Below are 57671 nucleotides of genomic sequence, written 5' to 3'. Positions count from 1 at the left end.
CTTGCGGAAGAAAATCAGCGCATCGTCCCGGAAATGGGAAAGCGGGATCAACAAATAGCCACCAATTTCTGGTGGAAGAGCAATGGTCGCCTTGTCATCGGGTATCCGTTGGTAGGTGATCGGCGTGCTTCCTGTCCGTTCCATGCCGCTTTTTGCCAAGGCCGCGACCGCGCCAGGATCTGGCACCAAGCCGGAAGAATAGGTCTGGTCCTGGAAGTGCAGCGACATTCCATCGGCGTGCAGCAACTGGCAAAGGTCTCCAGACATGGACAACAGCACCGATGCCCAATCGTCCGTCATGGTCACGCACTGGATCAGCTTGTTCGCGATCCGCGCGCCGGCCAGTTCGTCTCGCAGCCGCAGCTCGCGAGCCATTCCACTCAGCTCCAAAGCCAAGTGAGTCGTCAGGGCCGAAAGTTGCATTTGTCTCACCGCGCTCAAGTGAAGCCCGGTGCCGTGATGGCAGGAAATCAGTCCCCAGAGTTTCCCCTCTGAAATGATGGCACTCACAAAACTTCCGCCCACCCCCATATTGCGGAGGTATTCCAGATGAACGGCAGCAGGCTGGCGGTAACGGCACAGCGACAGGTCCAGAGGCTTATCGTTCACATCCGCTGCCGAGAGCAAGGGCACCGGCTCACCCACGACGTGGTTGATCAGACGGATATCATTTTCCAGAAACAGCGCTCTGGCCTGAGGGGGAATATCAGACGCCGGATAACGCAATCCAAAATAAGGCTCCCAATCGTCACGAACTTCTTCCGCAACGACCTCGCCGGTATCATCCGGCAGAAATTGATAAATCATCACCCGGTCAAAATTCCCGAGCTTCCAGACTTCCGTCGCCACTGCCTTGAGCTTGGACGCTAGATCGGTGCAAATTTCCACGCGATGGAACCCGTCGCGCATCGCGTCCTCCCAATCGTCGGGATCCTGTTCCTGATGAGCCTCCTCTACATTGGACTTCAATTCGGTTTCCAGAATCAAAAGACCATCGCGGACATGGACCCAACCAGGAACTGGAGGGCCATAGGGGAAGAGAATTTCCACCATCCGAGGGCCCCTGCCGCGCCATGATCGAGCCCGCCGATGGAACATTGAAATTTGCCCTTCACCGAAAACACCGACCGGACTTGCTTCGAAAAACGTATCAGGGCCAAGCACCGCTGATGCATTGGCAGACAGGTATTTAAAGCGGTCCGCTTCCACATCGATCGCAATCAAAACCGAGTTCGCCTGGACTTGGCCGATCAGCTGGATTTTTTCGTCCGCACAGTTTTGAAGGGCCTGCTCCCATTCGGTAGTATTTAGCATGATGGGAAAAAAGCGATTATACGCACTTGCGATACGGGCATGAAGAGAAGGAAAAGAGAAGAACGCACATGATACAAGCAAGGGAATTCCTCAAAAATGCGACCGCTCCGGAACATCAATTGTTAGATGATAGCCCGCTGGTTCGACAATTGGCCGATGGAACCATCACGATTGATTCCTATCGGCACCTGTTAGAGGAATACCTTGCGTTTTTCCAATCATGGGAAACTCACGCGGAAACCACTTATCCAGAATGGGTAAGGGATCTCGGCAGTTTCCGATTTTGCAGAACATCCTGGCTGGAAGAGGATCTTGATCAACTGGGTTCTACTAAGGTTTTGATTGGATCAAAGTTTTATCAACCTTCGAAACTCAATCATGCGCAGTTTGCAGGTGTGATGTATGTGGTCGAAGGTTCATCGCTCGGCGGGATGCACTTGTCGCGCAAGCTGGGTCACCTCCCAGGCGAAAACCACCGGTTCTTTACCGGCTATGGCAGCGACACCATGCCAAACTGGGCAAGCTTTGTCACTTGGTTGAACAAAACGGTGACCCATCAAGAGGACTTGAAGTTAGCCGCAGGGACAGCTGTCGAAACTTTCCGATGGTTTCGCAATCGCTTCGATCAACTCGCGACGAAACTCAAAGATTCTTCTGAACCGCATGAGTGAGATCGTCCAGGTCGTAGCTTTTGCGGCCGCCGAATTCTCGTCGATACGATCGAGGCGTTAGGCCGGTCGCCGCAGAGAAGTTCCGGTTGAACTGGGACAGTGATTGGCCACCGAGATGATCCGCAATTTCCGAGATTCGCAGATCGGTCGAAAGCAGCGATTCGCAAGCGACGGAAATCCGCTCATCGCGCAGCAGGCAACGAAAGGTGCTACCGAGAATTTCCTCGATCCGTGCTCCGAGGTATCCGGCTGACAGCTTGAGAACAGCGGCAAGTTCACCGAGGCTCATCGCGCGCTTCGGATGTTGAGAAATCAGGCTCCATGCGATCCGCACGGCATCCGGCCATTTGCGAAGTTTGCCGCGGCCAGTCATGTTGCGTTCCATTGCGGCCAGCATACGCAGGACCACCGGCTTCCGCCAAAATGGCGGCGGTGAACCGGATTTCGCGGCAAGAGTTGGGTTTACTTTGACAAAGATGCTCATCCCCGACGCCTCCGCTGGAATGGCTACGCACCAGACGTCCGCCGAACATTGCGGCTCGGTCTCGGTGGGTCCTGTGTGGCATTTCACCGCACCCGGCACCAAGTGCTCGAGAGCAGCAACGTAGGATTTAAGAGCAGGAAGCAGAGCGATCTCTGCCGTTGCCCATGGTTCGTCTTGATTGGGTTTCATAACGTGAAGAGCCCGGGTGATCCGAGCATTACAATAGGTCGTCTTAAAGTGGTAAAAATGCAAATAGTATCCATTGCAGCCTTACCATAGCTCTATATTCCGAAGGTTGTCATGATACAACCAGACTGCATTTGAACGGTTGCCCATCCAAATGCTCAGAGCATGACTTTTCGGAATCCATCGCCCCTATGACCCGTCAACGACTTGGATTATTCACTCGAAATTTCGAGCAAATCGTTGCGTTTCGTCACTCAGGCGAAGAGCGGTCTACCTGCGAGTTTCTCGTAGACCTTCACATACGATTCCAAAGTTTTCGTGGAGCTAAAATCCCGCTCACTCTCATCCATAATCCTACGCACTTGCCGATCCCGATCAGGAGCGGATCGAATGAAAAACCGCATCGCCTCATCGATCGCCCATCGAAGTCCATTGCAGTCATGGTTTTCGAAAACAAAGCCATTGCCTAGGTTCTTCGCTACATCGAGATGCGTGACCGTATCCTTCAAGCCGCCCGTTTGATGGACGATGGGCAAGGTTCCGTATTTCAATCCGACCATCTGCGCCAAACCACACGGCTCGTAAGCTGATGGCATTAATACAAAGTCTGAGCCCGCAAATGCCAGGCGGGACAAAGCATCATTGAAAGGCATTACCCCGACTCGATTGCGCATGCCGTGCACGTCGGCAATCCGATCAAAGTGCTCACGGAAAGGTCCATCTGCAACGAACACCACCTGCAGGCCGAGCGCCATGTAATCGCTGACCACTTTGAACAAAATATCCGAAAGCAACTGACAGCCCTTTTGCACCGGATCCAGGCGGGATGGCCAAAACAGCACGGGAGCCTCCGGGTCTTCTTCGAGTCCACATAACTGCTGCAGGCGTCTCTTGTTTACCGCTTTGCCTTCGGCATGACTCCGGCTGTCATAGCTTCGAGCCAACGCATCATCTTGTCGGGGCGACCAGGAATCGTCTGGTGCATTGATGATTCCCTCTGCTTCTCCGTAAGCAAATTTTGCCCGCAAAACATCCACGATTCCCCACGCGGAAGCATGCCGACCTTCCGTCATTTCACGCAGGAAAGTTTCACTTACCGTGTTGACCGTATCTGCTGCATGAATGGCGGAAGCCATGAAATTCACCGGATTGGAGCCGCGCGTCTCATCATAGCAGGTTGGAAAATGACTGTAGTGGAGATGTTGCCAAAAACCTGCGGCATCGATTCCGCGGTCTTCAATCTCTGCGAGTGTCGCCTTTTCATCGTGAACATTATGGATCGTGAACAGGCTGCGAATTCCCATGGTTTTCGCAGCGGCCGGCACCAGCCCTGTCATCCAATCGTGACAATGCACGATGTCCGGTTTCACCTTTGGCAAGATATGGTGAATCACGTCGCGCTGAAACACCAAGGCGGCCTTGCGGTTGGATTCGGCACTGCCTTCATACACCGAGCGACGATAAAAAAATTCCCGGTCCTGACTTAAATGCAGTTTCCGGGAAAATTGAGTTCGACTCTCGAACATGTGGCGGAAGTGAGGCATCGCTACATGAACATCGGCCCCCATGTCAGATAGCGAGTCGACCAATAGCGTGCAAACGTCTGCAAGTCCGCCGGCTTTCGCTCTGGGCCCCGGCTGCCCCTCTCCCCCGATCCGGCGCCCGCCGTTCAGCTCTGGTGTCACGAGGAGAATGCGGGGGCGACGTTTTTTCAGAGTAATGAGCGGTCGATTGACCTCCCGGGAAATGATTTCAGATTGCGCAAGATGCTCCAAAGTTCGAATAGCGGCCATGATGGATCGGGAATTCGCTCCTCCAAGTCACCGGCCCTCAGAACCTCCATGGTATCTGAATGAGTCACCGCTTGCGAGCTGAGCATCTTCTTAGCGGTGGACATGCCAATCATCTGTTAGATCAGAAAGCGGCTGCTACGCCTTGTAACTGCGTGGGTGAGTCGCATGGAGGCTGATTTGAAGGCACTTGATCGTAGAGATAAAATGCTACGCCGCATTGCACATCGTAACCTGGGTTTGCACTGTGCAAGATAGAGTTACCAAACGCTCAATCTTAAAGTTCCTGTGCAGTTTGCATCCCCGCCATGCAGTAGATGGACATTTCTAAAAGCATGACCAGACACGCGAAGCCCTTGATTACTGACCCAACTCTTTAACAATAACAGCATTATACCATCTTTGCGACTTTTGGTATTCACCATGCGATGAAGGATTTTATGACTACGATTCACGAAACCTCATCTGCTGCTGCGGCAGAACTACAAGAACTTCTCACCCGCTATGTTGATTCACGCGATGGCTACCGTCAGGCAGCTCAATTGGTAAAGGACGGTGGTTTGGCGGCAGCATTGACGGCAATTGCAGATCGCCGGGAAGAAATTTCGGAGCGTGTCGCCACCATTATTTATCGGGAAGGCAAGAAGCCCGAGATGAAAGGCAGCCCCGAAGCCAAAGTACATCGGTGGTGGATCCGTCTGCGCGACGAATTGGCGGATCATGAAACGAATGCAATCTTGGCTGAATGTCTGCGCGGGGAAAAAGACCTGCATCGGACCATGGTAAGCGCCCTGGAGGAAGGACATCTGGAGCCCGAACATCGGCTGATCCTACAAGAAGTGCTATCTGAAATTGATCTCGCGATCCGTTCGTTCAAAACAGCCCTTGGAGAGACCTAAACCCGTGTTATCTTCTCACACAATGAGCTCTCACCACCCACTTCACGATCCGAAAGCCATGAAACTGCTTTCTCGCGTAGGCGACGACATCGCCAAACTCCGGCAGGACGTCCGGACTTTGATCACCCACACCACCCATGAAACCATTCCTCACGGGGCGAATGAGTTGGCGGACCTTACCAAAGCAGGCCTCACCGCGAGCGGCGCTTACGCGGCCTCCCGCTTGCGGGCCCTGAAAGAATATGAAAACTCACGCCGATCCGCTGAATTACTAGGTAGCGCCATTCTTCTCGGGGCTTTAGGCTACGGAATTTACGCTTGGATGAAATGCCGCTGTGAAAAGCAGCGCAGCTGTGCCCGCGAGCTGGAAGAACCCAGCTTACATGACTGATCTGATCAACCCACGGCGGCACCCACTACGGTGTCGCCGATTTTTTCAGGCAATTTCAGAGCATTCACCCAGGCAGGTGCGGCCGTAGCAAACACGAGCCGCTCACCGGTTCGAGGATGAGTCAGTGCCATGCACCACGAGTGCAGCTCCAACGGCGGCAAATCACAATCAAGCGTCTGGGTATCACCCATTTTGCGATCCGGTAAATACGTTGGATCACCTTTGACTGGCATTCCCAGACTCCACAAATGGACACGGATCTGATTGGTGCGGCCCGTATCGAGCTTCGCCAACAACAAGCAAGTGCCGTCCTCTTGACGATCCAATACCGTGAACTCCGTTTTCGCAGGTAAGCCGTCTTCTTCAATCTCTCGCGAACCCATTTGACCGGGTGCGGAGGAAATTGGCTCGTTGCAGACAAACTGGTCATTTTCAGGCGATCCGATCGCGGTCACCAGATAGTATTTCTCCACGCTGCCCTCCAGAAATTGACGCTGCAACAACCGGCAAAAATGCCGAGTTCTCGCAAACACAACCAAACCACTGGTATTCGCATCCAGCCGATGAACCGGACGCGGATATTTCGGGGCATAGACTTGATTGAGAATATATTGGAGCGTGTTGCGATGGAATCTTCCGCTCGGGTGCATCGGCAACGGGGCCGGTTTCTGGATGACCAGCAGAGCCTCATCCTCGTGAAGAATGCGGATATCCGTCGCCACATCCGGCTCTTTGGCTGGAGGAAAAATCTGTAAAATCCGTTCTCCAGCGCGAACTACATGATCCTTGTTGCGAACGGCACCGCCATAGCTCACGAAGCGGCCGGCTTCGCATCGGCGCTCCCACTCGGATGGCGGAACCTGCGGGAAAATTGCCGTCAATGCTTCCAGCAATTCCTTTCGATCATGCTCGGCAGGAATATTCACCGGCCTGCGATTTTCCATCGGGACCGATCCCGGCAGCGGATGGCAAATCTCCTGAATCGCCTGCTCGCGTTCGGCAATGCGCTCTTCCATTTTCTCCGGCTCACTTTTGAAGCAATGCGGGCAGCTGATGCCGACCACATATCGCGGATCTTCCTGATCCGCCCGATCCAGCGGTGCCTGGCAAGCATAGCAAACCGCCGTCTCAGTCTCCCGCAATGCCGGATCGACGCCCACGCGTTGGTCGAACACGAAGCATTCGCCCTCGTAGTGATCGCCGCCGCACTCTTCGAAATATTTTAAAATCCCGCCATCGAGCTGATAGATCTGCTCGAATCCTTCCATCTCCATGAATGGCCCCGCCTTCTCGCAACGGATGCCACCGGTGCAAAACATCACCACCGGCTGCTGCTTCAACTCATCCGGAAGTTTCCTGACCGCATCCGGAAATTCACGGAAGCTGTTGATGTGTGGAATCATCGCACCCTTGAAGGTGCCCAGCTTCACCTCGTAGTCATTGCGCGTGTCGAGCAGGGTAATCGGGCGTCCTTCGTCCAGCCACTGCTTGAGCTCTTTCGAAGCCAGCTTGGGAGAAGTTCGGATTGCCGGCCTCACCCCATCGACTCCGAAGGAAATGATTTCCTTTTTGATCCGCACCAACATCCGGTTGAAAGGCTGGTGATCGCTGAGACTGATTTTCGGCGTCAATTTCTCCAGGCCTGGCACCTGGTGGACGCGCTCCACGAGCTCATGAATCGATTCTGCAGCGCCTGCGACGAACATGTTGATGCCCTCGGTGCTGAGAAGAATGGTCCCTTTCAAATTCCTGACTTTGCAAAACGCGATCAATTCCTCGCGCAGCTGCTTCAGATCAGACAGTTCTGCAAAAAGATAAGCCGAGATGTTCGTGACAGTGGACACGCGGAAAAAACAACACGAAGCGGCGCGCGATGCCAGCGCAGATTTGATGACAAACTAGCGACTGATATCTTCCTGATACATCAGCTTGAAGCCGGACTGATGCAAGACCGTCACGGCGAAATCATAGTCTTCCACATGGATCGCCAACATCGAATGGCCAACGGGGCCGGGCAGTAAGGCATAGGCGAAATCCACGTTGGTTTCCGCAACCATCAGCGTGTCCAGACACTGGAGTAAACCCGGACCACACTCGCGCATGGCAACCACCAGCAAATCGCAATTGGTGTAAGGAATCCCCTTTTCCATGAAGATCCGTTCCGCCAAATCCGGATCTGAAAGGACCAATCTCGCCACCGTCGCATCGCGCGAATCCTGAACGCTCAGCCCGATGACCTCAATCGAAGCAGTTCGGAGCAATTTCAACAGAGCTGCCAGTGCGCCGGCCCGGTTCGGCAACATGACAGAAAATTGGCGCACAGGAGCACCGTGATCGATGACTTCGTTGGTTTCCATGGAATCAAAAATTTCAACCGCGGGGACCACTCAAAGGAATGGTTTCCACCTGACCGCTGGCGACGTCTTCTATCACGATTTGGTTCGGACGCACATCCGAAACCACGTATTCCGTGCCATCCGCAGAGCTGAAATGCTGACCTGGCATCGCGGTGAACCGGGTTCCGCTCACGCCATCTTCCACCAAGGCAATGGGGTCGTGCGAGGTCGATGGCAGCCCGGAAATCCACTGGCGGGACTCGCCGGTATTGCTATCCCGGACCTCTACGACCGGGACCTGCACCGATTCTCCATCCGTGAATTTACTATTTTCCGTGCGGGTCATGACGCGCACCACCACCAATTGCGAATTGGGGATTTTGTCGCCTTCATGCACCTTGATTTCTTTTGGCGGATTGGAAGCGATTTGAAGTGTGGCGGTTGATCCTTTGACCGACTTCACCTCGACCGGCAAAACGGTCTGACGATACATCCGCATGATCAGTGGTTCCTGACGAGCTGGACGCGAGACTGCCTTTTGAGGTTCTCCCTGCTCGGATACCTGCACCCGGATGACTTTGGGACTGGTAAAAACAGCACCTTCGATCGGCACCACTGCCGGGCGAGTGGCCCGCGCCGTGGCCGAATGCAGCGGCGTATCCGAAACCGCTTCTCCAGAAGGAGCTCTCATGCCGGTAGTTCCCGCAGGCAGATCATTTCCCGCCACCGCCGGGTCGGATGATGGGACCTTGGAATCCGCAGCCGTAACCACCCCGTCTGAAAGCCTGTCCATCGTCGCTTCCATCGATGCTGCGAGTTCATCCGTCGATTCCAATTCCAAATCCACGGAGCCGACATTGCTGGAAATCATGGCAGCGATCTCAGAATGACCAGCTTGCTCCGCCAAATCCATCGCCGTGTCCCCATTGGAATCAACGGAATAACGGCTCGATCCAATATCAAGCAACATCGCCACCGCGTCTTGGTTACCATTTTCCGCCGCCAGCATCAAAGGAGTGCGGCCGTCCGACATCGTCGCGTAAACCGAGGCTCCGTAGTTGGTCAGCGCATCAATCGAGCGCGCATTCCCATCCAGTGCGGCCAGCAGTAAAGCGGCATCCAGATCCTCGCGACAATAAGGAGCAAGCTCGCTGATCGATCCACTGCTCCCCTCTCGAGCAGCCAGCATGATGGGGAGAAATCCGTCCTTATCTTTCAATTTCGGGTTCGCCCCTTGTCGCAGCAGCCAAGACACCATTTCCGATTGATCGGCGATGACCGCTGCCATCAGAGGAGTCTGGCCCTGGCGGTCCTGGATATCGATCGAGAGGCCCCGTTTCAGGAGATAATCTGCGGATTTCTCTGCATTCGCCTTAGCCGCTTCGTGCAGCGCAGTGGACCCGTCCGGCCCAATTTTTGCGGGATCATAACCGCCGGAGATGAACTTCTTTAAAACTCCGACATTGTCCTCGCGACTTGCGCGGAACCAATCGGCATCAGTGAGCTGGTATCCGGCCTCCTTCAATTCTGAGGCTGCCGCATCCTTCCCTTTCTTGCAGGAGACCACGCCGCTAAAAGCCCACGGAACCAGCGATAAGGTTACAGCCCGGCGAAATGTCCAACTCATTGGGGCGAGAGTAATTGAGAAACGCTAGTCGTTCAACCCGGAAACAGGCATCGTTTCGATCTCCAAAATGCGACAAACTCCGGAATTTACGACAAAGCGCACATTGCGACCACACAGACTCGCACCATAAATCCGTTCCTCTGTCGCTTTCTGCGATGCTGGCCGCGGATCCAAAGACAATGCTTCCCGAATCACGGACTGAGCCCGGAACGGCAGGCTGCGAAACGCTTCTTCCGCAGCGGAATCGACCTCAACGGGAATTCGGTTTGGCGCCACAGGAGCAAACCCACCCACTGCATCCGGCGGCGACTCCGCGTAGGGCAAGTAAGGTTTCACATCGTAGACCGGAGTGCCATCGATCAAATCCAATCCGCCCAATTTCAAGACGGGAGCATCCGGGCCATCCGCCTCGATCCCTTCCAGCCTTACCAGGGATAGCCCTAGCGCATTAGGCCGAAATGTCGATCGGCTCGCAAAAACACCGACCCGCTTCTCACCACCCAATCTCGGTGGGCGCACGGTGGCGTGCCACCCTTTTTCCGCCGTTTCGTGGAAGCCAAAAATGATCCAGAGGTGCGAAAATCCCTCAATACCGCGAATCGCCTCCCAACTGCGGAAGGGCTTATGAAAAACAAGCTCCCCCCAGGCACTCGGGCAAAGCCCGGGCTGGCGGGGAGCTACAAATTTCCCGCCGAAGCAAGACCGGACCACGGCAATCGGATCACATTGCATCGGCGGGAGTGAATCATTCAATCAGCGAGTCTTGAAATGGAAACTTCCACGCAAGACATCCGCTTCCTTGCGAACCTTGATCGAGACGCTGTCGAAGTCATCGAAGCTATCGATGAACTGGATCATGGTCTCTTTATTGTGCTTATACTCATTGAGCGCACTTTCATTGTCGCCAAAGATCTCATCCGCATTTGCATCGACCAAGGCATAGCATTCGCGGGCGTATGCCTGGAGCGCGACGAAATTCGCTTTGAAGAGGAAGCCGGTTTCCGTAGCGGTTCCCGTTTTGGCTTTGCCTACCAGGTCCAGTGCTTGGTTTTTCGAGGTGGATGCCACAAACCAATCATCGCCGACGGTCACCGATGGGAGAAACTCGTCGTTGAAAAATGGCATCGGGAAGAACCATGTGGTCATGCCATCTTTCTCCGAGCTGATTGGCTTTTGCATTGGAATTTCCATGCCCGACATCGTGCTGATCTTGCCCATCATGCTGGTGGCACTGAGGTTGATCTTATCCCAGGAAGTTGCGAGCTTGGTGCGGTCTACCACTGGGGCAATGTAGGAAGCGCGAGGGAATTTGCCTTCGTCGACCACTTTTTGCGGGATTCCAGGAACGGTCGGGATCGAGCCCTTGAAGTCCATAACCAAAGCGGCCTCCTGGCCCAAACCAGCAGCCATATCCACGCTGAAACCATTCCACATGTTGACGAGATCCTCGCGGAACTGGCTATCGAACATGCCGAACATTTCCTTGTATTGAGCAAGTTTGTCTTCCTCTACATTCTCAGCGGGAATTTCCGAAGCTTTGGCAGCAAGCGCATAAACGGTCTCACCGACGGAATTCAAAAGACCTGTCAGCTTTTCGTTATAGACCTCGGTCGAGCTTCCATTTGCGAACAGAACCACATCCGGGGAATCGCCGAGATGGGCGAGCTTCCTCGGCGCGCTCCAGTCAACCGAACCTGGGTCGGTGCCGCCGTAGGTTTCGATCTTGTAGCCCTCGTCGAAATACGAAACGAGGCCGTAACCATGAACGGTTTGGAATTTCACAAGTTCTTCTCCACGATCGACCACCGTCTGGAGAAGTGCTTCGATGTTGCGGGTGTCACCGATGCCTTCTTGTCCCGCGAAGCCATCGCGAATGCCTTCAAAAATCGCGGCAAACTCCTTGTCAGCGCTGATCACCGATTTGAGACCAGCTTCCTGGCCGTAAATCACAGCGGAGAGATCCTTGTCCACATAGCCATCGGTGAATTTGAGTTCATCGGACGAGACCATCGAATCATTCAAATCACTGGCGAGATTCAGTTCCTCTTCGGAACTTCCCATCATCAGCACCACGTAGTCACCGAGAGTGCCGGTGCAAGCGACGATGTTCTTCTCAGAGAGCGCCTTCACGAATCGGTCGAAAGTCGCTTCATCCATCATTTCCGTCGCGCTATCGCGCTCCGCATTCAGCATTTCAGCGAGCTTGGAGCCCAGCAGACGATAACCGGTAAAGGTTACTCCGGCCTTTTCAAACGAAACCGGCTCCACCATTTCACCCATCATGCCCATGAAGTCGACTGTGCTGCGGATCTGGCTAGCAGCCTCTTCCCGGTCTTCAGCCGAAGTTTTGAAACCCAGATAGATCGGCGGCATTTGGATTTTCTCGAAAAGGTCCACGCCGCCCTCCTGATCCTGAATCAACTCGGTGAACATTTCCGCAGTGTATTGATAAGCAAACGAATCCGTGAACAGACTTGGATCACCTGTTCTAGCAGCCTCGACCAGAGCCCTGGTGATTTCACGGAACTGGAAATAAGCCATGCGGCTGCGGAGGAGATTCAAATAACCCGCTTGCTCCATGGAGCCGTGTCCAAAAGCAAGGACGACTTGCTTGCCTAGCAATCCTTCAGGACCCATCGGCTCTTCAAATCCATCCATGTCCTCGCTATCGGCTTCACTATCCATGTCGATGCCTCCGGAGGCTGCACCGAGCGCGGCACCTTCCTGCATGGCATCGTCAGGCTCAGCGGCCTTGGATTCCTCATTATCCTCTGGAGCCATCTCGATATCCGGCTCCATGCCGAGCTCCTCATCCATTTCGAAATCCGAATTGTCGCCAAATCCCGGGCCGGCTCCGCTCATTTGAGCGTCGATCAGTTTCCACAATTTGAGGGACTTCACTTTATTCACGGTTTCCTCACCCTGAAATACGGAAACCATCAATTCGGTGTCCTTCGGAAGATACTGGGCAAATCCCAACTTTGCGGCCCGGTCCTCTGGGGTCACTTCCTTGGCGGTTGGAACCACTTCCTTAGCCTCAGGAGTCACAACAGGAGGTTCCGCCTCCTGGGGAGTGCCGGGCACATCTGGTGTGACTTCAACTGGATTTCCACTGGCATCCAATGGTGCCGATTCTTTTTTCTTACACGCCCCAAGGCACAATGCCATTGCCGGGACCAACATCCATGTTGCTCTCACTTTCATCACCATCACCTTAAAGCGAGCGTTCGACGATTAGCAAGGAGAATGCCTCATGCGGAGCTCTTGCAAATATCCGGGTTGCGATACCTTCCGGACTGTGGATTGTTTGGGCAGTTCCAATCACTCATGACCGCCAGCACCACACCGTCCGCAAGCAGCGATCTCTTTCCTTTCGAACTCGTTCGCCCGGAGCTGGAAAAGGTCGAAGTCGCGATCCGCGAACAAATCCGCGCCTTTGATCCCGCCGTCGAACCTTACGTTGCCTACATTTGCAACACTTCCGGCAAACGCATTCGCCCGGCGCTGTCGATTCTCGCCGGTGGCGCCACCGGCGGAGTGCTGGAAAACCATCTCAAACTTGGCGTCATCCTGGAACTCATCCACATGGCCAGCCTCGTCCACGACGACATCATGGACGGTGCCACAACACGCCGCATGGTTCCCACAGCCAACGCAAAATGGGGGAATGCCCTCTCCGTTCTTTTGGGCGACGCGTTATTCTCCCATGCCCTTACCCTCGCGACTGACTTCAATTGCATCGATGTCTGCCGCAAGGTCGGACAAGCCGCTCGCGAAGTCTGCCAAGGCGAAATCATCCAGACTCAACGCAGATTCGATCTGGCGCTTAGCAAAAACGACTACTTTCGCATCATTGAGATGAAAACCGGCGCGTTGTTCGCCGCAGCCACTGGTTTGGCAGGCAAACTTTCCGGCGTGGACGAAGCAAAAGAGCAGCATTTGTTCAGCTACGGCATGAAGCTCGGAACCGCCTATCAGATCTACGACGACTGCCTGGATCTGGTCGGTTCCGAAGAAGTGGTCGGAAAAACCCTGCGCACCGATCTCGCCAAAGGAAAGCTGACCTTGCCGATTCTCAACCTGCTGGAAGCCTCCTCGGAAGCGCAACGGACGAAACTCAACAAACGCATCCTTGCGCAGGAACCACTCGATTTGCCGGTCCTCGTCGGCATCGCCGAATACGAAGGCGCGATCGAAAGCGCGGTCGATACCGGACTCAACCTCTTGAGCCAAAGTCGCGAAGACATCCGCCAATTGGGTGATTCCGTGCACGCGGACGCGCTCATTCAGATCACCCGTTTCATGGGCAATCTGCTAGAGAAGTGCCGGAAATAAGTCCTGCCAGCGCAGAATTCCCCATCACGGCTTGTGAAAATTTTCACAAGCTCCAGTTGCCAGCCGTCCGCAATTATGCCATTGGGGCCGCATGTCCTCACCCACCGGTGCCACAACCCGATTTCCTAAAAAAGTTCTCATCATTGGCGGCGGTTTCGCCGGACTGGAATGCGCCCAGACCTTGGCCAACGACAATCGCTTCGCAGTCACGCTGATTGACAGGACCAACCACCACCTCTTTCAACCACTTCTCTATCAGGTAGCTACCGCATCTCTCGCAGCACCTGACATCGCCCGCTCGATCCGCCAAATCCTGGCCGATGCCAAAAACGTGACCGTCCTGATGGACGAGATCGACAACATCGAACCGGACAAAAAGCGCGCATTTGGCAAATCCGGCGCTTCCTACGAATACGATTACCTCCTGCTCTCCGTCGGCGCACGCACCGGATATTTCGGAAATGACCACTGGGCAGAACACACGATGGGTCTGAAATCGCTTTCAGATGCACAGGTCATCCGCCGGACCGTCCTTTCCAATCTGGAACGCGCCGAGCTGACCACGAATGAAGCGGAACGCGCGAAGCTGATGACCGTCGCCATCATTGGTGGCGGCCCTACCGGAGTCGAACTCGCTGGCGCGTTCTCCGATCTGGTTCACAAGTCCCTCAAGTCGAACTTCCGTCGCATCGACACCAGCAAGCTGCGCGTGTTGCTCATCGAAGGCATGCCAAACATCCTTTCGATGTATCCACAGGACCAAATCGACTATGCACGCGGTCACCTCGAAAGCATCGGCGTCGAAGTCATCACCGGCAAAATCGTGACCGACGTCCAACCGGGCCTGCTGAAATTCAAGGATGATACGACGGTTGAAGCCGCTGCCATTATCTGGGCTGCCGGTGTTGCCGCAAATCCACTTTCCAAGTGCCTCGGTGTCGAAACCGACCGCGCCGGCCGCATCACGCCAAATCCTGATCTCTCGATCCCAGGCCGTTCCGACGTTTTCGTCGCTGGCGATTTGACCTTCATGAAGGACGTGGACAGCAAACCCGTTCCTGGTGTTGCTCCAGCAGCCTCGCAAATGGGTCGCCACGTCGGCAAGCTCCTCAAAGAGGAAATGCGCATGATGAAAAAAGGCTTCGATGAGGCCAAGCGCACCAGCCTTCGCCCGAATTTCCGTTACCTCGACAAGGGGATGATGGCGATCATCGGCAAAAACCACGCCGTGGTGAAAGCCGGTAAACTGAAGCTCACCGGTTACCCTGCTTGGGCCGCCTGGTTGTTCATTCACATCCTCTTCCTCGTGGGCTTCCGCAACAAACTGGCGGTGCTTCTCGGATGGGCAAGCTCCTACCTCCGCAACACGCCTGAGGCCCGGATCATTGCCCACCCTCCTACCACGGTTCCTCCGAACCTGAATCAGCCTTAAGGCTGGCGTTTCCTATCGATTGGCGGTCGCCGGGTAAGTTGTAACCCGGCCCGCCATCGCTTGCTGTTGTCGCTTTTTCGCGGCATGGCTCGCAATGATCGGACAAAATATCATGAATCCGATCCAGGTGAGTGGCCAGGTCACAAATCCAATGGCCACAAAGCACAGCATGAAATTGATCGCTGCCAGCAGCCAGTATGCGAGCATCAGGCTGATCCCAGTCAACAGACTGCCTGCATAGATGACGCCGATCCCGAAAGTCTGCAGGAACAATCCAGGAATAAGCTCCAGCAACATCGCAAAGCCAGGCTCCGGCCCTGCCGGATAAAAGTGATGCACCTCACGGACCTCTACGGTTGGAGACAAGGATTCGTTTGACATGGTTGCAGTAATATAAGCTCTCCACCGATTCCAAACCAGCGGCAATTTTCAACCGCTCGCGAAGTCTGCAACGAATCGCGGATTTCATCATGCAAGATACCCGAAGGCTTGTGATATTCCTTACTCACATCTGATACAACTCATTGCTATCAATCAATTATAGCAATCCCCATAATCAGCTGACTTCCTGCATTTTACGAGAACCCATTCGATTCCCTCGCTGTGCCGAAGCCATGCCGTGGCACGTATTCTGTTATATCATGATTACCCCCGGTTAAGTCAGAAATGATACACCGGTTAACAACCCAAAATGATTATGAACAAACTCGAAATTAAAGGCGATTGGAATATTACCAAAGGTAAGCTCAAACAAAAGTGGGCTTCACTCACAGACGATGATCTTCGCTACGCAGATGGCCAAGCCGATGAGCTGGTTGGCCGAATTCAAAAGCGCACGGGTCAAACACGCGAAGCGGTGGAAGATGCCATCCGGGACGCAGACCGAGTTCACGTCCATCACTGATCAATCGATCTGAAAAATCCCGCCTCCGCCATGGAGGCGGGATTTTTATTTTGCTCAAAAACCCTCAAACTCTAACAGCACCTACCGAAATCCTATTATGACACTGGGAGCTATTTTATTGCTGATCGTTGTATTCGCCCTGCTTGGAGCCTTGCCTACCTGGGGTTACAGCCGGAGATGGGGCTACGGTCCGAGTGGAGGCATCGGACTTCTGTTATTGGTCCTCATCATTCTCGCCTTGCTCGGCAAGCTTTGAAGACGCGATCTATCAGGCTTCAGGAAGAACCTGGTTTTCTTCAGTAAACAACGCCTCCCCTTCCGTGCTGGCAACGATGACAGCCGCGCAGGAATCGCTGAAAACGTTCACCGCTGTCCGACTCATATCCAGAATTCGATCCACAGCCAGAAGGGCAACCACTGCGGTATCCGCTCCGGGTATACCCGAGTTTTTCAAGACTAACAGAATCGCAACCAAGCTGGCGGATGGAATCCCAGCCACGCCGATACTGGTGAGTAGTGCCGCCACCACGACGAAAAACTGCGCACCAAATCCCAGGTGAATTCCCATGACTTGGGACACGAAAATCACGGCTACACATTCATACAAAGCCGTTCCATCCATGTTAACCGTAGCCCCGAGCGGCAGAGTGAAACTGGAAACGCGTTTGGATACCCCAGCTCCTTCCTGCACGCAGCGCATCGTGACAGGTAGTGTTCCGGATGAGGACGCAGTGGAAAATGCCAGCAACAGCGCTGGTCGCATCGCTTTGATATGATTCCATGGATTGATCCCCGCTGCGTAGCGAAGAACCAGTGGCAGCACCACGAACAAGTGGATGGCCAAGGCACAGAGCACGGTGATAAAATACTTGCCGAGGTTTAAAAACAGCCCTGCCCCGGTTTCATAAACGACCGGGAAAATCAGTGCGTAGACGCCAATCGGCGCCACTGCCATCACCCAATTCGTTAGAACAATCATCGCGTCATTGGCCGACTTGAAGAAGTTTTGAATGGTCGCGATTTCATCGCCCGGCAAGCGCGTGATTGCCAGAGCAAACAAGATGCTGAAAACGATCACACCGAGCAATTTGCCGTTATCAGCGGCAGCCGATAATACATTTTCCGGCAGCATGGATCGGAACACATCCAGAAAATCTTTAGCTTCGCGCGAGCCTGCTTCTGCAATTTTTGCCCGCTCAGCCTCACTGGCGTTCGCCGCACTGTTTTCAAATGCCTTGCGCACAGTCTCATTGGGTTTGCCATGGTCCAATCCCGGACGAATCGCATTCACCAGAAACAGGCCTATTAAAATCGCGCACAAACTGGACCCCACATAAAACGCCACTGTCTTCGCCCCCAAGCGCCCGAAACCACTAACTCCCTGTAAACTGGCGATTCCCGCCACCACGGACGTCACAATCAAGGGCACGATGATCATTTTGAGCGCCCGCATGAAAAGCTCACCAATGAATTTCGTGGTTTCAAGAGCACCCGAAATGAAATGCGCAGCCGTTGAAGTCTCAGGTGCATTTGCAAAAAGTCCGCGTAACGCCAGCGCGGTAACAGTGGCCAGCAACAGGGCCGCGAGTATTTGCCAATGGGCTGCAAGTCGTTTCATTGCCCAAAGCAAAGTCAAAGTGAGTCGATCCATCCAGAACCAACGCGAAAAAATCTCCAATCACTCGATTGGATCGCGTTTTGAACTCCCTCTGAACGGCAAGATTCGGCATTTTCTCATCGTAAAGCCTCCAAATCGATGAACCCAACGACGCCGCTCCTGCCCTCATTTGCCCTGTTCCTTGCGCTCGCAACATCATCCCCTGCGCAGCAACTTCCTCCACCCTTTCCAAATGATCCGGCATCGGCGCTGGAGCGGACCTGCTTTCAAACATCCCGTCCCTGGAGCCCGCTTGGCAATCTCCGATCCGACGTCACCTTGGTTTACGGCATCGATAAATCCCTGCCTGAACGGATCAATACCTGGAGAGATCGCGGCTACCGGGTCCATCTCATGACCGGAGTCGCCTGGGGCGAATATCAGGATTATCTATACGGACGGTTCGACGGAAAAAACCACGTCGACAACGCACAAACCAACCGAAAGGGCGAAACCATCAGCCACGGCGGCGATGTTTACTACATGTGCCCGGCGGAGAATTATGGAGAATTCCTCAGTGTCGGCGTGCAGAAAGGTCTCGAAGCGGGGGTCGAAGCCGTGCATTTGGAAGAACCGGAATTCTGGGCGCGCGCTGGATATTCCGAGGGATTCAAGCGCGAATGGAAGGCCTTCTATCAGGAAGATTGGCAAGCCCCGGATTCATCCCCGGATGCTCAATGGCGTGCCTCGAAGTTGAAATACTATCTTTATCGTCGTGCCCTGCAGCAGGTCTTCAATCATGTGCAGGAGTTTAACAAAAAGAACAACAAGCATGTCCGCTGCTATGTGCCAACTCACAGTCTGCTGAATTATGCCCATTGGTGCATCGTTAGCCCGCAATCAAGTTTGGCAAAACTCGATGGCTGCGATGGCTACATTGCGCAGGTCTGGACCGGCACCTCCCGCACACCGAATCCTTTCCGTGGGAAGCTAAAGGAACGCACCTTGGAGACTGCGTTTCTCGAATACGGCGCGATGCAAAACCTGGTCCGCGCCACAGGCCGATCTGTTTGGTATTTGAACGATCCAATTGAAGACAACCCGCGCCACGATTGGACCGACTATCGCACGAATTGGGAATCGACTCTGGTCGCCTCACTGCTGCAGCCAGACGTTTCACAATTCGAGGTCGCACCTTGGCCAGAGCGGATTTTCGGCGAAAAATACCCGAAAGGCGGCAGCGAGGCGGATCGTAAATCCATCCCGCCGGAATACGCAACGGAGCTCCAAGTCGTCATGAATGCGCTGAACGACATGAAGCAGCCGGACTACGCATGGGACGCGGGCACTCGCGGCATTGGCATTCTGATCAGCGACTCACTGATGTTCCAACGTGAGCAACCAACCCCAAGTGATCCGAACATGGCGCAGTTTTACGGCCTGGCCATGCCTCCTCTCAAACGCGGCATTCCCATCACCCCGGTCCAGCTTGAAAATGTCACTTTGCCGGGATTCCTGGATGACCAGAAAGTTCTGATGTTGAGCTACCAAGGCCAGAAACCTCAATCGGCGGATATCCATCCTGCCCTTGCGGAATGGGTGAAAAAAGGAGGCATTCTGATCTTTGTCGACGATGATAGCGACCCCTACAACAAAGTTCGCGAATGGTGGAACGATGAGGGCAAAAATGACCGGATACCACGCCAGGACCTTTTCGAAAAACTAGGACTCAAGCGCGAACCAACACCTGACCGAGCCACAAAAGTCGGCAACGGTTCACTGATCTGGCTGAAGAAAAATCCAGTGAGTTACGCCCTCAGCGAAGAAGGCGACCTGGCGCTCATCGATGCTCTCAAGAAAGCAGCCCACAAAGCCGATCTGGATTGGACCGAAACCAATCACCTTCTATTACGGCGTGGCCCGTACTGGGTAGGAGCAGGCCTTGATGAATCCATATCTGAAGATTCTAAGATTCTCTCCGGACGTTTGATCAATCTGTTCGATCCCGAGTTAAAAGTTCAGAAATCATTCACCTTAGCTCCTGGCAATCGCGTCTTCCTTCTTGATCTCGACAAATTGGTTCTTCCCAAAACGCCAACGGTGATTGCCTCCGCCTGCAAAGCTCTACCTCTGAAGAACGAATCGAGGGAGTTTTCTTGGACCGTTGAAGGAGTCGGAAATACGCCGGGCATCGTACTTGTCTCCAGCTCCATTGCTCCAAAATCAATTCAACTCGGTGACCAGGATGTTAAGGATTTCACATGGGATGAGGAAAACCACCTCTTGCACGTCCGCTTCGAGAACGAAGCCACGCCACGGGTGCTCAAGATGAATTTTTGAAAGTATTCTTGCCAAAGGACATTATTCCTCGGCAGAGTACCCCATGGCCCAAAGTCGTGCTCTCGCCACCGGCGTTTGTGTTGTCAGCCTCGCCGCCGGATATATTTCCGGCGGGCGGCAAGACAATGTAACTTCTTCCAATGAAGCAAAGGAATTGGAGGCTGCCGTTCCGCGTGGGCGAGGAGCTCTAACCGCTTCAACAGATGCCGAAGCGGCGCTCCTCGCAAGCCTGCTGAAGGGTCGATCGCCTGCCGACCTTTCGACGGATGAGCTGGCCAAGATCCTCGAATCAATCGCAACGGCTCATCCCAATACCGAGCAACTTGCTTGGGCGAAAAATAAATTCACGCTCCAACTCCTGCTTCCCGGACTATCATTTACGCAGCTGCAGCAGCTCGTCGAATCTGACTTGATTCCCTACTGGCTGGACCACGATGTCATGTTCGCATTTGGAGCCAAGAATCCGGCAGCAGCGATTGAATGGGCACAAGGCCAACCGAGTTTCGTAAGTGTGATCTGCGGAGCAGCGACGACTGATCCAGTCCTAGCTGCGGAGTATTACAAACAGATGCTGAATGAAAAGAGTTCAAACTCTATCGAGCTCTACGTGATATCATCTGAAATCGCGACAAACTTGGCGAAATCTGGATCTGGCGAACTGCTGGCCTTCTATGACTCCCTTCCAACGAACGCGAGAACCGGCGTCCTTGGGGATGCCCTTTTGGTAATTCCCGAAAGCCAACTCAAAGACACTCTAGATGGCATATTCAGCCGGATCGAAAGCGGTTCCATCTCGCTGGACCAACAATTTAACGCAAATCTTAGATTGATCGCGACCCGTAAACCCGATCAAATCAAAGCCTGGGTCGACACTTTGCCACCGGGAACCCATCGGGATTCGTTCGATTTGATCCTCGCAGATGGCTTTTCCGCAAATGGTCAGGTCGACCAAGCCCGTGCGCAATTGAGCCGTGCGATCGAAAGGTATCCGGGAAACGAAAAACAGCTCTTGCAGCATATCCAACCCGACGACTTCAAGCTTTTGAGTTTGTTTTCCGAATCCCTGCCCTCAGAGGCGAAACTAACTGCAGCCGATCTACAAGACCGGGCGATCTCGATCATGACAACCTATTCACAATCCCAACCCAATGGCCTGATGGACTTGGCTAACGCGTTGGAAGATCGAACCGAGCAAGCCGAGCTGGTTTCCGGAGCCTTGAATGATCTTCTCTCCAAATTCTCCGCTGGATCGACCTGGAAAGAGGAAAATTACGATGAATATCTGCAGCGAATCGAGACACGGGTTCGATCGATGGAGTTCAGTGAAGATGACACAAGCAACATTCTACATACTCTGGACGCATTCCGGGAATCCCTTCAAGCCCCCTGAAGTCGTTGGGCCTAACAACCGAGGAAAGCCATGAAACAAAAGCCACTTCTCATCCTTGCAGTAGCGATCGTCTGCTTCGGCATCGGCTATCTTCTCCGGCAGCCATTTTCGCACTCCAGCCACACCTCGGCGTCAGCGCAAAAACCCATCGCGAATCGCTCGATTCGAGTCACAGTCCGAGATAATCCATCCGAAAAAAATGGGCCCGAAGGATTTCTAACCGAAATCCTCGAAGGTCGTTCGCCGCAAAAACTTTCATTGGAAGAGTTGGTGCAAATTCTCGCTCAGCTCACCCAAGATCCGTATCACGATACTCAGATTGATCGAACTCGGAAAATATATCAGCTGCAGCTCATTCTGAGTAAACTGTCGTCCTCTCAACTCATGATGTTGGCTGACACAAGCACGATTAATATTGATAGTCGGAGTATTATCATTACCGCATTTGCTACCAAGGACCCGCACCAGGCATTGGAATGGGCACAAGGGAAGTCGGAGCTATCCACTGTCCTGGCAACCATCGGTTCACACAACCCGCAATTGGCAGCACAATATTGCCGAGAGATCCTTGAACAAGGAAATCCTCAGTCCGTCGACCTTGATGAAACAATTTACAACATCTCAGAAGCTTTGGCAAAATCAGGAGCCAAAGCCCTTCTCGATTTCAGTCTGAGCATGCCTACACACAGTCGATTCTCCATACTTTCCAGCTACCTGACCCAAGTGCCCGATGAAGAACAGGCCATGGTCCTTGATGAAATCACGAAACTGCAAGAAACAAATTCAATTCCCCCCCGGCAGGTTGCCACGATGTTCTCTGAATATGCCAGAACGAATCCAGAGCTCGCCAAAGCCTGGTTAGCTTCGCTTCCGCCAAGCACAAGCAGAGACAATTTGGACATCGCGATGGCGAAATCCCTGAACGCGAATGCCAAGCCGAATGAAGCCCGCGATCAACTGGCTCGCGCGATTCGGAGCAATGCTGGGGAAGAACTGAAATTACTCAACCGCATCGCCCTCAATGACGTCGAAATATTGCCAGCATTCTCCGCTGCTTTACCCGAATCCGTCGAGCTGAAGGCTTCTGATCTTCAGCAAAGAGCCAATATCATTCTGACTAATCCCTCTGACAAAGGGCCGACTGGAATTGTCGATATAGCAATCGCCCTGAAAGGAAAGGACCAGCAAGCAGAATTATTATCTACTGCCTTGAATCAAGTTGTCGATCTCATCCAGAGCAATTCCGGTTCTAACATTCAACTCAACGAAAACGATTTCCTAACGCTCCAATCTCGGATCGAAGCACTCGGCTTGATTGATCGAAATGCGGAACAAGTTCAAGCAGCACTGGATAGAGCCCGTAGCGCACTTCACTCGCCAAGCAATTAAGTTTGATCGTTTACGGATGAAGCGCTGATTCTGTCGTTTGCCAGTGCATCATTTTCGATATATAAAGTGGGGAAATGACCGTTAGCACCCGGCTCTGCATGTTGCTGTCCATCGCTTTGATATGGACGTTTTCTTCACGGATCGCCAATTCACAGACAGAAACATCCCAGCATGCCCCTCCAGGCACTTATGTGCTAAATCTCGCGGCTCTGCGATCCATCGACTCGAAAAGTCTCGAAAACGGGCAACCCATTTTTGTCACTCATCATTCAGTCAGCAACGATCCAGGCGGTGGCATCTTTGTTTGGGAAGCCGAATTGAATTACAAGTGGCCACCAGAACCTGATGATCCATCGGTTTACCCAAATTCGCGCGCTGGCGACAACAATGGGACCATCATCCGACCAGATGATGTATCCGCAGATCAACCCGGCCGATGGGTTCGCCAAGCCTATCTGGATCAGGGTTCGAAAATGGTGAATGTGAACTGGTTCGGTGCTCGTCCCGATCTGCCTGATTTCGACAATGCACCGGCGATCCAAGCAGCCCATGATACGCTTCCCATCATGACTTTCAATGTTGGCCCGGCTCCCTCAGGTCGGCACATACGTCCGGGCACGGTACAACTTGGTGCGGGCACTTATTGGATCGGAACCACCTTGTATCAATCCTCACGTACGACATTAACTGGCAAGGGCATGCAGACATCGACTCTCGCTGCAATGGTGGGCCGATTCGACGACCCAACTCCGGGTGCAGAAACCTGGATGGTTCGATGGGAAAAGCCACCCGAAGTAACCCCCAACAACAACTTCTATTGCCGGTTAGAAAATCTCGGAGTGATTGGCAGCGCTGCCCTTAATAACCATGAAAACCGGTCAGTCAGTGGAGTTCAAATTCAAGGTGCTCAAGGTTCATGGATGCGCGATGTTTCATTTCATTCTTTTGCCAAGCGTGGAACAGATTGCCAGGTTTCCATTCTCGGAACCTGTTGGTTCGCCGATGTTCGTGAAGGCCCTGTCGTCGATTTAGCGGGAGGTCCAGGTTATCAGTTCGGCAATCTCTCCATCGAACATGGCAATCCCACCGGCAAATTTATGGATCCAGAAACTAAATTGCCGATCGCCGCACTCAGAATACGAAACATGGATGTTGCCTCGTTCGAGCAGGTTCAATTTGAAGGAAGCCAAGTTGCATGCTCAATGGTGAATTGCCGAGGACTCACCTTTAACGCCGTCGTGAATAACCGTAGTGGGCTTCAGGACAGCTACACGTTTTACATTCAGGGAGACAGTTACTCGAATCAGTTTCTAAAGAAGTTCTTCTACCTTGGCGGAAAAACAGATGATTTCCAAATCTACGACAATAGTCTTATCGCCATACGTGACCAAAAAAGTGGCGAGATCTATCAGAAAGTGATTACCAAATAATCTGCCTCTGAATCGTATATTTCAGCGCATCGATTTCCTGCCGAAATTTACAACTGGTTAGCAATTCTGCCGACGATGGTGGAAAGCAATGATTCCGTCTGTTTGAGTGACAGTCGTGAGCAAACCTGAAAATCCCTTCGGAAGACTTTTTGTTCTAGCGCGCGGACCTCGCCCGGATCATTGAACGCGAGATTCAGTTCTCGGTTGATTCGCATGCTAAGCGTATCGAAATTCGCGGAGCCAATAGATGCCCAGTCATCACAAATCATGACTTTCATGTGGGTCATTTTCGGGTAGGCGTAAACCTTTACCCCAGCTTCGATCAGGCTCTTTGCAGTCGATAAGTTGGCCAAATCCATGATGCCGGAGTCACCGTTTGATGGCAGAATCACACGGACATCAACACCCCGCTTCGAGGCGGCTGCCAAAGCCGATACGATTTCATTGTTTGCCAGATATGGATTCTCTACCCAAACCCGGGTGCGAGCCGCGCGGATGGCGAGCATGGTCGCTTTAAGAATCTCATAGCGAAACGCAGCCGGGTCGGTTCTCATCACCCGGACCGGGATTTCACCTGGCATCGGTTCTGGTCTGCGAACATGGGAAGGACCATGCAGGAGCAATCCGAAATCCCCCCACGGCCCTGCCTTTCTCCAACTATAATTGAAGTCCTTGGACAAGGTCCTAACCACGGGACCTTCCACCTTGACCATGAGATCATGCCATTCGGAGTAATACTCGCGGCCGATGTTCATCCCGCCGAGGATCGCGGTTTTACGATCAAAAACGAATAGTTTGGTGTGATCGCAGACGAGCCAGGGATTGATGCTTCTTCGAGCACTGACTTTCGAATCGTGTTCGAGATACTTTGCCATATCCGCGGGCGGGGTAAATCCTGCCGGTGGTAACGTATGCGGAGGTGTGTTGTGGGCAAAGGTGCTGCCCAGATCATCAAACAAGATATGGGTTTTCACCTCTCGGGATCTCCCCTTCAGACGGTCCGCGCATGCGACCGAAATGTCATCATTGTCGAAAATGAAAACCTGAGCGTCGATCGACTTTTGAGCGGCATCGATTTGACGATTCAACTCGGGAAAGAAATGCTCCCCATCCACCAACCAAGTCAGTTTGCCGGATTCGGCTTTTGGAATTCCTTTGTGGTCTAACAACTTCTCAAACTCGACCGTTCCGGGGATCTCCGCCGGTTGCACCGCGAGATCGATCTTCAATGGCATATTGGAACTAATCGCCTCGTGCGGTCGGTTCCACAAAACAGAAACTCCCAAGATCGTCGTGGTGATCGGTTGTCGAATGGCGCCATAAGTTGTCGATCGGGCCAATGTTTTGGCGAGATTTCCCGTCCCCACGATCGTGTCATTGGCGGCGGGTTGGGCCTCGTTGGAGCGACGCGCATTGCGGGAAAGATTGGCGCAGGAAACACAGATCAGCGAAACCGCCAGTTGAGTTGTTAGATAGGCAAAGGCTGGAATTCGCATCATCGCGGAGAACCTTCACCCGGATCATCCACATAGCAAGCAGGTGAGACTAAATTTTTCGCTGCAACCACAACCTTTCCAGGTTCAATCTGCCTAACAAAAAACGGCGACCTTTTTCAGGCCGCCGTTTTGGAAATCCCTGGAAGGGGGTTGAAAGATAGGATTACAGACCCTTCTTCACGATGTCGGAGAGAAGGTCGACAACGCGGTTGGAGTAACCCCATTCGTTGTCATACCAGCTGACCAACTTGAAGAAGGTCGAGTTGAGTTCGATCGAAGAACTTGCGTCGAAGATCGAAGAGTGATTGTCGTGGATGAAGTCGGTCGAAGCCACTTCGTCTTCGGTGTAGTCGAGAACGCCCTTGAGGTAGGTTTCGGAAGCCTTCTTGAGGGCTGCCTTGATTTCTTCGAGGGAAGTTTCCTTCACAGTCTTTACGGTCAAATCAACTACGGAAACCGTAGGAGTTGGAACGCGGAAGGACATACCGGTGAGCTTGCCTTTCACTTCTGGGCAAACGAGAGCCACTGCTTTCGCCGCACCCGTGGTGGAAGGAATGATATTGATCGCAGCGCTGCGGCCACCCTTCCAGTCTTTCTTGGAAGGACCGTCGACGGTCTTTTGGGTCGCGGTGTAGGAGTGAACTGTGGTCATGAGACCTTCAGCGATGCCGAAACCTTCTTTCAGCAGCACGTGCACGATCGGAGCAAGGCAGTTGGTGGTGCAGCTTGCGTTCGAGATGATGTGGTGCTTTGCAGGATCGTATTGATCATCGTTCACACCCATGACGAAAGTTGCGTCTTCACCTTTCGCAGGAGCGGAAATGATGACCTTCTTGGCACCAGCGGTAAGGTGGCCCTTGGCTTTTTCAGCTTCGGTGAAAAGACCGGTGGATTCGATGACGACCTCAACACCGAGCTCTTTCCATGGCAAACCATCTGGAGTGCGGGCGCTGACCACTTTGATTTCATGGCCATTCACAACCAGAACGTCATCCTCAGCAACGTCCGGGGAGGACTTCTTGGAGGTAACGGTGCCTGCGAAACGACCTTGGGTGGAGTCGTACTTCACCAAGTAAGCAAGGTTGTCAGCTGGAACGATATCGCCAACAGCGACAACATTGAAAGTGGTTCCAAGGTGACCTTGCTCGACGAGAGCACGGAAGACGAGACGACCGATGCGGCCGAATCCGTTGATTGCAATGGTAGTAGGCATGATGGTTAGGGAAACGATAGAGTGCCCGGGGCACTTGGCCGCCCGACGGCGGAATTGTGCACTCTGTACCTATTCCGTCAACCCCACGGAAGCGGAAACCGCCGGAATCTTAGCAAGCTGATTTTTCAATCATCGCGTAGGCGTTATGATTGTGAATCGATTCAAAGTTTTCAGCCTCAACGCGATACCACGTAATGTCCGAGTGTGCATTGGAGCGGGAAGCAACATTCCTTACCAAATCTTCGACAAAAACCGGATTGTCATAGGCGCGTTCGGTCACCGCTTTTTCGTCGGGCCGTTTCAAGACACTGTATAATTCACAGCTCGCCGAGCGCTCGACCAATGCGATCAGGTCTTCCAGCCAGATCGGTTCGCTGAATCTCACCGCATAGGTCACCAAACCGCGCTGATTGTGCGCGCCGCGGTCGCTGATCGCCTTGGAACATGGGCATAACGTGGCCACAGGAACCATCACGGTGACGATGAAATCGATCACCCCGGAAGCGTCGGCTTCGACCTCGAACTTCACTTCGTAGTCGACCAAACCCGGCCTGCCGGTAACCGGCGCCTCTTTGGAACGGAAAAATGGGAACTGGAATTCGACATGAGCACGACTCGCCTCCAGCCGTTGCAGAATTTCGCGCGGCAATCCCACCATCGATTGCACATTCAGGCATCCGCCGTGCGCGTGGAGCGCCTCAACAAACCGGCTCATGTGAGTGCCTTTGAAATGGGCTGGCAGATCGACGGTCATGGCAACGGTCGCCACCGTGCGTTGGACACTTCCACCTTTGTCGCTGACTTCAATCGGGAAACGAATCCCTTTTACTCCCACGCGATCGATCGCGAGATCGCGATCATCTCTTTCATTCTGGGTGTCCTTGAGTTCTTTCATTTGCTGAGCCGGAGATGAATCCGGGATGGCGGCTTGTCGAAGAGATAAAAATGCAAAAGGAGCCGGCCCGGCGAACTGCGGACAGGCTCCTTTCAGAGCTTTCTAGTGAGCTTGATCCACGTGGGATAACCGGGAAAAACTCCCGGAAACGAGATCAAGGAAGAAGATTGATCGCGCGGGATTGCTTGATCGCGCGGGTGATTTTGCGGTGAAGCTTTGCGGAAACACCCGTAACGCGGCGAGGAAGGATCTTGCCGGTCTCGGTGGTGAACTTGGAAAGAAGCTCAGGATTCGTGCTGACGACTTGGTCGGCAGGAATGTCATGCCGGCGGCGCGGCATCATGCGGTTTGCCTTACGGAAGGCAATACGGCGTCTTACTGTTTTTGGCTCGGACATGTTCGATTAGCGAAGTTCGCGGTGAAGGGTGCGGCGCTTGAGGAAGGGATTGAATTTGACCTTCTCCAGACGACCTGGTGTGCGCAGACTTTTTTTGTTGCGCGTGGTGACGTAACGGGACGTCGGCTTGCCCTCAGCCTTAGCTTCGGTGCATTCAAGGATAATGATCTCGCGTGGCATGGTAGAAAGTGCGGGGTGGGGAGACTGCCTTAATCGTCGTCCTCGTCAAGAGAAACCGTGTCAGAATCTTCATCATCGGAAGTATTTCCTCCGCTGAAGCCGACTTCATTGGACGGACGGAACCGGCGATTGCCGTATTCTTTCTCCCAACGGGCTTGTTCTTCGACCGTCAAACGGGCGAACGGGATGACCTCAAGGCGGGTTTGAGGAATTTTGTGGCCGGAAATCTCGCAAATGCCGTAAGTCCCGTTTTGGGTGCGGCGGAGTGCTTGCTCGATTTCGTAAAGGGCGTCTTGTTCTTTTGCCAACACGGAGAGGGCAAAATCACGGTCGTAGGCATCGCTTCCCGCGTCGCCTTGGTGCATGCCGCTGCCGGATGCTTCGCTGCCTTCCGGAGCATTGCGAATGGTGTCGCGGGTCATGCCGGACATGGCATCCAAAAGCTCATCGCGCAGATCGAGCAAGCGTTGGCGTTGTTTTTGAACGAAAGCCGGGCTGTGAGTGCCGGTAGTTCCGGTAGGAGCAGCCACTGCTGCCGCTTTTGGCGGAACGAAAGGAGGCTTTACCGGAGCCGGAGGCGCAGGGAAATCAACAACGGAAGAACGTTTCGCTGCAGGCGCAGGAGCTTTTTTCGAGGCAGCTGCTTTTTTCTTAGGCGCTTCGACTTCCGGAGTCTCGTCCGTCGTAGCCTCAGCCTGGTCCGTCTTTTTCACGGCTGCTTTAGGGGTGGTTTTCTTCGCTGGCATGACACCGGGGATCTTGTTCGGTTGAAAGGGATAATGTGCCCGTCGTTGGCGGTTGTCTCGCATCCGCGTTGTGCACGAGCGCGGTGGGTTAGCCCTTCCATGAGGTCACAGCAAGGCGAAACTTGCGCCTGACGAAAATATTTCGGCATTGCATTCCCGGCAGAGGGCTTGAAATACCCATCCGCATCCCTACCATGCGGTCCTTGCCATGCAGCTAAGCGCGATCATCGAAGCTCTCCTCCTCGCTTCACAAAACCCACTTGCGACCGACGAGATCGCCCGACTGGTGCGCGCCCGCGTTGCTGAGGCAGAAGACGTCCGCATTCGCGAAACCGAGGATCCGAAAAACGAAGGCCGCGAAATTGAGCCTCTGCCGGAGTGGCTGATGGGGCTCGCCGCCACTTCCTCAGAGCAAGTCACCGCAGCCATCGAATCGCTCAACCAATCCTACCAGGAAACTGAGCGCGCGTTCACCATTCTCGAACGCCCGAAAGGCTGGAAACTCTACACCCGCTCGGAATTTGGCGATTTCGTCCGGCAATTATTCCCCGGTCGCAAGCCTGAACGCCTCAGCGGCCCCGCCATGGAAACCTTGGCCATCGTCGCCTATCGCCAACCGATCACCAAGGCCGCCATCGAGGCGGTCCGCGGCGTTTCCTGCGACGGAATGCTGCAAAAATTGCTCGATCGCGACCTGGTTCGCATCGGCGGCCGGGCTGAACTTCCGGGCCGCCCGCTGCTTTACGAAACGACTGATATCTTTTTTGAACACTTCGGCATTCGCTCCATTGATGACCTGCCGAATGCCTCTGAACTCCGCAAAGTGAAGCTGCCGGAACCCGAGCAGGCACCTGCTGCGGAAAAGTCCGACGCTCCGGACCTGAAGGATGAAACTGCCGCTGCGGCCGTCGAATCCGAAGACACTCCTTCAACTGACAACGCCTGATTTACGTGAACCTCGAAGACATCCGCATCCAGATCGACGCGATCGATCGCCAGCTACTCGATCTCCTATCCAGCCGCGCCGATCTTGTTCACGAAGTCGGCGTCGTGAAAAAACGCGACGGCCTGCAAATCTACGCCCCGGAGCGTGAGGAAGCGCTGCTTCGCCGCCTGATCGACATGAACAAAGGTCGGCTGCCGGAAAAATCGATCCGCGCGATCTACCGCGAAATCATGTCCGCCGCGCTAGCGCTTGAGGATGATCTGAAAATTGCCTACCTCGGCCCGGAAGGAACTTACACGCATCAAGCGGCGATCAAGCGCTTCGGCCACTCTGTCAATTATGCCGCGCAGCCGAATTTCTCGGATGTGTTCGATCAGGTTGCCCGTCGGCTCGCCGACTACGGGGTAGTTCCGATCGAAAATTCGACCGAAGGCGCGGTTTCGCACACGCTCGATCTGTTCGTCGATTCCCCGCTTTTCATTTGCTCGCAAATCCTGCTGCGCATTGAAAACGGCCTGATGGCGTCAATTCCTCGCGAGGAAATCAAAACGCTTTATTCCCACCCACAGGTTTTCGGCCAATGCCGATCCTGGATTCTAAAAAATTTCCCCGATGCCGATCTGGTCGAGGTTTCCTCCACCACCAAAGCCGCGCAACTTGCCCGCGATAACGCGCACTTGGGCGCGGCAGCTCTGGGAGGCGCCCTGGCCGCGGAAATTTACGGCCTGAACTTGCTGGAGGAATCGATCCAGGACCGCGCCACCAACACCACCCGATTCCTGGTTATCGGCGAAAAACCGTGCCCGCCGACCGGAAACGACCGAACCTCGATCCTGTTTGCCATTCACGATCGACCCGGTTCACTGGTCAACGCTCTGAAAGCCTTTGATCAATTCCAGATCAACATGTCGAAAATCGAATCCCGCCCCTCCAAGCGCAAGGACTGGGAATACATTTTCTACGTCGATCTCGCCGGTCATTGCGAAGACGAAAAAGTCGCCGAAGCGTTGGAAGAACTGAGAAAACACTGCTCCGTGGTCAAACTTCTCGGCTCCTATCCGGACAGCGGCGAATAAGACGCAAAAAAACGGGCCGCTCAGGAATCCCAAGCGGCCCGTAGTCAAAAATTCGGCAGGCTGTTTACCAGTCGGTGCCCAATTCGTAGCGGCCAGCGACTTCCAGCAAGTCCTCACGCATCGGCCATTCGTCGGCACGTTCGCCCTTTTGGTATCGCTTGCTGGCACCTTTCAGCGCCATGCACCCGGTGTTGTCTCCGATCGCGCGGACCATCTCGATTTCTTCCGGAGTGAATTTCACATCCGGCAATGCGGCAAAGTCCTTGATCTGCGCGTCGATGCTCTTGGAACCCTCGACCCCTTCTTCGAAGAACGATGGCACCACGCACTCGACCATCGGCAAGCTGAGATTCCAGACGGAGGCGAATTGCAGCGGGGTCAGATTGTATTTGTCGGCAAGTGGCAGCATTTTCGCGGCTTTTTCCAAACCTTCCTCGACCCAACCTTGGGCCCGGTAGGCGCGGTGGTCGCCGGGCTTGAACGAATGGCCCGGCTTGAGATCGCCGTGGAATACACCGCCGTAATCGACCACGCGGGTCATGACCTTGACGCCGTATTTCTCGCAAGCAGGCAATGCCAGCGAGGTCGGCCATGGCTCGAGCGGATTGAGAATCAGCATGATCCAATCGATGTCCTCGCCATATTTCTCGATGCAGTTGATCAAATCGAGGGTAAAGCCGTTGGCTGGTCCCGGAGCGATGCCAAGTCGGTCGGCAAGGCCTGCAGTTTTCAACGCCTTCATGCCATTCCAAACCGCATCGCTGGTGTAGCCGATTTCGTCCGGGTTGTGCAGCATCACCAGGTCGAATCGATCCGCCTTGCAGCGCGCGAGCGATTTTTCGCAGGCCATTTTCAGGTAGTTCGCATAGTCGGCTTCGCCACGAAGCGCGGGATTGGTGAAGCGCGGGTAGCCTTTGTTGCCCTCGCGTTGACCGTCATAGAAATCGTGGCCGATCATGCCGACCAGGCAGTAGCTTTCCCGATCAAATCCGGACAATGCGACGCCGAGCAGCTCGTCCGCCTTGCCATTTCCGTAAACATCCGAGGTGACGAAGGTCCGGATGCCCGATTCATAGGCAAGTCGGATGCACTCGATGTAACGTTCCTCGGAAAGCGTTTCACCGTAGTGCATGAAGCGTCCGCCGCTCCAGGTTCCGTAAGCTGTAGTTGTCAGGTTCATGGCTCAATTGGATTGATGGAAAAGCCGTACCCCTGCCCTCCCCGGCGGTCAACCTAAACAGAATATCCGCGCAAAGGCTGGCAAAATACGCGGCTCAATGCCCGGCCTCCTCCTGCTCCCGGATGTATTCCTGTTTCAACCCCAACGATTCCGGTGCGTGCAGCACCAGCATTTTCAACCGGATATCAGCTGGAATCCTGGATCGGGTGAGCCACGAAACCACCACCATCAGAACCATCGCCAGCGGCAGCCCCCAAATCGCCGGTTGTTCCGCCAGCGTCCGCACCAAGGGGCGGGAGGCATACCAAGCTTTCAAGCCCGCTCCCCACGGCGATTGATCGGCAAACATGGTGCTGACAACGGTGGCAAGGCTGAGCAAACCACCCAGCAACATCCCAATCGCCGCTCCGGGCATCGTGATACCACGCCACCAGGTCGATAGGAAAAGCAGCGGAAAGTAGCTAGTCGCCGCGATCGCAAAGGCCCAGCCGACGAGCTTGTTGATCTCGAATTTCTCCACCGTGAAGCCGAGCAAAATCGCGGTCGCCCCCGAAACCACCGCCAGAATTTTGAACATCCGCAGCCGTTGCTCCGCCGTCGAATCCGGTTTGAGGATTCTGCCGTAGACATCGTGCGCCAGCGCTCCGGTGATCGATACGAGCAGCCCGCTGAACGTGCTCATGAACGCCGCGAAGGCTCCGGCGCAGGTGATTCCACTGAGAATTGAGCCGAGAATGCCGAAGCGCTCGTTCAAGATTCGCGGCAGCTCCAGCACGATTTTATCCGTCCCTTTCGCCCCGATGTTGCCATACAATTCCGGCAAAAGATTTCGTCCCAGCACGCCGAAAAACGGGGGAAAAACGTAAAACACACCAATCAGGATCATCACCCACATCGTCGTCCGCTTGGCCGCGACGCCGTCCGGATTGGTGTAAAATCTCACCAAAATATGCGGCAGTCCGGCCGTCCCACACACCAGCGCGATGATCAACGAGTAGGTGTAAAGCAACGAATACGGCTTCGCGTCTTGCCCGGACAAACCCGCCATCGTCGCGGCTTTGGTCGTCAGCGAACCAAACGGCGAAATCCATTTTTCATCGGCTGGCGCTTTTTCCGGCAAGGGTTCGCGCTCGATCGTTCCTGTCGCCCCAGTCACACCTGGAACCGCTTCAGCGACCATCGGAGCTGGCGATTCGATCGTGGTGTGGTTCGCCTTCAAATTTCCGCCATAACTTCCGTAGACCGCCATCAGCACAAACGCCGGCACGGAAATCGCGAACATCTTTGCCCAATACTGCACCGCTTGCACCAGAGTGATGCCTTTCATGCCGCCGAGCGCGACGTTCAGCGTGATCACCGCGCCCACCACCGCCACTCCGACCCAATACGGCAAGCCGGGAAAAATGTAGGACAGGGTCACCCCCGCCCCTTTCATCTGCGGCATCGTGTAGAAAAACCCGATGAACAAAACGAAACAAACCGCAATCCGACGGAACAAGGGCGAGTCAAACCGGCCTTCGGCAAAATCCGGAATCGTGTAAGCACCAAACCGCCGCAACGGCCCCGCGATGAACAGCAGCAGGAACAAATAGCCGCACGCATAACAAACCGGATACCACAGGGCATCGTAACCGCTGCTCATGACCATGCCCGCGATGCCCATGAAGGAAGCAGCGGAAAGGTATTCGCCGGAAATCGCCGCCGAGTTCCAACCGACCGAGACCGATCGACCGGCAACGAAGAAATCCGACGCGGTTTTGGAACTTCCTGCTGCCCGGAACCCCATCCAGATCGTCCCGAACACCGTCACGGCCGCAAACGCCAGAATCCATGGATCGACATTCATCGGCTACCCACCTTTCCACGTTGCGCACGTTCCGCTTCCTCCGCCTCCATCGCCAGCGACCGGCGAATGAAGGCCCAGCTGATGATCCAGACAAATGGAAAAAACAGCACCCCGAGAATCAGCCAGGTCAGCGTGAACCCGAACACCCGCATCGCCATGAATTCCGGCAGGAAGTAATTGAGAACTGGCAGCGCCAGTAACACTGCGGAAAAGGTCAAGGCGCAGCTGATCGACAGCCGCAGCTGGCGCTTCATCAAATGATGCAAGAATTCGTGGCTGTGGATGAAATCATCCCCAGTCGTGGGATCGTCGTTCATGGGTTGGGTTTTTGGGTTTTGCTGGAAACGGCAACAACCGCCTCTCCACCAGCATGATAAGCCCTAGCAACCCGTGCGCGTTCCGGCAATCCTCTTCGTCATCGTTCGATCCCGGCGAAGCAAAATCCAGGTGATCCAAGCAATCTACCCGCCCTCGTACATAGCTCCCCACATCCGAGAGGGGAAAAATGATCTCGGAATTGTTCGAATAGCGTGGCGTCTAATAAAGCGAAAACCAACCACACCCGTTGTAACGATCTGAAGGACATTTCCGATTTCATCGGGGTGAGACAGATGGGTGTCGCCCCTTCAGGGCTCGATATTTGGTGGGCAATCAACCCAGGGTTCCACCCTGGGCTAGCTCATTTGGCCCCGTTGGGGCCGGAAGAGCAGCGTCGGAAGCCAGGGGCCACCCCGCCGGGGCCGGGAGAGTGACGCCAGAATACAGTGGCCGCCCCGTTGGAACCGGGAGAGTGACGCCGGAATCCAGAGGTCACCCCGTCGGGGCCGGGAGAGTGAGGTGGAGTGGCCGAGTTGCGGGATGGATCGGGCTTTCAGCCCTCGGAAATGGCGGGCACCGTGGTCCTGGGGCGTTGCCCCGGGCTGGGATGGTCTTGAGCCGTTGGCCCGGAAGAGGATCGATCGTTTCGGCGGATGAAAATCAATGGTGGCTGTGGCGTCCCGCCGCAGGCCGTGGCTGGGGCGTCTCGCCACAGCGTGTTCTCAAGGCGTTTAGCGGTTCAGTGCTCTTTTTCATCGGCCCCCTTCGATCTGCGGCGTCCTTCTTTCGCCAAAATCTCGATGTAGATTGCTTCCCAGTTTTCGGCCGCCGCCTGATCTATCGGTTTGGTGATTTCCGCGACATGAATCGCCTCCGCGGATTCCGCCGATTGCCCGGTGCGGCAATCAAAATCCCAGAAGTCGACACCTTCCGGCAGGTTCTTGCGGCGCTCGCGCTTCAGGTATTTCCGCACGTCCGCCTTGATCTGCTCGACCACGCGTGCGGGTTGATGATTCGGGGAAGTCAGCGGGAAAAGTTTCTTCATGCCGCCGCTTGTGGGACATTTCCAGACTCCCGTCACGCACCGTTCCCGCGCGGAGATAAAAACTTGGCAGGCACTTCAGAACGCAACGCCGATGGCAAAATGGAATGCTCCCGCCGGCTCGCCTTCATCACGCGTAAGGTTGTAGCCGTATTCAAACCGAACCGGTCCGATCGGCAGATCCAAGCGAAGCCCCAGCCCGGCGGCGACTTCGACATCGGTGTTCATGATATCTTCGTATTCACGCGACAAGGAACCGGCATCCATAAAGGCCACACCACGGACGGGCCCTACCAATTTTCGTGAAACCTCCGCGCTGGTAACCCAACTCGCTTCGCCGCCCAGCGGATTTCCGCCTTTCCCGAATGGTCCCAATTCGCGCTCCGGGAAACTGCGAACGCTTCTTGCTCCACCGTTGAACAGCCGAAGATCAATCGGCAAATTCGCACTGTCTCCGGAAGGAACGATCAAACCAAAGTCTCCACCAAATGAGAATTCATAGTCTTTCCCCAACGGGTGATACCAGCCACCGGATAGACCTGTTTTGAAATAGCCCGTCGATTCATCGCCCACAGCCGCACCAAGCTCCAGCGGCATTTGCAAATGCCATCCGGTCTTCGGCAGGACCGGATTGTCGCGATAATCCAGAGTCTGGGTGAAATTAACCTTCGGGTGGGTATAAACCGTTTCACCGAGATCGGTGCGGTCCAATCCATCCGAGCTGATATTGACCAAGGAATTCCCGAACGTCAGGTCCAACTTGTAGTGATCAAAAAACGTCCGACTGAAGGTCACCCCCAGGCCAGTCTCGACGGCGGAATATCCATCGTGCGTGTAAGCCAAGGCATAAACTCTCGGGGATACCGAATAATCGCTGCCGAACAACCAGGGATTGGTCAGCTTGGTTTCCCCGAGAATACCGCGTGAGCTGAATTCAAAGCCACTGCTGAAGCTGACCAATTGCCCCCACAGATTCCGGTCCGTGTAGTTGGCGCGAAAAATTCCGCCTTCATACGAGCCGAATCCAACCCCCAGATTCACCTCTTTGGCTTTGGCCTCTTCGATGTGCAATGTGGCATCAATCCGTTTCGGCGAAACCTCTTTCCGCTCCAGCCGCACTGAGGAAAACGCCCCGGTTGCCAGAAGTTGGCGCAGCCGTTTGTTCATGGCGGCTTCGTCATACCAGTCGCCTTCCAGCGGCCTCACCCGGGCAATCACCCGCTCCGGATCGGTCGATTCCAAGCCTTCTACCTCAACATTGAGCAATTTTACCCGGGTTCCGAGGTCGATTTCGAAATTCGGGATGAATTTGGCAGGCTGCAGAGTTCGCCCCATCCGCACGATCGCATCCGGATAACCACGACTGATGAATGCTTCGCTTACCGCCGCCCGGAGCTTGTTCAGATTGGCGGTCGTCGCCGGCTTGCCGATGAATGGTTCGGCCGTCGTCCGCGTCCGCACCACACCGCGGCCGTCAGTGCTGACCACCGTCGGCTCGCCAATCATATAGAGCGGCCCTTGATCAACGTGGACCGCCACCGAAACCTCACCTGTTTTTGATGTTTCACGATTCGTCAGCGTCGCCGTCGATCCCCAATAACCCGCGGCATCCAGATCCTGTTCGATGAGTGACAGCCCTTTGCCCACATCTTCCTCACGAAAAGGCGCGGAGCCGGAACCCAGCGGCCTCGCTTTTTCCGCAGGGTTTCCGAACAAGCCTTCGAGCCGACCGGTATCCACTTCCTCATCCACTCCTTCGACCGAAACATCTCCCAGCGACAGACGCTCGCCTTCCCGAACCGTCAGTAAAATTTCCGAGCTGCTGACAACCTTCGGTGTGACCTCGACGCTGGCGTATCCGTCTTTCTGCATGACCTCCGTCAGCAGGAACGCCGCATCGTTCGCACGCGAGGCGGAAGCAGGCTTTGAGCGAACGTGCTCCAGCCGCCCACCGATCAGGCCGAGCAGCTCCGATTCCGACTTCACCTTGGATCCGACAATGTGAACGGTGGTTTCTCCCCAAACCGAGGAAACCAATCCGATGAGCAACAAAAGTGTGGGGTAAAACTTGATCATTTATCTGAAATTCAACCTCCAAATTCCGATTAACCGGGTATCCCCCTGCTCTCCCATGCCGGCTGAAATGTAGTATCGGTCGGTCAATTTGATGGTCGCGGTTGAGAATGAATCGCTATCATAAGGGTCGGACTCCGCGAGATTGAAATCCACCCGATCGGCCAGTTTCAGCAATGGCCGCAGTTGTTTGGAAAACGGCAGTCGACCGCGCCGCGCTTCCTCGATTAGCAACTGCAAGGCGCGCGACGAAGCGGTGTCAGTGTCCTCCAAGCCGGAAGTCGTGGTCCCGGTTGCGAGCAAGGTCATGATTTCATTTTCCGGCAATGGCGGATTGGAGGTCAGCACCAATTGCGGATCGGACGCCGAGCCGTAGACATAGACTTCCACCTGATAGGGACGCGGATTGCTGGTGCCCTTGATTTCCAAAATCGGGTCAAATCCAGTCGCCGGGGTGAATCGGACAATGCCCTCAGGAATGTTCAGCGTGCTGAATGGAAGCACCGCCACGCCACGGCGAATCCTCACCGTGCCATCGGGCGCGAGGTTTCCGATCGTGCCGCCAATTCGCAGTGCCACATCGACCTGGCCGGTGCCGAGGTTCCCCCGGATCAAAAACGGATCTTTGGTGACGACCGTGACATTGATCCGCCAATTGCTGAATGGCTCCGGCACACTGGAAGTCGGATTTTTCGGTGCATCCAGCTTGGGCAACGACGCTGCAGATGGACCGGTGAATGGCACACCGATTGGTAAAAGCTCGATATCACGGTAAAACAGACTGTCGACCAAACCAACCTCGCCCGTGAGTTCCGCAGAATCCCAAGGCCCTTGCAAACGCAGGTCGGCGTTGGTGCGAACGATCATCATCTCATTCCGCAGAGCGGGCAGGTGATCGCCCGTTACCCGGAAATCGAGTGGGCCCAATCCGTCTTTCAAGCCGAGTGTCCCGCTGGCACTGATGGTCCCGCCAGCGATGGTCGCACGCAGAGTCTTCACGTTGACCGAACTCAAGGTGGCATCGGCATCCAAGGTGAGGCCGGTGATCGGCGGCACCGCGTCGCTGTTCAGCTCGAAATTACCGTTTTCAATTTTGGCGTTCCCGAGAATTTCCGGCTCACCCACCGTGCCTGAAACCGTCACTTTCGCGGTGAAAATGCCAGCCAGTTTCTTGGCAGATGGGACCAAGGCCGCGAAACGGGAGATGTCCCAACGGGGTAATTCCACCTCCGCGTTTACCTTCTCCTGCTTGATCAAATCCGGATTATTCGCCCATTCTGAAGGGCGGAAATCCATATCGGCCTTGATCACAGCTGGCGCGTAATCAGGTGCCGTCGCGCCACCATCCAGCACCATTCGGCCATCACCCGCCTTCAGCGATAAGCGCAAATTCACCGGTGGAATTTGTTTCTGATCCGGGCTGTGGAGATTTACCAAATCCAGCGCCAAGTCGAATTTCGGATCCGAGTAGCTACCGTTGGAATAGATCTTCAGGTAACCCGTCGATCGGGCATCCAGCTTCGCGGCGGCTGGCAGCCAAGGCTTCAGCTCCGCCAAGGAAAGTTCGCGCGATTCAATGGCGATCTCCAGAGGTCGCTGGTCGTTGGCCAGCATCTCCCGCCATTTCGAAAAATCTTCCGGCACTGGAAGGCTGGCGGTTCCGCTGGCCATTTCCGTTTCGCCATCGGTCCAGAGCAGATTTTTGAGCGTCAGCAGGTTATCAGCGAGCTCTGCATTGGCGACGATGGTTTGGTTCTCGGCCTTCAGCGTCAAACCAGTGGCTTCAACCTTGCCTGGCCATTCATAGGTGATGTCCCCTGTCGCATCGATCGGAGATTTTTCCGGCTGCACCCAATTGGCGGCAGCCAGGGCAAGCTCGCCCTGGTGGGTTTTCGCGACCAGATCGCCCGATCCTTTCCAGCTGGCAGAAACATCGAAATCACCAGGCAATTCGACTCCGGCGATCGCCAACCATGGTTCGAGCGGTTGATTCTTGAAATCCGTCAGTGTGAGGTTTCCGGAGTAGCGTTTCTCGGCAATTTGATAAGTGCCATCGAGCTTCAGCCCCGTCATCTCCACCGTTGCGGTCGCGGGGGCATCGCCTTGCCAGCGAGCCGTGACCTTCAGAGGCGTCGCCGCCACCGGATTTTCAGGCGTCAAATCAAGCGTCGCATCCGCAGAAGCGGGCTTGTTGTTGTCATCGAACGCGACCGTGAATTTCCCAGCAAGTGACGACGGAGGGACCACCGCATCTGCTTTGATGGCGTCAAATCGTTGCGCCAACTGGGCAATCAGTTCCGGGATTTTCGGCACGCTCAGCTCGCCGGTGGCATTGCCAAGTTTGAAGTTCAAGCCATCGCGCTGAATCGGTGCGCGAACATCCAAATTGACCGGAGTTCCAAGCGTTTCCGTCCGCAATGACGCACTGGCTTGGGCAGCCTCCAGTGTCGCGCCGAAAGTCACTTCAGGGGCGGACCAATCCTGATATTGAACACCTTCCAGCACGATCTGCAGCATGCCGGTCGCGGCCAATGGATCAGGCATGACATCGTCCACATTCAGCGAAAGAGAGGTCAGCTTGGCCGCCGCTGGGATTTCGACGCCAAAAGATTTCGCCACTTCATCAAGTTGCAGCGAACCCGATCGCAGATTCAGGCTCGCGGCAGAAAATCCAGGAGCGGTATCGAGATCAAACACCGAATCGTTCACCAACAACTGCACACTCGCTTGCGGCTGGCCACTTGCTGGTGTCTCGAACGCAAGATCGCGAATGCCAATGCCCGGGTAAGGATCGAGTTTTTTCAGCGTGATCCGATCCTGTTCCCAAATGAGCGCCGACTGCTGCGGAGGAAGTTCCTGACCCTGCGCTTGGGCCGCGACCATTTTGCCGAGGTTCAGGTTGAATTCTGAACTGCCCGCATCATGGGTGAAATCGCTCGGATCGAGCGCAAATACCGGCTGCCCTTCCTTTTCCGCAGAAACACTCACCCGATTCACCGCGACCTTCAGCGGAATGACTTGAGGGCGGATATCGCGGATCATTTGCACAATTTCCTCCAGCGTTTTGGGCTGCTTTTCCTCCTCTTCTTTTTCAATACCGAGCCGGAGTTGGGCATCAATCCCCTGTGCCTCCAAACCGATCACCTTGCCGTGAATCAGATCCGCAAACCGGTAAAGTGGCGTCGCCCGCTCAATCGTCAGCTTCTTCAGCGAGCCATCACTTTCGAGCTTCAAATCCGCCACCGAAAGCCCGCCAGTCACACTGCCTTCCAGGCGGAACCCGCCGTGGATCTCGGCTTTCTCCAGGAAATGAGCCGCAATTTTAGGCCCTAACCAACGCAGGCCCGGGCCATTGAGCCAGATCAGCAAGCCGATCAAAACCAGGACAAAAATGCCGAAGCTACGGAACAGAAGGCGTGCCCATCGACGCCTGGGTTTGGGGGGATTTTTGTCTTCTTTATCCACTTTGGTTCAAACGAATTAGGATTTTATTGTTCAATCGTCAACCACCTAGACCACCTCTCGCTACATCGCCATGTCGACGCCTCAAGGTTTGCAATCCAGATCGCCTGCCGGTAAAACACAGCTCCGCATGGAACCCATCACCTTTGAGCCCCTATACATGCAACGCGTTTGGGGCGGACGCAAACTCGAAAACTTTTACTCCCGCGAACTCCCGGACGCAGAAAACCCCTACGGGGAGTCTTGGGAAGTCGTGGATCGCGAAGGCGAACAGTCGATCGTCACCGCTGGGCCTTACGCCGGCAAATCGCTGCACGACCTCTGGACGAATCACCGCAGCGAGGTCTTTGGCGAAAATCTGCCGGACTCCGAAAGGTTCCCGATTTTGATCAAAGTGCTCGACGCCCGTGACGATCTGTCCATCCAGGTGCACCCGCCAGTGGACCTGGCTGCCAGCCTGAATGGCGAGCCGAAGACCGAAATGTGGGTCATCGCGGATTGCGATCCCGGCGCGAAACTTTATGTCGGTCTGAAAAACGGGGTGAGCCGCGAGGATTTCGAGAAATCGATTCAGGACGGCACTGTCGAGGACAAGGTCCACGCGATTTCACCGAATCCCGGTGATTCAATTTTCATTCCGTCCGGCCGCCTTCATGCGATCGGTGCCGGTTTCCTCATCCACGAAATCCAGCAAAATTCGGACACCACCTACCGCGTGTTCGATTGGAACCGCCAGGGGCTCGACGGCAAGCCGCGCGAACTTCACGTCGTGCAATCGCTCGCCAGCATCGATTTCGATGATTTCGAGCCGACCATGGACACGCCAGACGGCGACAACCTGGCGACCTGCCCGTATTTCAAGACCGATCGCAAATCGCTGCACACCGGCCAGACCGTCACCAACCCATCTCCAGGAAATTTCTCCATCATCTCCGTAGTCGACGGCTGCCTGAAATCGGCAGGCAGGCGTGAATTTCCGATGGGCAGCTTCCTGTTGCTGCCCCACGGCGCGGATCCGCTGGAAGCAACTGACAGCTCGACCATTCTGCAGATCACGCTGCCGACGGTTTAGCCTTTGAAACAATTTAACCGCGGGAAACCACCGGCCGACACAGGACAAAGGGCGAAACCACCAGCGCCTCGAACTGTGTCGTGCCGCCTTCCCACTGGTTTGCGTGCAGCGCTTCGATTTTCACCAAATCCCCCGAGGCTAGCCAGTTTTGGACGCGCTCGGTCTCGTTCGCAGCGATGGCCGCGCCGACTTCTTCCAGTTTGGCATCCGGATCGACAAAAAATAGGCAACCACGCTCGAAGTGCGGCTTGAGGTAAGTCCAATCGACCTCGCCTTTGTATTTGGCGAGTTTTTCCTGGTCCGTGCTCTCGTCCTTGCCAAGCAGCAGGTATTTCATGCCCGATGAGCCGCTGCCTGCGGGTTCTCCCGATGTCGATGAATCTGGCGAAATCATGCCCGAGCCGTAGTTGCCGATTTTGAAAAGCTCAAGCGCCGGTCTCCGATCGGGCCGAATCTCCCCAGCTTTTCCAGCCTTCCTTCAACTCCAGCATCGCCCAGCTTCCCAACATCCCGAACAGGCGGAACATGTCTTTCCGCTCCAGCGTGAATCCAGGAATGAGACAACGCTTGCCCTTATTGCGACGGCCGAGCTCACCCATTTTCCTGCGCCGACGGGCAATCGCGGCAAATCTCCGATTGTAGAGCGACATCAGGGTGCCGAATAATTTGCCGCTCGGTGGAGAAAATGGCGGCGCATGCAGGGCTTTCAGGCCTTCGCGGAACGGCGGCTCCACCACGCCCCAATAATAAAGACTGAGGTCCATCCGGAACGCCAAATACATCAAATCGAACTCACCGAGATAATCGTATTTGTCTTTGTAGAGTGCTGAGAACCAGCGATGATAGCAGACTGAAAAGTCGCGATTGAATTTCTCCACCGGAGCCGCCATCGCTTCGCCATCGCGTTGCTTCCGGATCAGTTCGGCAGCACTGCAAACGGTGAAGGAAATCCAGTCCATGCCCGGACTGTAAAATGGATCGAGAAATCCTGCAGCATCGCCAACCAGCACGAACCCATCCCCGGCGAAAGTGGTGCTGTAATAGGAGAGGTTTCGCCGCCAGTGAACGTCATCAGGATCATACTCCGCCCCATCGAGGATTTCCCGGGCGATCGGGTTTTCTAACAGGAAGTTTTTCAGTTTGTCGCCAAGTTTCCCCTCCTCCGGCCAGTTCACCAGCCGCTGGTCGAATACGACGCCGATGCTGGTATCGCCGCCTTTCAGCGGAATCCACCAACTCCACCACCCATCGCCGAAAATATGATTCGTCGCGGTCCCGCGAATGCCATGCACCGCATTCGCCCACTGCGGGTATTTCTCCGCCAGTTCGAGACCATCCCAATCCTTGGTGCCTTTCCAACGCGCCCAGGCGGATGCCGTCGGCTGCTCTTCATTGCGCCGCCACCAGCCGTTTTTACGTGCCAAGAATGCCGCGACTCCGGATGCATCGACGACCCACCGTGCCTGAACGGTTCGTGATCCGTCCTGAGTGGAATAAGTGACCGTTTGATCGCCACCGCTGCTCAGCATCACGTCCTTGATCGTCACCGGTCGCCTCACCTCCGCACCGGCTTCGGTTGCACGGCGCAGAACCTCCTCATCCAATTCCGCCCGATCCAATTGATAGGACGGCAGTCGGACCTGATAACGTGCGCCAATTTCGCCCGCTTGATCGAGCGACTCCACCTCGTCGTTCACGAACCAGAATCGCAAGCCCTGCTTGGCGATGTGATGCTCGTTCAGATAGCGAGTAAGCCCAAGCACGCGGCCGAGGAAAAACGCGCTGACTTCGACCGTGGCTTCGCCAACCCGACGTTTCAGCTTTTCCGCGCGGTCGAGGATTAGCACCCGGATGCCCGGATTTTGCCTCAGCAGCAACATCGCCGTGGAGGCTCCCGATAGCGCCCCGCCGAGGATCACGACGTCGTAGCGTTCCGCGGGTGCAGGAGCTTCGGCTTTCATGGAGTCATCATTCATTCGGCGGAACGATCATTCCTGTTAAATTTCACTTCTGCAATGGCCGGTTTCAGTGAAACGCTGCCGCCATGAAACGCGTGATCATCCACACCGACGGCGGCTGCAAAGGAAACCCAGGACCAGGAGGCTATGGAGCGGTGCTGGTATCCGGCCGCCACCGCATGGAACTCTCTGCAGGTTACAAACATACAACCAATAACCGGATGGAACTCCGGGCAGCCATCGCCGCCCTGGCCGCGCTGAAAGAACCCTGCCAGGTCGAGCTTCACTCGGATTCGAAATACCTGGTGGATGCCATTTCCAAAAATTGGCTGGCCGGTTGGAAAAAACGCGGTTGGAAAACAGCCTCGAAGGAACCCGTCAAGAACCAGGATTTGTGGCAATTGTTAGAAAAAGTGATGGCTCCCCATCAGATCGAGCTTCGCTGGGTCAAAGGCCACGCCGGCCACAAGGAAAACGAACGCTGCGACGAGCTCGCGAACCTCGCGATAGCAGGTGGGAAGCTGATCGAAGACCCGGGCTTTATTGCGGGTTGACGAAATCACTTGCTCCTAGCGTCAGTTATAGTTCAAGCTGCGTTTAATGACTCGGATTTTACGAAAGGCTCAACTACTAGCACTTATCTTATCGGCTACATCCGCCCAATTCGTCAGCGCCGCTGTGATCGAAAATGACGCAATGATCGTCACCCCGACGACCGCTCCGCCAGATATCGAGATCGTCAATCTGCCGTTTGACCACCAATTCATTCTCACCCAAACCGCCGTCCCTGGAGATGGACTTTTTTTACTGCAGGTTGAATTTACTTCATCGTCGACTTTCCTTTTCCGCTACGCGGGAATCGCCGAAGTTTACAGTCTATTCATAGTCGAGCAGGGGACGATCTTTGATGCCACTTACGTCAATTCACAGGCCTCGTTCGTCACCAATCTCAACACGCCAGGCGAAAACACCCTCACCCTGCAACCCGGCGAAAGCCAATATATCGCCTATTGGGACGACCGGACCATACCAGGAACTCCCGGCCTATCCCCAAGCGATGACGACCTTTATGGTTGGTCACTCGTCACCAATGTCGCAGGTGAATTGGTTGTGACCGAAAGCGCCACTGCAACGTCATCAGGTATCATCGTTGGAACCCTTCAGCAAATTCCTGAGCCATCTGGTTCACTCCTGCTTATCGCTACGATCTCGATGGCCATGGCCCGCAGAAGAAGGGCCTGACTTGACAGCAAAGTTTCCGCGAAACGACCATACCCAAGTCATCCCGAAAACGAGGCCATCAAGACTTCCAGTTCCTCGTCGACCATTTCTGGGTCATCCAAAGTCTTGCTGATCTCCAATTTGAGCATGGATCGGTAGCGCTTGCGCAGGCGATGCACTGCAACGCGCACAGCTCCCTCTTCCCAACCTAGCTCCGCAGCTTTCTGCCCATAAGACATTTCCCCTTTAGCCAGGCTCAAATAGGATTTCAGGGCGTCGAAGCGATCTACCGTGCCACTCGCTTCAGCTTCACGCCTGAGCTTGGCAAGCACCTGCTCTAACAAAGTGATCGCCCACTCCCGGTCAAACGCAAGATCAGGTGAGGGCTGCTGGTCATCAACCACCTGGAATCGATGATCTGCCGATTGCCAATCGAGCGACAGATGAGTCAAATGCCCACCTCTTTTTTGCCGGTTGGATTTCGCATGTTGGTTCGCGAGAAAATGCTTCAAGGATGCCAACAAAAAAGCACGGAACTTTCCCCGGCTTCGATCCAAGCCTGACAAATCCTCACGAGCGAGCAACCCGACAATGAATTCCTGTGTGCGATCTTCCGCATCCTCCTTGGTATAACCTCGACGCCGGATATAAGCATACAGAGGAAACCAATAAATCGAACATAACGATTGCAACGCCGCATCTGAAGAAGCGGATTCCCGATCGCCCGCCGCCATGACCATGGTCCAGCGGGTGGTGGCAAAAATGTCTCTATTCTCACGGCTCTCCATCATCTCGAAAAAGGGAAATTGCTTCTACAGCAGTCTTCAATGAATCAAGCATCTAAAAGAATGAAGCTTCGACATCTAAGCAATCGACAAAATAACCAACTTAGAAAATCCTCTCATATACATATATAGTGTCCCTCTCTTTCAGAGCAGGCGCAGGATTTTTACCATCAAGCATGGATTCAACATTGAAATAGGTTACGTTGGGAATTTCACCCGCAGGCCCCCGCACTATTGAAACTTTTTTTGAGTTGGCTTTCTCCCCGAATCCCCCAGCTGTAGCTATCGCATCGATCAGCGATCCGTTACCCGCAACTTTATAAACTCCAGGCACTCTAACCGCTCCCAAAACATTGATGCGAATCTCACCGAGCGCAGCCAATTCCTGCTTCGGCGCAGAGGCTTTATAATTAATCGAGTAAGTATCGATCTGATCTCCACCTGCCACCTTAATCTTAAAAGTAAAACCGTCCTCATCCTTGCTCAAAGTCCCATCCATCATAGAAACCGTTGGAGCATCCACCCAATTATGATCTTTCAACTCTGGTATAAATTCATGTATTGGGAGCACCTCATTTCCAGATTCTCTAGAAATCTCAAGTTGACCATTTTCGATCAAAAAGCGCGAACCATCACTATTTTTCCATACGTCTCCATCGCGAACAAGCTCTACCGCTTCGATGTTTGGCCCCTTAACTGTGATACGGTCCACATTTTGTGACGAGAAGCACATCGCCAAGTAAACAAGCACGGATTGAATAGGATAAATAATATTCACAATAACTATTATAATAAATTTTTACATATTGCGCGCAGGAACAACAATGACCGAACCCTCAGTCAATCCTGGATTTATTGCCTGACCAGCCAGAATTTCATTAAAATTATATAATCCTAGTTGAGGCAGCTGGGAAGAATCATTTTTCTCAGAAATGGAAATTTTCTTCGGATTCGCTTTAACAGTCAGCCCTCCCGCTTCAGCGATTGCATCCAGCAACGTCGCATTAGGATTTAGCTTGAGCACCCCTGTCGCCCCAACCTCACCGAGAACAGTAACATTAATCCACAGATCGATAGTATGATTATTTGGAAGAATAGCGTATGAATATGGCCTCCACACCCCCGTAGAAACTTCAAGCATCACTAGATCCTCAACCAATCCCCCTCCGTAATCAAACCGAGTGAGATATGCTTTAGATCGTCGCATCTTACCTTCACTCGTCTTAAACTGAGTATCCGCAAATGCATCCCCCCGGCTTAAAACTTTACCTAGAGGATCATGCATTTTGATCATAAACAATATCCAATCATTCCTTGAAAATTGAGACTTCATCGCATCCGACGACGAGTCCCATGCGAGACCATATTGGCCAGCATCAATCAAACTCAGCCAAGCACGCGCTTGTTTTTCGTGGGACGGCAATCCGGCAGTTAAAACATTCTCAGACATCAACTGGAAACCATCATCTCCAGACTTCCACTTATTGAATTCCGCGATACGCGCGTCCAGCAGTGCGATTTCAAGATGCGCATTCGGTTGTGATTTCGCAAAGTTTCCTCTATCCTTTTGAGTACTAGCGTAGAAATCCTTCGCCCAATATCCAATTCTATCACCAGATATATCCGGCATCCTTTTATATAAATCGTCAAAATGCTCCTGCGCTCGAATCCGAAGAGGATGACCATCTGGAAAACGAACATTGGCTTCTGCGATCGCTATTCGATCAAACAAAAACGAAATCTCATCCTGAGAACTATATATCCGCGCAGGAGGTTTATTCGCAACAGCTTGATTCTGGGAACTCGTAGAATCTTTCCAAGCAACAGAAACCTTGATCCTTTTATTAATGTAATATACCAAGAAAATCACTACAGCAACCGAGAACATGCAACCTGAAACCAACAGCAATCTACGGTATTTTTTGACAACCTTATCTTTTACAGATACACACATCATTGAGTCTTGGATATAAGTTTTCATCTCAGTGACGTTCTCAAATCGATTCGCAGGATCTTTCGCCAAGGCACGCAGCACGATTTCGTTCAGTCGAACATCGATTTGCACACGCTTGATGTTCTTCATCTGCCGCCCCGGAAGCTCACCGGTTAGCATTTGATAGAAAACCACTCCCAGTGCATAGATATCCGCACGATGATCGACCTCAGCTGGCCGCTCGGATTGCTCAGGCGCCATGTAAGCCGGAGTTCCCATGACTTTTCCAACCTCGGTCAACCCGCTCGCGGATGAATCATTCGGCTCATGCTCTGTTTCCGAGTCGGCTTGGATCAATTTTGCCAGTCCAAAATCAGCGACCTTCACTTTGCCAGCCCGATCTAACAAAATATTCTCCGGCTTGATGTCGCGATGAACAATGCCGTGGTCATGTGCAAACTGCAGGGCATCGCAAATCGTCGAAACAATCGACAATGCCTCTCGCGATGAAATCCTCTCCGCTTTCATCAACTGCGCGAGGTTGACCCCGTTGACGAACTCCATGACGATAAAATACAGTCCGTTATCGGTCCGTCCAAACTCGTGCAACGTGATGATATTCGGATGATTCAGCTTTGCCAGAGCCTTCGCTTCACCGGCAAACCGAGCGGAGAATTCTTTCGATTCCCCGATTACAGGAGGAAGTATTTTTAAGGCAACCACCCGATCGATCTGACGCTGTCGCACTTTATACACTGCGCCCATCCCCCCTTGCCCAATCAAATCCAGTACCTCAAACTGAGGAAATGCTTGAGCCACCTCATCCAGCGAAGGCGGGACGAAACCAGCAGCCTGCTCATCCAGCGCCGTATCCTCTGTGGCACCTTGTCGCAACAAATCCATAGGATTCATTCCTTCCAAGCTGCGCGGGGCATTGTTCTCGTGGTTTGGATCTCGCGATTCCATCGACATATTATCCTCAGAAAGATTTTTGAGAAACCGTTACAGGATTTCTTAAACTTTTTATTTTTTCGAAGTGGAATGCCTCTCCGATTCGGGATGAACCGACCGATACAGGTCGAGTGCATCCCGGTATCCAGCTTTGGCTTTCCAAAGCAGCCGATGCATGAGGCCGAGCATCAACCACAGCATTCCCATATAAATCGCCCAATACTGCGAAAAATTCCGCCAAAATCCATCTGCATGGGCACAGCCATACAGCAATAAAATGCCCCCCAATGGCAAGATGATCGCCTGCATCGCCCAATTGCCATCGTTTCGCTTATCATGTGGATCGTTCATGTAATCAAAAAATTATCACTATGGTTTGAGTTCGCCATCATCCTACCCGCGGGTGAATTGAACAGCTTGCCGCAGTAAGTCCGAAAAGAACGATCAACAGATGCATCACCACGGCCGACAACGAAAATGACGGTTAACGCATCGTTCCCAACAGAGATCATTCTCACATCCACAAACTATTGCGATTTCACAACGGCGGAAAGAAAAACCGAACTGGAGCACAGGCTTGCACCACGAAATTAAAAATGCCAGGGTGAGACACACCCAATGGCCACAACCCGAATATCGCCATTTCCTGCCACCCAATGGACCGCAGTGGTTGATGTCTGTCGCCTGGGCGGCCCCACCCAGCAACGGCGGGCGATCGAATCGATCTGCAAGGACTACTGGTTCCCACTTTATGCCTATGCCAGGAGGGCGGGCAATCAACCGTCCGATGCAGAAGACCTGACCCAAGGATTTTTTCACTACTTGATAGGGCGCAATCTGGTTTCTGGGGCAAACCCTGAATTGGGAAAATTGCGAACCTTTCTTCTAACTGCCTTCCAGCGCTTCATTGGCGATATCAGAACTCGCAATAATGCACTCAAAAGAGGTGGAGGATTGGAAATCCTATCATTGGACGTCGATGCCGCAGAGCGAACCTTCGGCGAGCCACCTGAGCGTTTGACCCCACATCAGATTTTCGATCGGAACTGGGCATTGTCGATTATCCAACGAACCATTTCCGAGCTCGCCGAAACTGAAGCCATCTCTGGTCGGGCAGCTCAGTTCAAACTACTGCAGGATTTCATCAATCCCCGCACCCACGCGGAAGGAAGTTATGAAGAGGCAGCCAGTGCTTTGGAGCTCAGCATCGAATCAACCCGTAAAGCGGTAAGCCGCCTGCGGGGAAGATTTCGTGATCTGCTGCGCAAACAAATTGCGGCCACCATGAGCAATCCCGATGATCTGCAAATCGATGAGGAACTGATGGCGTTGAAGCTCGCATTGAGGAGTTGAGTGAACGATTTGCATTTCCCCAGCTTTAGAGATTTCACTTCCAGCAATGTCCGGTGAAATGCCAGCACCAAAGGGCAGCATGAGCGCTGCAGAAGGAATGCTCGACCTGGGTTTTCACACTCACGGTCTGGACGATGACGATCCGCTTGGGTCAACGCCCGAATCATCCGGCTGCATGATCGGTCGCTATCGCCTTCTCGAACCGCTCGGCGAAGGAGGATTTGGCGTGGTTTGGAAAGCGGAACAGCTGCAACCGATTTCTCGGATACTGGCGTTAAAACTCATCAAACCGGGCATCAGCAGCGGTGAAGTTCTTGCCCGCTTCGCGGCAGAAAGCAAAGCGCTCGCGCTGATGGACCACCCGAATATTGCAGCGGTATTCGACGCCGGGACGAATTCTGAGGGAAGACCTTACTTCGCCATGGAGTGGGTCAAAGGAGAGGCGATTACCAACTACTGCGATTCCAGTAATCTAACCATTCGCGAGCGCATTGAGCTTTTCATCCCTGTCTGCCACGCGGTCCAGCATGCGCATCAAAAGGCAATTTTGCATCGCGACCTCAAGCCGTCGAACATCCTGGTCACCAATATTGATGGCCGTGCGGTCCCAAAAGTGATCGATTTTGGAATCGCAAAAGCGCTTGGCGCGCCAGGCAACGAGGGGTTGCACGAAAATCGATTTCACACCAGGTCGGGCGTCATCATCGGGACCTTGCAATACATGAGCCCCGAACAAGCGGGCAGCGTGCGGGATGTCGATACAAGAAGTGACATCTATTCGCTCGGGGCCGTTTTGTATGAGCTTCTAACCGGTAGCCCGCCATGGATTGATGCAGGCATCAACGATCTTTCCTATGAAGAACAACTGCGCCACGTCCGTGAACAGCAAGTTCGCAAGCCGAGCCTAAGTGAAGCCACTCTCAAACACGATGCGACACGTGAAGAGCAGCAAGAATGCCGACAGTGGCGACGCCAATTGCGAGGTGACCTTGACTGGATCGTTTTAAAGGCATTGGAAAAAGATCGCCGCCGTCGATACGAAACGGCAACTGCATTGGCCGCTGACCTGCTGCACTATCTCAATGCAGAACCAGTAAGCGCCGCCGCGCCCAGTTGGAGATATCAATTCGGCAAACTGGTCCGACGGAACCGCGCCGCTTTCATCGCAGCCGCAGTGGTCACGGTCACCCTGCTGAGTGCCAGCATCATCAGCATTTGGCAGGCGGTAGAAGCACGACGTTCCAGAACCATTGCAGAACTCAGCCGACAGGAATCCGAACAGAACTACCAGCGCGCGCGGACTGCGGTTGAAGTTTATTTGAGCAATGTCACGGCGGACTCACGTCTTGAAGGCGAGGAATTTCGAACTCTGCGCAAAGAGTTGTTAGAGACTGCGCTGCCCTTTTATGCGGAGCTTGGGAAAAATGGCACGACTCCGGAGCTTCTGCATGATCGCAGCTGGGCACTGGACCGGCTTGGCACCGTCTATCACGAAATCGGCGACAGGCAAAAAGCGATCGATTCCATGCGGGAGGCAGCGACGATCGAGGAGCAACTCGTCGAGAAGTTCCCTGATCATGCCGATTATCGGCATGCGCTCGGCACGCGATATAATAATTTGAGCGTTTTGACGCGCGAGGTTGGTAATTTTGACGAAAGTCTGAATTATCAAAAACGCTCGCTACAGATTGCCGAGGAACTTGCTAGGGATTACCCGACCGTAAAAAGCTATCAGTCGGATGCATCAGTGCTTCGTGGAAATTACTCCGACGCACTGTCTGCCAGCGGCAAAAATGCCGAAGCCGAGGCTCTGAAACGCCAGCTGGTCCAGGAAGCTGAAAATCGGTTGAATGCTCTTCCAGACTCGGTTGATTTGCAGGAAGAATTGGCGCATCAATATGCAGGTCTAGGCCGCATTCTCGCAAAAGCAGGCGAGCTTGAGATGGGCATCCGCTTTTTAGAAAAAGCACTTACAGCTCAGCGTAACCTGATGGACGTGGAAAACCCACCGCTGAAGATGCTGGCCGATTGCGCTGAAACCAGCCATAACCTAGCTTTTTATCAGTTAGAAAATGGTGATTCCCAAGCCTCCATCAAATCACTGGAGGACTCGCTCAAGCTTTATTTCTATCTTGTCGATAACTCTGCATCCAATGCTGATTACCGCCATGCACTGGCTCTCTGTTATCACCTGCTGGGAGACGCGCATGGCCAGCTCGACGAAAAAAATGTCGCCGTAGAGAATTATCTGAATTCATTAAAAGTTCGTCTCAAGCTGGCCACTGAGTTTCCTGAGAATTACGAACATTCCTACCTAAGCAGCATCCTGGAAGATCGGCTCGGCAGCATCTACAGAGATCAGGACAAACTCGAACAAGCACAGCGGTATTTCGAAAAATCCGTCGCTCTCCTCAATACAGCAACTCATGGACGTCCGGAGAACATGGACTACCGCAATTCCTACAGCCATGCTTTCAAGCAACTGAGTGATGTTTTACAGAAACGCGGAGATGTAGATGGCTTGCTTGATGTTGCAACTCGTTTCAGCGCCGCATTCGCAAATGATTGGCAGAGCCAGGTCGAGGCAGCTAAGCTGGCGACCCACACACTTGGCTTGGTGCAACCAGCCACTGGAGATGCTGCCGGAAAGTCGAACAACCAGACCCGTTCTCGCGCCATAGCGCTAGCGATTGATCTACTAGATTCATCGTTTCAATTGGGGAATCCAGATCATCGCAAGACGTTATCCGATGGAAGCCTCGCGCCCTTGCGCGGGATACCTGGATTCGATGCTCTGGGTGACATTTCCGCCGATCCGCAAGGCAAAAGCCCTGAGGAATTCAGCATCGCTTACAATGGCAATGATCCTGGTCTTCGGGTCTGGCGTCGTGAAAATAGAATCTGGAATGAAACATCGCCCAGCGGTCGGATCAAACAATTCCAGATTGAAGGCCGATACCTTCTCAATGGCATTTCGGGAACAAAAATTCGATACATCGGAAAGTCGCCGCAAATTTTCTTCATCCCCGATCTCGAAACTTCTGGAGCGGTCCATTTGATGATGCAGAAAAACACCGGTGATTGGGGCATCGTTGCTCAAATTGAGCAGGCAAAGTGACAAAGATTCATTTTCTTCGTCACGTTGGACAGGGAATTCCCAAACGGGAGGTGGACCGATTCCGGTCCTCAACAACTAACCTATCCCGTTCTGATGAACCCACACCACCAACTCTTCACTCCTGAAAACAGCGCAGTCGTTTTCATCGATCACCAACCTCAAATGACCTTCGGCGTGGCGAACATCGACCGCGCATCCCTGATCAACAACGTGACCTTACTCGCCAAAGTCGCAAAGGAGTTCAATATCCCGACCGTTCTAACAGCTGTTGAGACCGAATCATTCAGTGGATACATCTGGCCACAACTTCTCGATGTCTTTCCGGGCCAAGAGGTGGTTGAACGCACATCGATGAACTCTTGGGATGACGAAGGCTTCCGTAACGCGATCAAGGCAACGGGACGCAAGAACATCATCATGACAGGTCTCTGGACCGAAGTTTGCGTCACTTGGCCAACCATCGAAATGCTCGGCGAAGGCTATAACATTTATGTGGTCGAGGATTGCTGCGGTGCCACCTCCCCAGCAGCACAAGAAGCCGCTCTTTCAAGAATGGTTCAGGCTGGAGCGGTCCGTCTCACCACGATTCCAGCCTTACTCGAATGGCAGCGGGACTGGGCAAAACGCGAGCATTATGATAACCTGATGGGTCTCCTCAAGGGACAAGCTGGTGCCTACGGTGTCGGGGTCGAATACGCTTATACCATGGTGCATAAAGCTCCTCAATCGGCGATCAAACCACAGATCGTGCTGAAAAAGCAACCGCATTGAAAAAGGCAAGTTTCACCTGGATCACCATCGGGCTGCTGACCTGTGCTCAGGCACATGCGCAATCTGATGGTGTGACATTTCAACCCGCTCCAGACGGCTGGAGCGGGTTCATCTCCGGCCATGCCCGCACCATGGCTGAATCCTATCGCAATCTCGATTTTGGTCTCTCTAAGGTAAAAGATGACACTTGGGTCCATCAACGACTGCAAGCGATGTTATCCCTTGAGAAAGCGGATAGATTTCAAATCGCCACCGAACTGACCTGGGGACGCATGTGGGGAAAGAAAGGCGACCTCGCTCCCCCAGATCAAGATGATCCTGATCTGTTGCAAGGATTCATCAAAAGTGACTTTCAGCTCACCAGTGCAACCCATCTAACAGTCCAGCTAGGCCGACAGGATCTCTACTATGGTTCAGGCAGGCTTCTGGCATCCAGGGAGGGAGCGAATCAGCGTTTATCACATGATGCCATCCGGCTTTCGTTCCTGCACGATGATGCTGTAAAAATCGACGCATTCCTCGCCTCCCCAGTTCAAATTTCTCCAGGAGCATTCGACAATTCATCTGATCCTTCGGATATCCGATTCTGGGGTATCTATGGAACATTTCCTATCGGCGAAGATCAAATACTAGATGCCTACTACATCGGACTTCGCGACGAAGATTCCATCTTTACCAGCCCGGGGAACCATGAAACCCGCCACACCATCGGCAGTCGCTTCAGCAGGGATGGCGACGGATTGATCTGCAACAGCGAGTTCATCTATCAGTTCGGTAAGGCAAACGGGCACCACCTCTCCGCAGGCGCGGCAAGCCTGGGAATTGGTTGGCATTTCGAAGACGCGATCTGGAGTCCCAGCATGATTTTGCGAGCCGATGCCATTTCTGGCGGCAACGAAACAGGCAGCAGACTCACCTTCAACCCCTTGTTTCAGGCAAACAACTACTTCAACGAGGGCGGATTCATTTCACCATCGAATTTATACAACCTGAACCCTGTGTTGATACTGAAACCCAACCGTGAGGTATCCATCAACATGGGCATGAATTTCCAATGGCGCTTCGATGCCGATGACGCGGTCTACGGCGCACCCTTGCAAGAAATTGGAGGCAAATCCCCGAGCGGTGATACCTACCTCGGGACTGCATACAACTTCTCGATCGAATGGGCTGCAGCTCAAAAGACATCGCTGTTCTTTGGATACACCCATCACCAAGCCGGCAAATCCCTGACGAGTATAGGTGGTGACAACGTCGATTATTGGCAACTCAGCTTTCGCCGGGAATTCTAACAACTTTGGTCACGATTCCGGATTTTCACCCAATCAAGATTCATGACCCACCTTCACCAACGAACACCATGATAGACGAGCCTGCTGATCCCATGGTTACGGTTGTGATCCGCCGCCGGACAAAGCCTGGATGCGAGACACCTTTTGAGGTAGCCATGCAGGAATTTGTCCTCTACGCACTCGCCTTCCCGGGGAACCGTGGCATCCATGTGATCCGGTCCGAGCACGCCAATCCACGGGAATACACCGTGGTGCATCGCTTTGCCGATGCAAAAGCAAGACGCACCTTCATTGCCTCGCCGCCTTACCGCGATTGGATGGTCAGACTACGGGAACTCACCGATGGAGATCCGCATATCGAAAAGACCGGTGGGCTTTCCGGATGGTTCACGCTCCCAGACATGCCAAAAGCCAAGGCGCCATCGAAACTGAAAATGGCACTTACTACATTCATCGGAGTTTACCCGCTTACTTCGATTCTCCCACCACTTGCCAAGCGCTTCCTACCTACCTGGCCTCCCTTGCTCGCAAATGTTCTCGTGACCGGACTCATCGTTGCACTCCTGTCCTGGGTCGTCATGCCCTGCCTCACCCGACTTTTTCGTAAATGGCTTTTCCAAACCAATTGACCTCACCATGAAGCTCCACCCAGATCTCATTCTTACAAACGGCAAGATTACCACCCTCGACTCCAGCACGCCCAATGCGAGTTCGATTTCCATCAAGGACGGTCGCATCCTGGCCGTGGATGACGATGGAAAATACCCAGCTGGCCCTGACACCCAGATCATTGATCTTGATGGGCACCGGGTCATTCCCGGCCTGAATGATTCCCACCTTCATCTCATCCGAGGTGGACTCAATTACAACATGGAGTTGCGCTGGGACGGAATTCCTTCACTCGCGGATGCGCTGCGCATGCTGAAAATCCAAGCAGCCGCCACTCCCCCGGGCCAATGGGTCCGAGTCGTCGGGAGCTGGAGTGAATTCCAATTTCATGAACGCCGAATGCCGACTCTCGAGGAGTTGAACGAAGCGGCCCCGGACACTCCGGTTTTCATTCTCCACTTATATTGTCGCGCGCTCCTGAACCGAGCCGCACTTCGCGCGTGCGGTTACACCAAGGATACACCCAATCCTCCAGGTGGAGAAATTCAGCGTGATAAACAAGGAAACCCCACCGGACTCCTGATCGCCCGCCCCAATGCGATGATCCTGTATGCGACACTCGCCAAGGGCCCCACCTTGTCTCCTGAGCATCAGCTCAACTCGACACGCCACTTCATGCGCGAGCTCAATCGATTGGGAGTTACCAGCTGCATTGATGCTGGAGGTGGCTTCCAAAACTATCCGGACGATTACGGAATCATCCGTCAACTCCACGAACGGGGTGAGATGACTGTCCGGATCGCCTACAATCTTTTCACCCAAAAACCCAAAGAGGAAAAAGAAGATTTTGCACGCTGGATGACCATGACCAAACCGGGCGAAGGTGATGAGTTTTTCCGCATGAACGGAGCCGGCGAGATGCTGGTGTTCTCTGCCGCGGATTTCGAAGATTTCCTTGAGCCAAGGCCGGATTTATCCCCTACCCTCGAAACCGAACTGGAGCAAGTGGTCCTATCGCTCGCTTCTAACAAATGGCCATTCCGCCTGCATGCGACATACGATGAAAGCATCACCCGGTTTCTCGATGTTTTCGAGCGGGTGCATCGTGAAGCACCCATCCATGAGTTGCATTGGTTCCTCGATCATTGTGAAACCATCAGCGATCGGAACCTTGAGCGTGTCAAAGCACTGGGCGGCGGTATCGCCATTCAGCACCGGATGGC

50 protein-coding genes (2 of these 50 cut by a window edge) are annotated in these 57671 nt (G+C 53.9%); 22 read left to right on the top strand and 28 right to left on the bottom strand.

Features of this window, described 5'->3' with window-relative positions; genetic code table 11:
• Positions 1-1314 carry the 5' portion of a GAF domain-containing protein gene (locus JIN85_RS02970; protein ID WP_200267489.1) on the bottom strand. It extends 549 nt beyond the left edge of the window, so 1314 of the gene's 1863 nt are visible here — the first part of the coding sequence; the start codon lies at positions 1312-1314; the stop codon falls past the left edge of the window.
• Positions 1315-1382: 68 nt separating this feature from the next.
• On the opposite strand from JIN85_RS02970, the gene JIN85_RS02965 reads away from it, so the two are divergent.
• Complete coding sequence (locus tag JIN85_RS02965; protein WP_200267487.1) at positions 1383-1985, top strand: biliverdin-producing heme oxygenase; 603 nt, start codon at positions 1383-1385, stop codon at positions 1983-1985.
• Here JIN85_RS02965 and JIN85_RS02960 read toward each other — a convergent pair.
• Entirely contained in the window at positions 1957-2658 is a 702-nt protein-coding gene (locus JIN85_RS02960) for a helix-turn-helix domain-containing protein (RefSeq protein ID WP_200267485.1), read from the bottom strand. The genes JIN85_RS02965 and JIN85_RS02960 overlap by 29 nt on opposite strands.
• Before the next feature lie 251 nt (positions 2659-2909).
• Entirely contained in the window at positions 2910-4448 is a 1539-nt protein-coding gene (locus JIN85_RS02955) for a glycogen synthase (RefSeq protein WP_200267483.1), read from the bottom strand.
• 437 nt (positions 4449-4885) lie between these two features.
• Between JIN85_RS02955 and JIN85_RS02950 the strand changes: the two genes are divergently transcribed.
• Positions 4886-5344 (top strand): PA2169 family four-helix-bundle protein, encoded by a 459-nt coding sequence (locus JIN85_RS02950; protein WP_200267481.1) that lies wholly within the window; start codon positions 4886-4888, stop codon positions 5342-5344.
• A gap of 58 nt (positions 5345-5402) precedes the next feature.
• Positions 5403-5735 carry a hypothetical protein gene (locus JIN85_RS02945; protein ID WP_200267479.1) on the top strand — a complete coding sequence of 111 codons (333 nt, stop codon included), beginning with the start codon at positions 5403-5405 and terminating at the stop codon, positions 5733-5735.
• Positions 5736-5740: 5 nt separating this feature from the next.
• Here the strand turns inward: JIN85_RS02945 and trhO are convergent, their stop codons facing one another.
• The 5 genes from trhO to JIN85_RS02920 are packed head-to-tail and all read right to left on the bottom strand — an operon-like array spanning position 5741 to position 12866.
• Positions 5741-7579: an oxygen-dependent tRNA uridine(34) hydroxylase TrhO gene (trhO, locus tag JIN85_RS02940; RefSeq protein WP_200267477.1), complete on the bottom strand. Its 1839-nt coding sequence runs from the start codon at positions 7577-7579 to the stop codon at positions 5741-5743.
• 54 nt (positions 7580-7633) lie between these two features.
• A complete protein-coding gene (locus JIN85_RS02935; RefSeq protein WP_200267475.1) occupies positions 7634-8092 on the bottom strand; it encodes a hypothetical protein in 459 nt (152 codons plus the stop codon).
• Positions 8093-8105: 13 nt separating this feature from the next.
• A complete protein-coding gene (locus tag JIN85_RS02930) occupies positions 8106-9698 on the bottom strand; it encodes an ankyrin repeat domain-containing protein (protein WP_200267474.1) in 1593 nt (530 codons plus the stop codon).
• Between the two features lie 24 nt (positions 9699-9722).
• Positions 9723-10451: a tRNA (N6-threonylcarbamoyladenosine(37)-N6)-methyltransferase TrmO gene (tsaA, locus tag JIN85_RS02925; RefSeq protein ID WP_200267473.1), complete on the bottom strand. Its 729-nt coding sequence runs from the start codon at positions 10449-10451 to the stop codon at positions 9723-9725.
• The gene (locus tag JIN85_RS02920) at positions 10452-12866 is read right to left on the bottom strand and encodes a hypothetical protein (protein WP_200267472.1); all 2415 of its coding nucleotides are present in this window, start codon (positions 12864-12866) and stop codon (positions 10452-10454) included.
• Between the two features lie 159 nt (positions 12867-13025).
• On the opposite strand from JIN85_RS02920, the gene JIN85_RS02915 reads away from it, so the two are divergent.
• The gene (locus tag JIN85_RS02915; protein WP_200267471.1) at positions 13026-14033 is read left to right on the top strand and encodes a polyprenyl synthetase family protein; all 1008 of its coding nucleotides are present in this window, start codon (positions 13026-13028) and stop codon (positions 14031-14033) included.
• A 91-nt stretch (positions 14034-14124) separates the two neighbouring features.
• Entirely contained in the window at positions 14125-15465 is a 1341-nt protein-coding gene (locus JIN85_RS02910; protein ID WP_200267470.1) for an NAD(P)/FAD-dependent oxidoreductase, read from the top strand.
• Positions 15466-15477: 12 nt separating this feature from the next.
• Here the strand turns inward: JIN85_RS02910 and JIN85_RS02905 are convergent, their stop codons facing one another.
• A complete protein-coding gene (locus tag JIN85_RS02905) occupies positions 15478-15831 on the bottom strand; it encodes a hypothetical protein (protein ID WP_200267469.1) in 354 nt (117 codons plus the stop codon).
• 331 nt (positions 15832-16162) lie between these two features.
• Between JIN85_RS02905 and JIN85_RS02900 the strand changes: the two genes are divergently transcribed.
• Together JIN85_RS02900 and JIN85_RS02895 are read left to right on the top strand one after the other, a co-directional pair.
• On the top strand, positions 16163-16369 hold the full coding sequence (locus JIN85_RS02900; RefSeq protein WP_200267467.1) for a CsbD family protein: 207 nt from the start codon (positions 16163-16165) through the stop codon (positions 16367-16369).
• A 97-nt stretch (positions 16370-16466) separates the two neighbouring features.
• Positions 16467-16625 carry a DUF3309 family protein gene (locus JIN85_RS02895; RefSeq protein WP_200267465.1) on the top strand — a complete coding sequence of 53 codons (159 nt, stop codon included), beginning with the start codon at positions 16467-16469 and terminating at the stop codon, positions 16623-16625.
• 12 nt (positions 16626-16637) lie between these two features.
• Here JIN85_RS02895 and JIN85_RS02890 read toward each other — a convergent pair whose 3' ends face one another.
• Positions 16638-17987: a dicarboxylate/amino acid:cation symporter gene (locus JIN85_RS02890; protein WP_200267463.1), complete on the bottom strand. Its 1350-nt coding sequence runs from the start codon at positions 17985-17987 to the stop codon at positions 16638-16640.
• Positions 17988-18125: 138 nt separating this feature from the next.
• Between JIN85_RS02890 and JIN85_RS02885 the strand changes: the two genes are divergently transcribed.
• The 4 genes from JIN85_RS02885 (at position 18126) to JIN85_RS02870 (ending at position 24515) form a co-directional block, all read left to right on the top strand.
• Positions 18126-20306: a hypothetical protein gene (locus JIN85_RS02885; protein WP_200267461.1), complete on the top strand. Its 2181-nt coding sequence runs from the start codon at positions 18126-18128 to the stop codon at positions 20304-20306.
• Between the two features lie 43 nt (positions 20307-20349).
• A complete protein-coding gene (locus JIN85_RS02880; RefSeq protein ID WP_200267458.1) occupies positions 20350-21696 on the top strand; it encodes a hypothetical protein in 1347 nt (448 codons plus the stop codon).
• 384 nt (positions 21697-22080) lie between these two features.
• Complete coding sequence (locus JIN85_RS02875) at positions 22081-23085, top strand: hypothetical protein (protein WP_200267456.1); 1005 nt, start codon at positions 22081-22083, stop codon at positions 23083-23085.
• Between the two features lie 74 nt (positions 23086-23159).
• Positions 23160-24515 (top strand): glycosyl hydrolase family 28-related protein, encoded by a 1356-nt coding sequence (locus JIN85_RS02870; protein WP_200267454.1) that lies wholly within the window; start codon positions 23160-23162, stop codon positions 24513-24515.
• 47 nt (positions 24516-24562) lie between these two features.
• Here the strand turns inward: JIN85_RS02870 and JIN85_RS02865 are convergent, their stop codons facing one another.
• The 6 genes from JIN85_RS02865 to JIN85_RS02840 form a co-directional block, all read right to left on the bottom strand.
• Entirely contained in the window at positions 24563-26014 is a 1452-nt protein-coding gene (locus JIN85_RS02865) for a phospholipase D-like domain-containing protein (protein WP_200267452.1), read from the bottom strand.
• A 160-nt stretch (positions 26015-26174) separates the two neighbouring features.
• Positions 26175-27224, bottom strand: a complete 1050-nt coding sequence (gene gap, locus JIN85_RS02860) for a type I glyceraldehyde-3-phosphate dehydrogenase (protein ID WP_200267450.1) — start codon at positions 27222-27224, stop codon at positions 26175-26177.
• A gap of 109 nt (positions 27225-27333) precedes the next feature.
• Positions 27334-28119 (bottom strand): GTP cyclohydrolase FolE2, encoded by a 786-nt coding sequence (gene folE2 / locus JIN85_RS02855; RefSeq protein WP_200267448.1) that lies wholly within the window; start codon positions 28117-28119, stop codon positions 27334-27336.
• Between the two features lie 154 nt (positions 28120-28273).
• A complete protein-coding gene (gene rpsR, locus JIN85_RS02850; protein WP_325108051.1) occupies positions 28274-28516 on the bottom strand; it encodes a 30S ribosomal protein S18 in 243 nt (80 codons plus the stop codon).
• A 6-nt stretch (positions 28517-28522) separates the two neighbouring features.
• Positions 28523-28696, bottom strand: a complete 174-nt coding sequence (rpmG, locus tag JIN85_RS02845; protein WP_200267446.1) for a 50S ribosomal protein L33 — start codon at positions 28694-28696, stop codon at positions 28523-28525.
• 29 nt (positions 28697-28725) lie between these two features.
• The gene (locus JIN85_RS02840) at positions 28726-29442 is read right to left on the bottom strand and encodes a TraR/DksA family transcriptional regulator (RefSeq protein WP_200267444.1); all 717 of its coding nucleotides are present in this window, start codon (positions 29440-29442) and stop codon (positions 28726-28728) included.
• A gap of 208 nt (positions 29443-29650) precedes the next feature.
• Between JIN85_RS02840 and scpB the strand changes: the two genes are divergently transcribed.
• Complete coding sequence (scpB, locus tag JIN85_RS02835; RefSeq protein WP_200267442.1) at positions 29651-30388, top strand: SMC-Scp complex subunit ScpB; 738 nt, start codon at positions 29651-29653, stop codon at positions 30386-30388.
• Positions 30389-30393: 5 nt separating this feature from the next.
• Positions 30394-31464 carry a prephenate dehydratase gene (gene pheA, locus JIN85_RS02830; protein ID WP_200267440.1) on the top strand — a complete coding sequence of 357 codons (1071 nt, stop codon included), beginning with the start codon at positions 30394-30396 and terminating at the stop codon, positions 31462-31464.
• A gap of 64 nt (positions 31465-31528) precedes the next feature.
• Here the strand turns inward: pheA and JIN85_RS02825 are convergent, their stop codons facing one another.
• The 6 genes from JIN85_RS02825 to JIN85_RS21865 all read right to left on the bottom strand — a co-directional run bounded on the left by JIN85_RS02825 (position 31529) and on the right by JIN85_RS21865 (position 41388).
• Positions 31529-32644: an aldo/keto reductase gene (locus JIN85_RS02825; protein ID WP_200267438.1), complete on the bottom strand. Its 1116-nt coding sequence runs from the start codon at positions 32642-32644 to the stop codon at positions 31529-31531.
• Between the two features lie 94 nt (positions 32645-32738).
• The gene (locus JIN85_RS02820; RefSeq protein ID WP_200267436.1) at positions 32739-34490 is read right to left on the bottom strand and encodes a solute symporter family protein; all 1752 of its coding nucleotides are present in this window, start codon (positions 34488-34490) and stop codon (positions 32739-32741) included.
• Positions 34487-34807, bottom strand: a complete 321-nt coding sequence (locus JIN85_RS02815; RefSeq protein ID WP_200267434.1) for a DUF485 domain-containing protein — start codon at positions 34805-34807, stop codon at positions 34487-34489. Before JIN85_RS02815 ends, JIN85_RS02820 begins: the two co-directional genes overlap by 4 nt.
• Positions 34808-35547: 740 nt before the next feature.
• Positions 35548-35853 carry a DUF6172 family protein gene (locus tag JIN85_RS02810; protein ID WP_200267432.1) on the bottom strand — a complete coding sequence of 102 codons (306 nt, stop codon included), beginning with the start codon at positions 35851-35853 and terminating at the stop codon, positions 35548-35550.
• 75 nt (positions 35854-35928) lie between these two features.
• Complete coding sequence (locus JIN85_RS02805; RefSeq protein WP_200267430.1) at positions 35929-37926, bottom strand: BamA/OMP85 family outer membrane protein; 1998 nt, start codon at positions 37924-37926, stop codon at positions 35929-35931.
• Complete coding sequence (locus tag JIN85_RS21865; protein WP_200267428.1) at positions 37927-41388, bottom strand: translocation/assembly module TamB domain-containing protein; 3462 nt, start codon at positions 41386-41388, stop codon at positions 37927-37929.
• A 70-nt stretch (positions 41389-41458) separates the two neighbouring features.
• Here JIN85_RS21865 and JIN85_RS02795 point away from each other — a divergent pair, with 70 nt between their 5' ends.
• Positions 41459-42457 (top strand): type I phosphomannose isomerase catalytic subunit, encoded by a 999-nt coding sequence (locus tag JIN85_RS02795; RefSeq protein ID WP_234047199.1) that lies wholly within the window; start codon positions 41459-41461, stop codon positions 42455-42457.
• A gap of 13 nt (positions 42458-42470) precedes the next feature.
• Here JIN85_RS02795 and JIN85_RS02790 read toward each other — a convergent pair whose 3' ends face one another.
• Together JIN85_RS02790 and JIN85_RS02785 are read right to left on the bottom strand one after the other, a co-directional pair.
• Positions 42471-42851 (bottom strand): DUF2288 domain-containing protein, encoded by a 381-nt coding sequence (locus JIN85_RS02790; RefSeq protein ID WP_200267426.1) that lies wholly within the window; start codon positions 42849-42851, stop codon positions 42471-42473.
• Between the two features lie 31 nt (positions 42852-42882).
• Positions 42883-44433 (bottom strand): NAD(P)/FAD-dependent oxidoreductase, encoded by a 1551-nt coding sequence (locus tag JIN85_RS02785; protein ID WP_234047198.1) that lies wholly within the window; start codon positions 44431-44433, stop codon positions 42883-42885.
• Positions 44434-44501: 68 nt separating this feature from the next.
• Here JIN85_RS02785 and rnhA point away from each other — a divergent pair, with 68 nt between their 5' ends.
• Together rnhA and JIN85_RS02775 are read left to right on the top strand one after the other, a co-directional pair.
• Positions 44502-44969, top strand: coding sequence for a ribonuclease HI (rnhA, locus tag JIN85_RS02780; RefSeq protein ID WP_200267424.1), 468 nt, complete (start codon positions 44502-44504; stop codon positions 44967-44969).
• A 46-nt stretch (positions 44970-45015) separates the two neighbouring features.
• Positions 45016-45657: a PEP-CTERM sorting domain-containing protein gene (locus tag JIN85_RS02775; protein WP_200267422.1), complete on the top strand. Its 642-nt coding sequence runs from the start codon at positions 45016-45018 to the stop codon at positions 45655-45657.
• Between the two features lie 38 nt (positions 45658-45695).
• Here JIN85_RS02775 and JIN85_RS02770 read toward each other — a convergent pair whose 3' ends face one another.
• The 4 genes from JIN85_RS02770 to JIN85_RS02755 form a co-directional block, all read right to left on the bottom strand.
• Positions 45696-46427: an RNA polymerase sigma factor gene (locus JIN85_RS02770; RefSeq protein WP_200267420.1), complete on the bottom strand. Its 732-nt coding sequence runs from the start codon at positions 46425-46427 to the stop codon at positions 45696-45698.
• Between the two features lie 97 nt (positions 46428-46524).
• Positions 46525-47199 (bottom strand): polysaccharide biosynthesis/export family protein, encoded by a 675-nt coding sequence (locus JIN85_RS21860; protein WP_200267418.1) that lies wholly within the window; start codon positions 47197-47199, stop codon positions 46525-46527.
• A 21-nt stretch (positions 47200-47220) separates the two neighbouring features.
• Positions 47221-49326: a protein kinase domain-containing protein gene (locus JIN85_RS02760; protein ID WP_200267416.1), complete on the bottom strand. Its 2106-nt coding sequence runs from the start codon at positions 49324-49326 to the stop codon at positions 47221-47223.
• 51 nt (positions 49327-49377) lie between these two features.
• Positions 49378-49656 (bottom strand): hypothetical protein, encoded by a 279-nt coding sequence (locus JIN85_RS02755; RefSeq protein WP_200267414.1) that lies wholly within the window; start codon positions 49654-49656, stop codon positions 49378-49380.
• Positions 49657-49923: 267 nt separating this feature from the next.
• Between JIN85_RS02755 and JIN85_RS02750 the strand changes: the two genes are divergently transcribed.
• The 6 genes from JIN85_RS02750 to JIN85_RS02725 form a co-directional block, all read left to right on the top strand.
• Positions 49924-50658 (top strand): RNA polymerase sigma factor, encoded by a 735-nt coding sequence (locus JIN85_RS02750; RefSeq protein ID WP_200267412.1) that lies wholly within the window; start codon positions 49924-49926, stop codon positions 50656-50658.
• A 58-nt stretch (positions 50659-50716) separates the two neighbouring features.
• On the top strand, positions 50717-53776 hold the full coding sequence (locus JIN85_RS02745; protein WP_200267410.1) for a serine/threonine-protein kinase: 3060 nt from the start codon (positions 50717-50719) through the stop codon (positions 53774-53776).
• Positions 53777-53869: 93 nt separating this feature from the next.
• On the top strand, positions 53870-54547 hold the full coding sequence (locus JIN85_RS02740; protein ID WP_200267408.1) for a hydrolase: 678 nt from the start codon (positions 53870-53872) through the stop codon (positions 54545-54547).
• Positions 54544-55839: an alginate export family protein gene (locus tag JIN85_RS02735; RefSeq protein WP_200267406.1), complete on the top strand. Its 1296-nt coding sequence runs from the start codon at positions 54544-54546 to the stop codon at positions 55837-55839. The genes JIN85_RS02740 and JIN85_RS02735 overlap by 4 nt, the downstream gene beginning before the upstream one ends.
• Positions 55840-55907: 68 nt before the next feature.
• A complete protein-coding gene (locus JIN85_RS02730) occupies positions 55908-56468 on the top strand; it encodes an antibiotic biosynthesis monooxygenase (protein WP_200267404.1) in 561 nt (186 codons plus the stop codon).
• 7 nt (positions 56469-56475) lie between these two features.
• Positions 56476-57671 carry the 5' portion of an amidohydrolase gene (locus JIN85_RS02725; protein ID WP_200267402.1) on the top strand. 610 nt of this gene lie beyond the right edge of the window, so the window shows 1196 of its 1806 coding nt (coding positions 1-1196); its start codon is at positions 56476-56478; its stop codon lies off the right edge, out of view.

Source organism: Luteolibacter pohnpeiensis (genome assembly GCF_016595435.1).
GTDB classification, from domain to species: domain Bacteria; phylum Verrucomicrobiota; class Verrucomicrobiia; order Verrucomicrobiales; family Akkermansiaceae; genus Luteolibacter; species Luteolibacter pohnpeiensis.
The sequence above is the reverse complement of the archived record's forward strand: the minus strand, read 5'-3'. Positions and strand labels throughout refer to the sequence as shown.

Coding starts and splice junctions, on each gene's coding strand:
- JIN85_RS02825 (WP_200267438.1), bottom strand. CDS start 32,644: ATGAACCTGACAACTACAGCTTACGGAACCTGGAGCGGCGGACGCTTC.
- JIN85_RS02865 (WP_200267452.1), bottom strand. CDS start 26,014: ATGATGCGAATTCCAGCCTTTGCCTATCTAACAACTCAACTGGCGGTT.
- JIN85_RS02935 (WP_200267475.1), bottom strand. CDS start 8,092: ATGGAAACCAACGAAGTCATCGATCACGGTGCTCCTGTGCGCCAATTT.
- JIN85_RS02965 (WP_200267487.1), top strand. CDS start 1,383: ATGATACAAGCAAGGGAATTCCTCAAAAATGCGACCGCTCCGGAACAT.
- JIN85_RS02890 (WP_200267463.1), bottom strand. CDS start 17,987: ATGAAACGACTTGCAGCCCATTGGCAAATACTCGCGGCCCTGTTGCTG.
- JIN85_RS02955 (WP_200267483.1), bottom strand. CDS start 4,448: ATGGCCGCTATTCGAACTTTGGAGCATCTTGCGCAATCTGAAATCATT.
- JIN85_RS02770 (WP_200267420.1), bottom strand. CDS start 46,427: ATGATGGAGAGCCGTGAGAATAGAGACATTTTTGCCACCACCCGCTGG.
- JIN85_RS02790 (WP_200267426.1), bottom strand. CDS start 42,851: ATGATTTCGCCAGATTCATCGACATCGGGAGAACCCGCAGGCAGCGGC.
- JIN85_RS02760 (WP_200267416.1), bottom strand. CDS start 49,326: ATGTCGATGGAATCGCGAGATCCAAACCACGAGAACAATGCCCCGCGC.
- rpmG (WP_200267446.1), bottom strand. CDS start 28,696: ATGCCACGCGAGATCATTATCCTTGAATGCACCGAAGCTAAGGCTGAG.
- JIN85_RS02740 (WP_200267408.1), top strand. CDS start 53,870: ATGAACCCACACCACCAACTCTTCACTCCTGAAAACAGCGCAGTCGTT.
- JIN85_RS02775 (WP_200267422.1), top strand. CDS start 45,016: ATGACTCGGATTTTACGAAAGGCTCAACTACTAGCACTTATCTTATCG.
- rpsR (WP_325108051.1), bottom strand. CDS start 28,516: ATGTCCGAGCCAAAAACAGTAAGACGCCGTATTGCCTTCCGTAAGGCA.
- JIN85_RS02960 (WP_200267485.1), bottom strand. CDS start 2,658: ATGAAACCCAATCAAGACGAACCATGGGCAACGGCAGAGATCGCTCTG.
- JIN85_RS02915 (WP_200267471.1), top strand. CDS start 13,026: ATGACCGCCAGCACCACACCGTCCGCAAGCAGCGATCTCTTTCCTTTC.
- JIN85_RS02785 (WP_234047198.1), bottom strand. CDS start 44,433: ATGAATGATGACTCCATGAAAGCCGAAGCTCCTGCACCCGCGGAACGC.
- gap (WP_200267450.1), bottom strand. CDS start 27,224: ATGCCTACTACCATTGCAATCAACGGATTCGGCCGCATCGGTCGTCTC.
- JIN85_RS02885 (WP_200267461.1), top strand. CDS start 18,126: ATGAACCCAACGACGCCGCTCCTGCCCTCATTTGCCCTGTTCCTTGCG.
- JIN85_RS02840 (WP_200267444.1), bottom strand. CDS start 29,442: ATGCCAGCGAAGAAAACCACCCCTAAAGCAGCCGTGAAAAAGACGGAC.
- JIN85_RS02900 (WP_200267467.1), top strand. CDS start 16,163: ATGAACAAACTCGAAATTAAAGGCGATTGGAATATTACCAAAGGTAAG.
- JIN85_RS02920 (WP_200267472.1), bottom strand. CDS start 12,866: ATGGCATTGTGCCTTGGGGCGTGTAAGAAAAAAGAATCGGCACCATTG.
- JIN85_RS02870 (WP_200267454.1), top strand. CDS start 23,160: ATGACCGTTAGCACCCGGCTCTGCATGTTGCTGTCCATCGCTTTGATA.
- JIN85_RS02815 (WP_200267434.1), bottom strand. CDS start 34,807: ATGAACGACGATCCCACGACTGGGGATGATTTCATCCACAGCCACGAA.
- JIN85_RS02895 (WP_200267465.1), top strand. CDS start 16,467: ATGACACTGGGAGCTATTTTATTGCTGATCGTTGTATTCGCCCTGCTT.
- JIN85_RS02745 (WP_200267410.1), top strand. CDS start 50,717: ATGCCAGCACCAAAGGGCAGCATGAGCGCTGCAGAAGGAATGCTCGAC.
- JIN85_RS02930 (WP_200267474.1), bottom strand. CDS start 9,698: ATGAGTTGGACATTTCGCCGGGCTGTAACCTTATCGCTGGTTCCGTGG.
- JIN85_RS02875 (WP_200267456.1), top strand. CDS start 22,081: ATGATGTTGGCTGACACAAGCACGATTAATATTGATAGTCGGAGTATT.
- JIN85_RS02820 (WP_200267436.1), bottom strand. CDS start 34,490: ATGAATGTCGATCCATGGATTCTGGCGTTTGCGGCCGTGACGGTGTTC.
- scpB (WP_200267442.1), top strand. CDS start 29,651: ATGCAGCTAAGCGCGATCATCGAAGCTCTCCTCCTCGCTTCACAAAAC.
- JIN85_RS02795 (WP_234047199.1), top strand. CDS start 41,459: ATGTCGACGCCTCAAGGTTTGCAATCCAGATCGCCTGCCGGTAAAACA.
- JIN85_RS02755 (WP_200267414.1), bottom strand. CDS start 49,656: ATGAACGATCCACATGATAAGCGAAACGATGGCAATTGGGCGATGCAG.
- JIN85_RS02810 (WP_200267432.1), bottom strand. CDS start 35,853: ATGAAGAAACTTTTCCCGCTGACTTCCCCGAATCATCAACCCGCACGC.
- JIN85_RS02750 (WP_200267412.1), top strand. CDS start 49,924: ATGGCCACAACCCGAATATCGCCATTTCCTGCCACCCAATGGACCGCA.
- JIN85_RS02945 (WP_200267479.1), top strand. CDS start 5,403: ATGAAACTGCTTTCTCGCGTAGGCGACGACATCGCCAAACTCCGGCAG.
- JIN85_RS02910 (WP_200267470.1), top strand. CDS start 14,125: ATGTCCTCACCCACCGGTGCCACAACCCGATTTCCTAAAAAAGTTCTC.
- JIN85_RS02805 (WP_200267430.1), bottom strand. CDS start 37,926: ATGATCAAGTTTTACCCCACACTTTTGTTGCTCATCGGATTGGTTTCC.
- JIN85_RS02730 (WP_200267404.1), top strand. CDS start 55,908: ATGATAGACGAGCCTGCTGATCCCATGGTTACGGTTGTGATCCGCCGC.
- JIN85_RS02950 (WP_200267481.1), top strand. CDS start 4,886: ATGACTACGATTCACGAAACCTCATCTGCTGCTGCGGCAGAACTACAA.
- JIN85_RS02880 (WP_200267458.1), top strand. CDS start 20,350: ATGGCCCAAAGTCGTGCTCTCGCCACCGGCGTTTGTGTTGTCAGCCTC.
- folE2 (WP_200267448.1), bottom strand. CDS start 28,119: ATGAAAGAACTCAAGGACACCCAGAATGAAAGAGATGATCGCGATCTC.
- rnhA (WP_200267424.1), top strand. CDS start 44,502: ATGAAACGCGTGATCATCCACACCGACGGCGGCTGCAAAGGAAACCCA.